Annotated in this window: 58 protein-coding genes, 2 tRNA genes and 1 pseudogene (1 of these 61 running past the window's edge); 33 read left to right on the plus strand and 28 right to left on the minus strand. The window is 62.0% G+C overall.

The features are described 5' to 3' along the window. Positions 1 to 262: 262 nt before the first annotated feature. Together MGEO_RS13565 and MGEO_RS13570 are read left to right on the plus strand one after the other, a co-directional pair. Positions 263 to 336 (plus strand) — tRNA-Gly (locus MGEO_RS13565). Positions 337 to 404: 68 nt separating this feature from the next. Next, positions 405 to 1,400, plus strand: a complete 996-nt coding sequence (locus MGEO_RS13570) for a hypothetical protein (RefSeq protein ID WP_085638710.1) — start codon at positions 405 to 407, stop codon at positions 1,398 to 1,400. A gap of 59 nt (positions 1,401 to 1,459) precedes the next feature. Here MGEO_RS13570 and mfd read toward each other — a convergent pair whose 3' ends face one another. Together mfd and MGEO_RS13580 are read right to left on the minus strand one after the other, a co-directional pair. After that, positions 1,460 to 4,936 (minus strand): transcription-repair coupling factor, encoded by a 3,477-nt coding sequence (gene mfd / locus MGEO_RS13575; RefSeq protein WP_085638713.1) that lies wholly within the window; start codon positions 4,934 to 4,936, stop codon positions 1,460 to 1,462. A 33-nt stretch (positions 4,937 to 4,969) separates the two neighbouring features. Further along, entirely contained in the window at positions 4,970 to 5,497 is a 528-nt protein-coding gene (locus MGEO_RS13580; protein ID WP_085638716.1) for a component of SufBCD complex, read from the minus strand. Between the two features lie 102 nt (positions 5,498 to 5,599). Between MGEO_RS13580 and hemB the strand changes: the two genes are divergently transcribed. Both hemB and MGEO_RS13590 read left to right on the plus strand, forming a co-directional pair. Further along, on the plus strand, positions 5,600 to 6,601 hold the full coding sequence (gene hemB / locus MGEO_RS13585; RefSeq protein WP_085638719.1) for a porphobilinogen synthase: 1,002 nt from the start codon (positions 5,600 to 5,602) through the stop codon (positions 6,599 to 6,601). A gap of 119 nt (positions 6,602 to 6,720) precedes the next feature. Next, complete coding sequence (locus tag MGEO_RS13590) at positions 6,721 to 7,278, plus strand: lipid-binding SYLF domain-containing protein (protein ID WP_085638722.1); 558 nt, start codon at positions 6,721 to 6,723, stop codon at positions 7,276 to 7,278. 166 nt (positions 7,279 to 7,444) lie between these two features. Here MGEO_RS13590 and MGEO_RS13595 read toward each other — a convergent pair whose 3' ends face one another. Beyond that, positions 7,445 to 8,068: a thiamine phosphate synthase gene (locus tag MGEO_RS13595; protein ID WP_085638725.1), complete on the minus strand. Its 624-nt coding sequence runs from the start codon at positions 8,066 to 8,068 to the stop codon at positions 7,445 to 7,447. A 130-nt stretch (positions 8,069 to 8,198) separates the two neighbouring features. Between MGEO_RS13595 and MGEO_RS13600 the strand changes: the two genes are divergently transcribed. The 3 genes from MGEO_RS13600 to MGEO_RS13610 all read left to right on the plus strand — a co-directional run bounded on the left by MGEO_RS13600 (position 8,199) and on the right by MGEO_RS13610 (position 11,623). Next, the gene (locus tag MGEO_RS13600) at positions 8,199 to 8,942 is read left to right on the plus strand and encodes an RNA methyltransferase (RefSeq protein WP_085638727.1); all 744 of its coding nucleotides are present in this window, start codon (positions 8,199 to 8,201) and stop codon (positions 8,940 to 8,942) included. Between the two features lie 63 nt (positions 8,943 to 9,005). Then, a complete protein-coding gene (gene ctaA / locus MGEO_RS13605) occupies positions 9,006 to 10,154 on the plus strand; it encodes a heme A synthase (RefSeq protein WP_085638730.1) in 1,149 nt (382 codons plus the stop codon). Beyond that, on the plus strand, positions 10,151 to 11,623 hold the full coding sequence (locus tag MGEO_RS13610) for a carboxypeptidase M32 (protein WP_085638732.1): 1,473 nt from the start codon (positions 10,151 to 10,153) through the stop codon (positions 11,621 to 11,623). Before ctaA ends, MGEO_RS13610 begins: the two co-directional genes overlap by 4 nt. Positions 11,624 to 11,766: 143 nt before the next feature. Here the strand turns inward: MGEO_RS13610 and MGEO_RS13615 are convergent, their stop codons facing one another. Further along, entirely contained in the window at positions 11,767 to 12,615 is an 849-nt protein-coding gene (locus tag MGEO_RS13615) for a class I SAM-dependent methyltransferase (RefSeq protein ID WP_170102914.1), read from the minus strand. Positions 12,616 to 13,022: 407 nt separating this feature from the next. Then, complete coding sequence (locus MGEO_RS13620) at positions 13,023 to 13,295, minus strand: usg protein (RefSeq protein WP_085638738.1); 273 nt, start codon at positions 13,293 to 13,295, stop codon at positions 13,023 to 13,025. A 243-nt stretch (positions 13,296 to 13,538) separates the two neighbouring features. Between MGEO_RS13620 and gyrA the strand changes: the two genes are divergently transcribed. Then, a complete protein-coding gene (gyrA, locus tag MGEO_RS13625) occupies positions 13,539 to 16,244 on the plus strand; it encodes a DNA gyrase subunit A (protein ID WP_085638741.1) in 2,706 nt (901 codons plus the stop codon). A gap of 488 nt (positions 16,245 to 16,732) precedes the next feature. Further along, positions 16,733 to 16,954: pseudogene (locus MGEO_RS21995) on the plus strand (CBU_0592 family membrane protein); the annotation flags it as partial. A 58-nt stretch (positions 16,955 to 17,012) separates the two neighbouring features. On the opposite strand, the gene MGEO_RS13630 reads toward MGEO_RS21995, so the two are convergent. The 3 genes from MGEO_RS13630 to MGEO_RS13640 all read right to left on the minus strand — a co-directional run bounded on the left by MGEO_RS13630 (position 17,013) and on the right by MGEO_RS13640 (position 18,920). Continuing rightward, the gene (locus MGEO_RS13630) at positions 17,013 to 17,840 is read right to left on the minus strand and encodes a lysophospholipid acyltransferase family protein (protein WP_085638744.1); all 828 of its coding nucleotides are present in this window, start codon (positions 17,838 to 17,840) and stop codon (positions 17,013 to 17,015) included. After that, positions 17,837 to 18,607, minus strand: coding sequence for a GNAT family N-acetyltransferase (locus MGEO_RS13635; RefSeq protein ID WP_085638747.1), 771 nt, complete (start codon positions 18,605 to 18,607; stop codon positions 17,837 to 17,839). The genes MGEO_RS13630 and MGEO_RS13635 overlap by 4 nt, the downstream gene beginning before the upstream one ends. 130 nt (positions 18,608 to 18,737) lie before the next feature. After that, positions 18,738 to 18,920, minus strand: coding sequence for a DUF3553 domain-containing protein (locus MGEO_RS13640; protein ID WP_085638753.1), 183 nt, complete (start codon positions 18,918 to 18,920; stop codon positions 18,738 to 18,740). Between the two features lie 33 nt (positions 18,921 to 18,953). On the opposite strand from MGEO_RS13640, the gene MGEO_RS21575 reads away from it, so the two are divergent. Further along, positions 18,954 to 19,424 (plus strand): hypothetical protein, encoded by a 471-nt coding sequence (locus MGEO_RS21575; RefSeq protein WP_170102911.1) that lies wholly within the window; start codon positions 18,954 to 18,956, stop codon positions 19,422 to 19,424. Further along, positions 19,307 to 19,573, plus strand: coding sequence for a histidine phosphotransferase family protein (locus tag MGEO_RS13650; RefSeq protein ID WP_158091022.1), 267 nt, complete (start codon positions 19,307 to 19,309; stop codon positions 19,571 to 19,573). The genes MGEO_RS21575 and MGEO_RS13650 overlap by 118 nt, the downstream gene beginning before the upstream one ends. On the opposite strand, the gene MGEO_RS13655 is transcribed toward MGEO_RS13650, so the two are convergent. The 4 genes from MGEO_RS13655 to MGEO_RS13670 form a co-directional block, all read right to left on the minus strand. After that, the gene (locus MGEO_RS13655) at positions 19,562 to 20,656 is read right to left on the minus strand and encodes an acetoin utilization protein AcuC (protein WP_085638759.1); all 1,095 of its coding nucleotides are present in this window, start codon (positions 20,654 to 20,656) and stop codon (positions 19,562 to 19,564) included. The two genes, MGEO_RS13650 and MGEO_RS13655, sit on opposite strands and share 12 nt — an antisense overlap. Positions 20,657 to 20,743: 87 nt before the next feature. Continuing rightward, complete coding sequence (locus MGEO_RS13660) at positions 20,744 to 22,561, minus strand: ABC-F family ATP-binding cassette domain-containing protein (RefSeq protein ID WP_085638761.1); 1,818 nt, start codon at positions 22,559 to 22,561, stop codon at positions 20,744 to 20,746. Between the two features lie 9 nt (positions 22,562 to 22,570). After that, the gene (locus MGEO_RS13665) at positions 22,571 to 23,362 is read right to left on the minus strand and encodes a GNAT family N-acyltransferase (protein ID WP_085638764.1); all 792 of its coding nucleotides are present in this window, start codon (positions 23,360 to 23,362) and stop codon (positions 22,571 to 22,573) included. Continuing rightward, positions 23,362 to 23,817, minus strand: a complete 456-nt coding sequence (locus MGEO_RS13670; RefSeq protein WP_085638766.1) for an outer membrane protein assembly factor BamE — start codon at positions 23,815 to 23,817, stop codon at positions 23,362 to 23,364. Before MGEO_RS13670 ends, MGEO_RS13665 begins: the two co-directional genes overlap by 1 nt. 87 nt (positions 23,818 to 23,904) lie before the next feature. Here MGEO_RS13670 and MGEO_RS13675 point away from each other — a divergent pair, with 87 nt between their 5' ends. The 8 genes from MGEO_RS13675 (at position 23,905) to MGEO_RS13710 (ending at position 29,625) form a co-directional block, all read left to right on the plus strand. Then, the gene (locus MGEO_RS13675; RefSeq protein ID WP_085638769.1) at positions 23,905 to 24,462 is read left to right on the plus strand and encodes a YceD family protein; all 558 of its coding nucleotides are present in this window, start codon (positions 23,905 to 23,907) and stop codon (positions 24,460 to 24,462) included. A 165-nt stretch (positions 24,463 to 24,627) separates the two neighbouring features. Then, the gene (gene rpmF, locus MGEO_RS13680; protein ID WP_085630687.1) at positions 24,628 to 24,834 is read left to right on the plus strand and encodes a 50S ribosomal protein L32; all 207 of its coding nucleotides are present in this window, start codon (positions 24,628 to 24,630) and stop codon (positions 24,832 to 24,834) included. 25 nt (positions 24,835 to 24,859) lie between these two features. Continuing rightward, on the plus strand, positions 24,860 to 25,969 hold the full coding sequence (gene plsX, locus MGEO_RS13685; protein WP_085638772.1) for a phosphate acyltransferase PlsX: 1,110 nt from the start codon (positions 24,860 to 24,862) through the stop codon (positions 25,967 to 25,969). Continuing rightward, a complete protein-coding gene (locus tag MGEO_RS13690) occupies positions 25,966 to 26,937 on the plus strand; it encodes a beta-ketoacyl-ACP synthase III (protein WP_085638776.1) in 972 nt (323 codons plus the stop codon). Before plsX ends, MGEO_RS13690 begins: the two co-directional genes overlap by 4 nt. A gap of 93 nt (positions 26,938 to 27,030) precedes the next feature. Next, positions 27,031 to 27,333, plus strand: coding sequence for an integration host factor subunit alpha (ihfA, locus tag MGEO_RS13695; RefSeq protein WP_085638779.1), 303 nt, complete (start codon positions 27,031 to 27,033; stop codon positions 27,331 to 27,333). Positions 27,334 to 27,338: 5 nt separating this feature from the next. Beyond that, positions 27,339 to 28,289, plus strand: a complete 951-nt coding sequence (locus MGEO_RS13700) for a MerR family transcriptional regulator (protein ID WP_085638782.1) — start codon at positions 27,339 to 27,341, stop codon at positions 28,287 to 28,289. A 70-nt stretch (positions 28,290 to 28,359) separates the two neighbouring features. Then, positions 28,360 to 28,436 (plus strand) — tRNA-Pro (locus MGEO_RS13705). Between the two features lie 109 nt (positions 28,437 to 28,545). Further along, entirely contained in the window at positions 28,546 to 29,625 is a 1,080-nt protein-coding gene (locus tag MGEO_RS13710) for a 2'-deoxycytidine 5'-triphosphate deaminase (protein ID WP_085638784.1), read from the plus strand. Here MGEO_RS13710 and MGEO_RS21410 read toward each other — a convergent pair. From MGEO_RS21410 to MGEO_RS13745, 8 genes are all read right to left on the minus strand, one after another. Further along, positions 29,622 to 29,774, minus strand: coding sequence for a hypothetical protein (locus MGEO_RS21410; RefSeq protein ID WP_158091023.1), 153 nt, complete (start codon positions 29,772 to 29,774; stop codon positions 29,622 to 29,624). The two genes, MGEO_RS13710 and MGEO_RS21410, sit on opposite strands and share 4 nt — an antisense overlap. A gap of 157 nt (positions 29,775 to 29,931) precedes the next feature. Beyond that, entirely contained in the window at positions 29,932 to 30,618 is a 687-nt protein-coding gene (scpB, locus tag MGEO_RS13715; RefSeq protein ID WP_085638787.1) for an SMC-Scp complex subunit ScpB, read from the minus strand. Beyond that, entirely contained in the window at positions 30,615 to 31,403 is a 789-nt protein-coding gene (locus tag MGEO_RS13720) for a segregation and condensation protein A (protein WP_085638790.1), read from the minus strand. Before MGEO_RS13720 ends, scpB begins: the two co-directional genes overlap by 4 nt. Next, positions 31,400 to 32,413 carry a glycoside hydrolase family 3 N-terminal domain-containing protein gene (locus MGEO_RS13725; protein ID WP_085638793.1) on the minus strand — a complete coding sequence of 338 codons (1,014 nt, stop codon included), beginning with the start codon at positions 32,411 to 32,413 and terminating at the stop codon, positions 31,400 to 31,402. The genes MGEO_RS13720 and MGEO_RS13725 overlap by 4 nt, the downstream gene beginning before the upstream one ends. Continuing rightward, positions 32,410 to 33,396, minus strand: coding sequence for an SPOR domain-containing protein (locus MGEO_RS13730; RefSeq protein WP_085638797.1), 987 nt, complete (start codon positions 33,394 to 33,396; stop codon positions 32,410 to 32,412). The genes MGEO_RS13725 and MGEO_RS13730 overlap by 4 nt, the downstream gene beginning before the upstream one ends. Positions 33,397 to 33,469: 73 nt before the next feature. Beyond that, the gene (argS, locus tag MGEO_RS13735) at positions 33,470 to 35,215 is read right to left on the minus strand and encodes an arginine--tRNA ligase (RefSeq protein WP_085638800.1); all 1,746 of its coding nucleotides are present in this window, start codon (positions 35,213 to 35,215) and stop codon (positions 33,470 to 33,472) included. A 56-nt stretch (positions 35,216 to 35,271) separates the two neighbouring features. Then, the gene (locus MGEO_RS13740; RefSeq protein WP_408607520.1) at positions 35,272 to 37,101 is read right to left on the minus strand and encodes a cation:proton antiporter; all 1,830 of its coding nucleotides are present in this window, start codon (positions 37,099 to 37,101) and stop codon (positions 35,272 to 35,274) included. 12 nt (positions 37,102 to 37,113) lie between these two features. Beyond that, positions 37,114 to 38,274, minus strand: a complete 1,161-nt coding sequence (locus MGEO_RS13745) for a deoxyguanosinetriphosphate triphosphohydrolase (protein ID WP_085638804.1) — start codon at positions 38,272 to 38,274, stop codon at positions 37,114 to 37,116. An 84-nt stretch (positions 38,275 to 38,358) separates the two neighbouring features. On the opposite strand from MGEO_RS13745, the gene MGEO_RS13750 reads away from it, so the two are divergent. Beyond that, the gene (locus MGEO_RS13750; protein WP_085638807.1) at positions 38,359 to 38,682 is read left to right on the plus strand and encodes a HesB/IscA family protein; all 324 of its coding nucleotides are present in this window, start codon (positions 38,359 to 38,361) and stop codon (positions 38,680 to 38,682) included. Positions 38,683 to 38,707: 25 nt separating this feature from the next. On the opposite strand, the gene MGEO_RS13755 is transcribed toward MGEO_RS13750, so the two are convergent. Next, on the minus strand, positions 38,708 to 39,784 hold the full coding sequence (locus tag MGEO_RS13755; protein ID WP_085638810.1) for a DUF6902 family protein: 1,077 nt from the start codon (positions 39,782 to 39,784) through the stop codon (positions 38,708 to 38,710). Between the two features lie 63 nt (positions 39,785 to 39,847). Beyond that, entirely contained in the window at positions 39,848 to 40,336 is a 489-nt protein-coding gene (locus tag MGEO_RS13760) for a DUF6749 family protein (RefSeq protein WP_085638813.1), read from the minus strand. A 343-nt stretch (positions 40,337 to 40,679) separates the two neighbouring features. Here MGEO_RS13760 and xth point away from each other — a divergent pair, with 343 nt between their 5' ends. The 4 genes from xth (at position 40,680) to grxD (ending at position 42,374) form a co-directional block, all read left to right on the plus strand. Then, entirely contained in the window at positions 40,680 to 41,462 is a 783-nt protein-coding gene (gene xth, locus MGEO_RS13765; protein ID WP_085638815.1) for an exodeoxyribonuclease III, read from the plus strand. Between the two features lie 73 nt (positions 41,463 to 41,535). Beyond that, positions 41,536 to 41,778 carry a BolA/IbaG family iron-sulfur metabolism protein gene (locus MGEO_RS13770; protein ID WP_085638818.1) on the plus strand — a complete coding sequence of 81 codons (243 nt, stop codon included), beginning with the start codon at positions 41,536 to 41,538 and terminating at the stop codon, positions 41,776 to 41,778. Between the two features lie 25 nt (positions 41,779 to 41,803). Then, the gene (locus MGEO_RS21415) at positions 41,804 to 42,019 is read left to right on the plus strand and encodes a hypothetical protein (RefSeq protein ID WP_158091024.1); all 216 of its coding nucleotides are present in this window, start codon (positions 41,804 to 41,806) and stop codon (positions 42,017 to 42,019) included. After that, a complete protein-coding gene (grxD, locus tag MGEO_RS13775; RefSeq protein WP_085638822.1) occupies positions 42,012 to 42,374 on the plus strand; it encodes a Grx4 family monothiol glutaredoxin in 363 nt (120 codons plus the stop codon). Before MGEO_RS21415 ends, grxD begins: the two co-directional genes overlap by 8 nt. Before the next feature lie 95 nt (positions 42,375 to 42,469). Here grxD and MGEO_RS13780 read toward each other — a convergent pair whose 3' ends face one another. Both MGEO_RS13780 and MGEO_RS13785 read right to left on the minus strand, forming a co-directional pair. Beyond that, on the minus strand, positions 42,470 to 42,862 hold the full coding sequence (locus MGEO_RS13780) for a cell division protein ZapA (protein WP_085638825.1): 393 nt from the start codon (positions 42,860 to 42,862) through the stop codon (positions 42,470 to 42,472). Continuing rightward, positions 42,862 to 43,410, minus strand: coding sequence for a hypothetical protein (locus tag MGEO_RS13785; RefSeq protein ID WP_085638955.1), 549 nt, complete (start codon positions 43,408 to 43,410; stop codon positions 42,862 to 42,864). The genes MGEO_RS13780 and MGEO_RS13785 overlap by 1 nt, the downstream gene beginning before the upstream one ends. Before the next feature lie 234 nt (positions 43,411 to 43,644). On the opposite strand from MGEO_RS13785, the gene tkt reads away from it, so the two are divergent. Beyond that, entirely contained in the window at positions 43,645 to 45,690 is a 2,046-nt protein-coding gene (gene tkt / locus MGEO_RS13790) for a transketolase (RefSeq protein WP_085638828.1), read from the plus strand. A 282-nt stretch (positions 45,691 to 45,972) separates the two neighbouring features. On the opposite strand, the gene MGEO_RS13795 is transcribed toward tkt, so the two are convergent. Then, positions 45,973 to 46,263, minus strand: a complete 291-nt coding sequence (locus tag MGEO_RS13795; RefSeq protein WP_085638832.1) for a hypothetical protein — start codon at positions 46,261 to 46,263, stop codon at positions 45,973 to 45,975. A gap of 45 nt (positions 46,264 to 46,308) precedes the next feature. After that, the gene (locus MGEO_RS13800; RefSeq protein ID WP_085638835.1) at positions 46,309 to 47,265 is read right to left on the minus strand and encodes a DUF808 domain-containing protein; all 957 of its coding nucleotides are present in this window, start codon (positions 47,263 to 47,265) and stop codon (positions 46,309 to 46,311) included. Between the two features lie 323 nt (positions 47,266 to 47,588). On the opposite strand from MGEO_RS13800, the gene gap (MGEO_RS13805) reads away from it, so the two are divergent. Further along, positions 47,589 to 48,593 carry a type I glyceraldehyde-3-phosphate dehydrogenase gene (gene gap, locus MGEO_RS13805; RefSeq protein WP_085638838.1) on the plus strand — a complete coding sequence of 335 codons (1,005 nt, stop codon included), beginning with the start codon at positions 47,589 to 47,591 and terminating at the stop codon, positions 48,591 to 48,593. 106 nt (positions 48,594 to 48,699) lie between these two features. On the opposite strand, the gene MGEO_RS13810 is transcribed toward gap (MGEO_RS13805), so the two are convergent. Then, positions 48,700 to 49,977, minus strand: a complete 1,278-nt coding sequence (locus tag MGEO_RS13810) for an MFS transporter (protein WP_085638841.1) — start codon at positions 49,975 to 49,977, stop codon at positions 48,700 to 48,702. Between the two features lie 233 nt (positions 49,978 to 50,210). Here MGEO_RS13810 and MGEO_RS13815 point away from each other — a divergent pair, with 233 nt between their 5' ends. From MGEO_RS13815 to MGEO_RS21580, 7 genes are all read left to right on the plus strand, one after another. After that, positions 50,211 to 51,470 carry an MFS transporter gene (locus MGEO_RS13815; RefSeq protein ID WP_085638957.1) on the plus strand — a complete coding sequence of 420 codons (1,260 nt, stop codon included), beginning with the start codon at positions 50,211 to 50,213 and terminating at the stop codon, positions 51,468 to 51,470. Between the two features lie 273 nt (positions 51,471 to 51,743). Then, positions 51,744 to 51,995, plus strand: coding sequence for a PepSY domain-containing protein (locus MGEO_RS13820; RefSeq protein ID WP_085638844.1), 252 nt, complete (start codon positions 51,744 to 51,746; stop codon positions 51,993 to 51,995). A gap of 50 nt (positions 51,996 to 52,045) precedes the next feature. Further along, positions 52,046 to 52,585 (plus strand): cytochrome b/b6 domain-containing protein, encoded by a 540-nt coding sequence (locus tag MGEO_RS13825; RefSeq protein ID WP_085638848.1) that lies wholly within the window; start codon positions 52,046 to 52,048, stop codon positions 52,583 to 52,585. Then, positions 52,582 to 53,100, plus strand: coding sequence for a helix-turn-helix transcriptional regulator (locus tag MGEO_RS13830; RefSeq protein ID WP_085638851.1), 519 nt, complete (start codon positions 52,582 to 52,584; stop codon positions 53,098 to 53,100). The genes MGEO_RS13825 and MGEO_RS13830 overlap by 4 nt, the downstream gene beginning before the upstream one ends. Before the next feature lie 55 nt (positions 53,101 to 53,155). Further along, entirely contained in the window at positions 53,156 to 53,299 is a 144-nt protein-coding gene (locus MGEO_RS13835) for a glyceraldehyde-3-phosphate dehydrogenase (RefSeq protein ID WP_085638854.1), read from the plus strand. Between the two features lie 126 nt (positions 53,300 to 53,425). Beyond that, positions 53,426 to 54,427, plus strand: a complete 1,002-nt coding sequence (gene gap / locus MGEO_RS13840; RefSeq protein ID WP_085638857.1) for a type I glyceraldehyde-3-phosphate dehydrogenase — start codon at positions 53,426 to 53,428, stop codon at positions 54,425 to 54,427. 201 nt (positions 54,428 to 54,628) lie between these two features. After that, positions 54,629 to 54,793, plus strand: a complete 165-nt coding sequence (locus tag MGEO_RS21580) for a hypothetical protein (protein ID WP_170102912.1) — start codon at positions 54,629 to 54,631, stop codon at positions 54,791 to 54,793. A 50-nt stretch (positions 54,794 to 54,843) separates the two neighbouring features. Here the strand turns inward: MGEO_RS21580 and coaD are convergent, their stop codons facing one another. Beyond that, positions 54,844 to 54,899, minus strand: the final stretch of a protein-coding gene (gene coaD, locus MGEO_RS13845) for a pantetheine-phosphate adenylyltransferase (protein WP_085638860.1). 445 nt of this gene lie beyond the right edge of the window; only the last 56 of its 501 coding nucleotides appear in the window; its start codon lies beyond the right edge, outside the window — the gene reads right to left on this strand; the stop codon is at positions 54,844 to 54,846.

Below are 54,899 nucleotides of genomic sequence, written 5' to 3' on the forward strand. Positions count from 1 at the left end.
TCCTGACCCTAGATGCCTTCAAAGCTTCCAAATTTAAGGAATCGGAGTTATCTGAGTTTGGAAAGCTTATGAGAAAAATAGCTAAAGCTTTTAAGTGAACTGCCCCGATAATGGCGCGCACCAAGACACGCACCCCCAACTCACGCCGACGCCACCCATAGCGACCAGCCGCGCCGCTCCGGGTCCCCTAACCCGAACCACCGCCAAAGCCCGCCCCCACTTGACGCCTCTCACACCCGGGCGTATCTCCAGCCTCCAGAGCGCGGGTATGGTGAAAAGGTATCACGCGAGCTTCCCAAGCTTAAGTTACGGGTTCGATTCCCGTTACCCGCTCCAGTTCCCCCCGTTTTCCGGATCATGCGCCCCCGAACCCTTGGCATTTTGCGTCAGGCGGATTCCGTGCCATGCTGGTTGCGATCAATTTGACCGACCGCGCCAGCGAGCCCTTTGCCGAAAAACCATTTCCCGGGACTGCCCAGATGTATCAGCCGCCTCCTCGCCCCATGAGCCATTCCGGCCCCGCCACGCGCTGCCGCATCTGTCATCAGCCGCTGCCGCAAGGCACCTCTGACGTCTGCGACCGCCCCCCCTGCCAGACGCGGCTGAAAGCCGAGGCCGCCGCCGAGATTGCCCGCAGAAAGAAGAAAAAGGATGCCGCGTGGCTCGAGATGTCCACCCGGCGCACGCGCCCCGTGCTGCGACAGGCGGCGCGCGAGGTCGGGGCGCAAAGCCTGGCGCATGTCGCGCACGCTCTCGCCCCCTATATCGACCTCCCGCTGCGCCCCCTTCCGGAGGACCGGCGCGCGGCGTTTGTGGATCATCTGACCGAGATCATCGATGCCGCCTTTGCCACCGCCGACGGGATCTCCGCGCTGCCCGAGCTGCCGGAGGACGACCCGGATTACACCACCCGACTCGCCCATGAAACGCCCGAGCCTTTCGTGCTCAACGCCGCCTGTATCGCGTGCCAGGGCGATTGCTGCACGCTTGGCGGGGGACGGCATGCCTTTCTGACGGAGGAAACGATCACCTATCAGCGCTGGCGCGACCCGGAGGTCACGAAAGAGACGCTCACCGAACGTTACCTGTCCGCCTTTCCCGAGGTTTCCGTGATCGGAAGCTGTGTCTACCACGGACCGCAGGGATGCACGCTCGACCGACCGCTGCGCGCGAATATCTGCAACAGCTTTCAATGCCGGTCGCGCCGCGAGCTTGCCGACGCGGTGGCGCGTCGGCCCGGCACCGGCGCGGTGGTGGCCGGGCTGTCAAGGAACCATGCCGACGACCCGTCAGCCGGTGCGCCTTATCTGCGGGTGGTCTCGGTGTCACCGACCGACGAGGTCACCGTCCATGACCACCTGAGACTGCCGGCTCTGCGGAAGGGGATGCCAGAGGACTAGCCCGCACGGCCCGGTCCGCGATGCGTAGGCGCATCGCCGCTTTCCGTTGACGGAAAGCCTCACGCCTTGGCGGATCTGGCCTCTTTCACCTTCCGCGCCAGATCCTGTGCTATGGCGAAGGCGCCTTTGATCTTGTCGCTGTCTTTCTTCCAGTCGCGGCGGACAACGATCTTGTTGTCCTTGACCTTGGCCAGACCTTTCTGGTCGCGAATGAAATCCACCAAACCGGCGGGCGATGCAAACTTGTCATTGTGGAACTGGATCGTCGCGCCTTTCGGTCCTCCATCCAGCTTCGCGATCCCCGCGCGTTTGCACATGTCCTTGATCCGCACCACCAGAAGCAGCGTGTTGACCTCGCGCGGCAGCTTGCCGAACCGGTCGATCAGCTCGGCGGCGAAGCCTTCCAACTCGACCTTGGTGTGCAGCGACGACAGGCGACGGTAGAGACCCAGTCGCACATCGAGGTCCGGAACGTAGGACTCGGGGATCAGCACGGGCACGCCGAGATTGATCTGCGGTGCCCATTGGTCGTCGGCTTCGGACAGGCCTTCCAACTCGCCGGATTTGATCTTGGCGATCGCCTCTTCCAGCATCGACTGGTACAACTCGTACCCCACATCACGCATCTGGCCGGACTGTTCCTCACCCAGAAGGTTGCCCGCGCCCCGGATGTCGAGATCCTGTGACGCCAGCGTGAACCCGGCGCCGAGCGTGTCGAGCGAGCCAAGCACCCGCAGGCGTTTCTCGGCCGCGGGGGTCAGCTTGGCGCGGGGTTTGGTCGTCAGGTAGGCATAGGCGCGGGTCTTGGACCGGCCCACCCTGCCCCGGATCTGGTAGAGCTGGCTGAGGCCGAACATGTCGGCGCGGTGAACCACCATCGTGTTCGCGGTAGGAATGTCGAGGCCCGATTCCACAATCGTCGTCGCCAGCAGCACGTCATACTTGCCGTCGTAGAAGGCGTTCATGCGGGTGTCCAACTCGCCGGCCGCCATCTGGCCGTGGGCCACCACATAGGACACTTCAGGAACCTGATCTTTCAGGAACTCTTCGATCTCCGGCAGGTCGTTGATGCGCGGCACGACAAAGAAACTCTGCCCCCCGCGATAATGCTCACGCAGGAGCGCCTCGCGGATCGTCACCGCGTCGAACTCGGAGACGTATGTGCGGATCGCAAGCCGGTCCACCGGGGGCGTTCCGATGATCGACAGATCCCGCACGCCCGACAGTGACAGTTGAAGCGTGCGCGGGATCGGCGTCGCGGTCAGCGTCAGGACGTGGATGTCCGACCGCAGCTGCTTGAGCCGTTCCTTGTGCGCCACGCCGAAATGCTGTTCCTCGTCGATGACCAGCAGGCCGAGGTTCTGAAACCGGATACCCTTGGCCAGAAGCGCGTGTGTTCCGACGACGATATCGACCGTGCCGCGCGCCAAACCGTCCTTGGTGGCCTGCGCGTCCTTCGCGGAAACAAAGCGGGACAAGGGTCTGACTTCCAACGGAAATCCCCTGAAGCGTTCGGCAAAGCTCTTGTAGTGCTGCCGCGCCAGGAGGGTTGTCGGCGCAATCACCGCGACCTGCACGCCGGACATGGCGGCGACAAAGGCCGCGCGCATCGCAACCTCGGTTTTGCCGAAGCCCACGTCGCCGCAGATCAGCCGGTCCATCGGCTGGCCCGAATGCATGTCGGCCATCACGTCTTCGATGGCGCGCAGCTGATCGTCGGTTTCCTGATACGGGAATCGCGCCGAAAAGGCATCCCACGCGCCCGGCGGTGGGTCCATCACCGGCGCTTTGCGCAGCGCGCGTTCGGCGGCCACGCGGATCAGCTTGTCCGCCATCTCGCGGATACGCTCTTTCAGGCGGGCTTTCTTGGCCTGCCATGCGCCACCGCCCAGCTTGTCCAGGAGACCCTCTTCGTGGCCGTACTTGGACAGCAGTTCGATGTTCTCGACCGGCAGATAGAGCTTGGCATTCTCCGCATATTCCAGCAGCAGACATTCGTGGGCCGCACCAAGCGCGGTCACGACCTCCATGCCCAGATACCGGCCGATGCCATGGTCCACATGCACCACCAGATCGCCCGGTGAGAGCGATTGTGTCTCGGTCAGGAAGTTCTCGGCCTTGCGGCGCTTCTTCGGTGCGCGGATCAGGCGGTCGCCCAACACATCCTGCTCGGAGACGACCGTGATCTGGGCGTCCTTGCCCGCATCGCCCCAAGGCGCTTCGAACCCCTGCTCCAACGGCCAGACAATCAGATGCACCCCGCGTTTGCCCACGCGGGTGAGGTCATTGATCGGGATGGTCTCTGCCAGTCCCTCGTCTTCGATCAGACCCGACAGGCGTTCCCGCGCGCCCTCGGAATAGGATGCGATCACAACCGGACCGTCCTGCATCTTCTTGCGCACATGATCGGCTAGGGCGCTGAAGAGGCTGATGTTTTCCTGCTGGCGCTCCGGTGCGAAGTTGCGTCCGATGCGTCCGCCTGCATCGACCACGCCCGGGCCGGAGGCCTGCGCCAGCGAATGGAACTGCACCACACGGCGGTCGCCCAAAGCCTGAACCCAACCGGTATCGTCCAGATAAAGCTGCTCTGGCGGCACGGGTTTGTAGACCGTGTCCATGCGCGATTTCTGCGCCAGCGCGGCCTTGCGGGTTTCATACTGATCGACGATCCCATCCCAGCGCGACAGCCGCGCCGGTGTGATCTGATCGTCCTGCGTGACCGGCACGCCGGGCAGGTAGTCGAACAGCGTTTCCAGATGATCGTGGAAGAAGGGCAGCCAGTGCTCCATCCCCGCCTGCTTGCGCCCGGCGCTGACCGCCTCGTACAGCGGATCGTCGCTGCCCGCCGCCCCGAATTCAATGCGGTAGTTCTGGCGGAAGCGCGTGATCGCGGCCTCGTCCAGAATGACCTCCGACACCGGGGCAAGCTCCACCAGATCGAGCTTCTCCGTCGTGCGCTGTGTTGCCGGATCGAACCGCCGTGCGCCGTCAAGCACATCGCCGAAGAGATCGAGCCGCACCGGCCCGCCATCTCCCGGCGGATAAATGTCGATGATCCCGCCGCGAATGGCATAGTCGCCCGGCTCCATCACCGTCGGAGCCTGGCTGAAGCCCATACGGACAAGGAAGTTGCGCAGCGCCTCTTCGTTGACCCGATGCCCCACCCGGGCGGTGAACGCCGCCTCGCGCAGCACCTCGCGCGCTGGAACGCGCTGGGTCGCGGCGCTCATGGTCGTGAGCAGCACATAGCGCGAGGGCATTGCGTGGGTCAGCGCCGCCAGCGTCGCCATGCGCGCAGCAGAGATGTCGGGGTTCGGAGACACCCGGTCAAAGGGCAGACAATCCCAACCCGGAAACACGAAGACCGGCATATCCGGCGCATGCAGGGCCAACGCGTCGCGCATCTGCGCCAGCCGCCGGTCGTCGCGCGCGATGTGGCAGACGGAACCCCCGTGCTTTTCGGCCTCGGCCAGAACCAGACGGGCGTCAAAACCTTCGGGCGCGCCGCCCATGGTGATGTTTTGGGATGTGTTCATAGCGCGCCCATGTGGCGCGCCGGTGGTCCCGCGTCAACCGCCAAGCACACCGATGCTGAGGTTGACGTACATTCCCCACATCGCTGTGACAAAGATCGACACCATGCCAATGGCCTGAACGACCAGCCGGTGCCGCGACAGCCTTTTGTAGATCGCATCCAGCTCGAGCCCGTCGGCGCGCAGAAGACGTGCGGTTCTCACGCTCAGAAGACTGACCATGGCCATCGGAAATCCGATCAGGAACAGAGCCTGCGCGATCTCGACCGCGTAGAACCAGCCCAGAACCACAAACCCGGCAAGGAAAAACGTTCCCACCGCAACGATCCACAGCCCGGCCTCTTCGGTGATGTAAAGCAGGCGTCCCGTATTGATGCGCAACAGATCGCGCAGATCCTCGGCCGCCTGACCGCCCCGACGCTTTGCCCGGCTGACCATGTCGAAGGGCACACCCAGCACCCAATGACTTGCCGACGACCACACGACCGCCAGCACGATCCAGAACCAAAGGTTCGAAAAGGACCGCATATCAATCAGTTCAAAGACGGTGAAGTACCAATCCAAGGCGCTCGTATTCCCCTGTTCACATGGCCTTCGGGTGTGGCAGGCCTTGTCCAAGCGGTCATTCCATGCCACCCAAAAAGGGCAAAGACAAGGACCGCCCAGATGAAACCGATCACCCCCGCTTTTCCTGCAACACGCCTGCGCCGTTTGCGCCGCACCGAAGCGCTGCGCGCAATGGTGCGCGAGAACACCCTGACACCGGATGATTTCATCTGGCCGGTCTTCGTGCGCGATGGCGAAGGAATCGAGGAACCGGTGCCGTCGATGCCCGGCGTGGTGCGTCGGTCGGTCGACAGGGTGGTCGAAGCCGCGCGCGAAGCCCATGCGCTGGGCATCCCGGCAATCTGCCTCTTTCCCTACACCGATCCGTCCCTCAAGACCGAGGATTGCGCCGAGGCCTGGAACCCCGAGAACCTGTCCAACCGCGCCACCCGCGCGATCAAGGACGCCGTGCCGGATCTCATGGTGATGACCGATGTGGCGCTAGACCCGTACAACATCACCGGCCATGACGGCTACATGGATGCGGACGGCTATATCGAAAATGACCGCACGGTCGAGGCGCTGGTCAAACAGACGCTCAGCCAGGCGCGTGCCGGGTCCGATATCATCGGCCCGTCCGACATGATGGACAGCCGCATCGCCGCGATGCGCGCCGCGCTTGAGGGCGAAGGGTTCCAGAACGTCGCTATCCTCAGCTACGCCGCGAAATACGCCAGCGCCTTTTACGGCCCGTTCCGCGATGCGGTCGGCGCGTCGGGCGCGTTCAAGGGCGACAAGAAGGGCTACCAGATGGACCCCGGCAATTCCGACGAGGCACTGCGCCTGATTGCGCGGGACCTCTCGGAAGGCGCGGACATGGTGATGATCAAACCCGGCATGCCCTATCTCGACATCTGCCGCCGCGCCAAGGACATGTTCGGTGTGCCCACCTTCGCCTATCAGGTGTCCGGCGAATACGCGATGCTGGCAGGTGCGGCAGAACGCGGCTGGCTCGATCACGACCGGGTGATGCTGGAAAGCCTGATGGCGTTCAAGCGCGCGGGCTGTGACGGGGTGCTGACCTATTTCGCTCCGGCGGCGGCGCGGCTGCTCAACGGGTAGCAGTGCGCCGCTTATCTTGATCCATCCTTAGTGACAGCAGGTCCCGCTGCCGCTATACTTGCGCGCAACCGGCGGCACAGCCGGATTTCAGAGGCATCGGCAAAGAAAGAGCAGAGACCATGACATCCCTGACACGACGCGAACTGGCCCTGGGTCTGGGCAGCACATTCCTCTTGGGCGCCTGCAACAATGCCGTGGGCGGCAATGGCGGCGCACGGATCGACGCGCGGGTGGATGCCACGCTGGCGGAAATGTACCGCCGCTTTCCCGGGACGCAGAACCTTGCGGCCAATGCCAATGGTCTGCTGGTGATGCCGCTTGTGACCGAGGCGGGCCTCGGTCTGGGCGGTGCGTTCGGACGCGGCGCGCTGCGCGTGGGCGGGATCACCGTGGATTACTATTCCACCACCAAGGCCAGCGCCGGTCTGCAGATCGGAGCGCAGCAATACGCGCATGTGCTGTTCTTCATGACGGAAGACGCCCTGATGAATTTCCGCCGCTCACCCGGTTGGGCGGCCGGTGCGAATATCGAATACGCGATCCCCGAAGGCGGCGAGACCATCGCGGCCGAGACCACAACGTCGCTGGCCCCGGTCATCGCGGTGATCTTCGGTCAGGCGGGTCTGCGGATTGGCGCAACGCTGGAAGGCGTGAAATACACGCGGATCATTCCCTGACTCAGGTTGTGTGGGGGCTCCGCCCCCGTCGCCCACGGGCGACTCCCCCGAGGTATTTTGAGCCCAAAGAAACCAATGGCAGAGTGTTCCGGGTTTCTTTGGGCTGGAAATACCTTCGGGGGTGAGGCGCGGCACGCGCCGAGGGGGCAGACAGCCCCCTGCCCGGTCAGCCCGCCATCGCTGCGGTCAGAGCTTTGAGCGCCGCCACCGGGTCATCCGTCCGCCAGATCTCTTCACCGATGCCGAAGAAATCCGTCATCGGAGCAAGGGTGCGGACGATGTCGGTATCCAACCCACCTTCGGCCACGACCGGAATTTCGATCATCTCGGACCACCACTGGAACAGATCCGCCTCAGCGCGTGACCCGTCACCCAGGGCGGTTTCGCCAACCGGGCCGAAGCTGACGTAATCCGCGCCCGCTTCGCCAGCATTCATGCCGTCATGGCGCAGATGGCCACAGAAGGCGCCGACAATGGCATCGGCCCCAAGTTCCTTGCGCGCCATACGCACCGAGCGCGCGCCATCGGTGAGGTGCACGCCGTCGAGGCCAAGGCGCTGGGCCAGAACCACATGAGTGTCGATCACCAGCGCCACGTCGAACCGGTGCGCCACCTCGCGCACGGCATCGGCGGCGCGCAGGATCAGATCTTCGTCGCGGGTGGCCAAAGACAGGCGGATGCAGGCAATGTCCTCGGCATCAAGGACGCGGGCCAGATCCGTCGGGAAATGGCTGAGTTCGATCTCGGGTGGCGTGATCAGGTAGATCTGCGGCTGCTCTGTGTCGGACATCTTCGGCCCCTTCCTTGGTGGTCGCCTTCCTATATCGTCATTTCGCGCCGTGCGCCAAGGGCTTGCACCGCTTGCCCTTTGATCTTCGGCGCAATAGTCAGGCGCGACCTGAAGTTTCCGGAGCTTTCCCATGCCAAGCGACACGCCGCAGCCCGCTTTTGTGCTGGTCCGCCCGCAGATGGGCGAGAACATCGGCGCTGCTGCCCGCGCAATGTTGAATTTCGGCCTCGACCGGATGCGCCTGGTGGCGCCACGGGACGGTTGGCCGAACCAGAGCGCGGTCGCCATGGCGTCGGGCGCAGGCCGTGTGCTGGACGAAGCCGTTCTGGTCGAGCGCACAGTCGAGGCGGTGGCGGACTGCACCTATGTCTTTGCAACCACCGCCCGCCAGCGGGACTTGACCAAACCGGTCATGACGCCGGAACGCGCGATGGAGGTGGCACGGGAAAAGATCGCGGCAGGTGAAAAGGTGGCCGTGCTTTTTGGTCCCGAGCGGGCCGGACTGGAGAATGACGATATTGCACTGGCCAATGCCATCATCTCGGTGCCGGTGAACCCCGAATTCCCGTCACTGAACCTGGCGCAATGCGTGTTGCTTACCGGGTATGAGTGGCGGCGGCAGACGGTCGAGACCGCGTCGGAGGTGACCGAGATGGCGGGCAGCGACTGGGCCACCGCGATCGAAGTGGATCGGCTGGCAGAACATTACGAAGAGACACTCGACAGTGCCGGGTTCTTTTTCCCCGAAACCAAGTCCGACAGCATGCGACGCAATCTGCGCAACCTCTGGAGCCGGATGCCGTTGACGCAGGCGGATGTGCGGATGCTGCACGGGATGCTGCGGCAAATGGTGCGCTGGAAGACCAAGGGCTGAGCGCGCGCCTTGAAGGCCCGCACCCCCGCGCCTAGTCTTTCGCCCAAGAAGGAGACCCCGTGAATGAGCAGCAAACGCAGCATCTTTGAAGAGGTCGGTGCAGAGACACCGCGCAAGGAGGCCCCCAAGGGTGGCATGATCGACGCCGGAAAGCGCGGCGCGCGGGGCGCGATCCGGGTCTGGCTGATGATCCTGTTCGCGCTGGTTATGGTGATGATCGCCGTGGGCGGGCTGACCCGTCTGACCGACAGCGGCCTGTCCATCACCGAATGGCGGCCTCTGACCGGGGCGCTGCCGCCGATGAATGCCGAGGACTGGCAGCGCGAGTTCGATCTCTATCGCCAGATCCCTGAGTACCAGTTGCAGAACAAGGGCATGAGCCTTGCCGAATTCCAGTTCATCTATTGGTGGGAATGGGGCCATAGGCAGTTGGGCCGGGTGATCGGCCTTGTCTGGGCGCTGGGCTTTTTCGGTTTCCTTCTGGCGCGCAAAATCCCGACAGGCTGGACCGGGCGCTTGTTCTTTCTGGGTGTTCTGGGTGGTCTTCAGGGCGCAATCGGCTGGTGGATGGTGGCGTCCGGCCTGACGGGAACGATGCTCGATGTGGCGTCTTACCGGCTGGCGACGCATCTCGGCCTCGCCTTTGTCATTCTGGGCTTCATCGCATGGTACACGTTCGAGTTGGGCCGCGAGGAGCGCGATCTGATGCAGGCGCGGCGGTCGCGGGAGGGCAAGCTGTATGGGCTGGGCACCGGGCTGTTGCATTTCAGCTTTCTGCAAATCCTGCTGGGCGCGTTGGTGGCGGGCATCGATGCCGGGCGCACCTATAATGACTGGCCGCTGATGGCCGGGGCGTTCCTCCCGCCCTTCCCCTTCGACATCGAACCCGTCTGGCGCAACTTCTTCGAGAACGCTGGTCTTGTGCAGTTCATGCACCGGATGGCGGGCTATCTGCTGCTGGCCTTCGGCATCGTGGTCTGGCTCAAGGCGCGCAAGTCGCCCAATGCGGACACACGGTTCAGGTTCGACGCGGTCTTTGCCATGCTCTGGGTGCAGATGGCGCTGGGTATTGTGACGGTGCTCTACATGGCACCCTGGCAGATCGCGATTGCGCATCAGGTTGGCGCCGTGATCCTCTGGGTGCTGATCCTGCGGGCGCGGTTCGGGGCGCAGTATCCGGTACAACAATCCATTCGGGGAGCGACGGCATGACCACCGCCTATGACGAGTTGATGGCCTTCACGCGCGAGACCGAGGCGCTGGGCCAGGTTGCCGGGCGTCTTGGCTGGGATCAGGAAACAACCATGCCACGCGGCGCGGCAGCACAGCGGGCCGAGGAGATGGGCGCGCTGGAATCGGTGCTGCATGCCCGGCGGATGGACCCGCGTGTGGGCGACTGGCTGGCCAAGGCCGAGGGCAGCGATGACGAGGCCAAGGCGCATCTGCGGCACATCCGGCGCGATTTCGACCGGGCCTCAAAAGTGCCCGCCGATCTGGCGGCGGAACTGGCGCGGACCACCTCGATGGCGCAGGGCATCTGGGCCGAGGCGCGGGCGAACGACGATTTTGCGGCCTTTGCGCCGACGCTTGAGCGTGTGCTCGACCTGCGGCGGCAGGAAGGCGCTGCGCTGGCGGAGGGTGGCGATCCCTATGACGCGCTGTTGCAGGACTATGAGCCGGGGGCCACGGCGGCGGATCTGGATGCGATGTTCGGGGCTTTGCGCCCCCGTCTGGTCGAGCTGCGCGACAAGGTGCTGGGCGCCCCTGCCCCGGCGGCGCTGAGCGGCACGTTTGACGAGAGCGCCCAGATGAAGCTGTCCCGGCAGATCGCCAAGACATTCGGCTATGACATGAGCCGGGGTCGTGTCGACAAGGCGGTGCATCCGTTCAGTTCGGGTTCCGGCAATGACGTGCGGATCACCACGCGGACCAATCCGGAGGATCCGTTCAACTGCATTTATTCGACGATCCACGAGGTCGGTCACGCGGCCTATGAGCAGAATATCGACCAGGCGTACCTGCTGACGCCCTTGGGGCGTGGCGTGTCGATGGGTGTGCATGAAAGCCAGAGCCGCATCTACGAGAACCAGTTGGGTCGGTCACGGGCCTTCACAGGCTGGCTGCATGGGCAGATGGTTGAGGCGTTCGGAGATTTCGGGATCAGCGATCCGGATGCGTTCTACGGCACGGTGAACCGCGTTCACAAAGGCTACATCCGCACCGAGTCCGATGAGGTGCAGTATAACCTGCATGTGCTTCTGCGGTTCGATCTGGAGCGTCAGATGATCGCCGGGACACTGGATGTCAGCGATCTGGAAGAGGCCTGGAATGCGCGGTTCGAGGCGGATTTCGGCTATGCGGTGGACAAGCCGTCCAATGGTGTGTTGCAGGATGTGCACTGGTCGGTGGGGCTGTTCGGCTATTTCGCCACCTACTCGCTTGGTAATGTCTATGCGGGCTGTCTGCACGAGGCGCTGCGCAAGGCGGTGCCGGATCTGGATGCGCAACTGGCGGCGGGAGATACATCTGCCGCGACGGGCTGGCTGCGGGACAATCTGCAACGGCATGGCGGGCTTTATGAGCCGCGCGAGGTGATCGAACGGGCCTGCGGGTTTGCGCCGAACGAGGGGCCGTTGCTGGCCTATCTCGAAGCAAAGTTCGGAGAGATTTACGGGGTGTAGGCTGCGCCCGCTGCGCGGGATTAAACGGGCCCTCGCTGCGGCCGCACCGAGGGCTGCTTTCAGCGCCTTACGCAGCAAAGAGGAATCTGGGTATCAACCGATCTGGGTTGTGGGTTCACGCAGGCCTAAGTAACGCGAGGATGCTATTTGCGTCCTGTCACGACATTCACCGCGTCGGGATAGACAAGTCTATCTCCCACAACATATGCGGCAAGCATTTCTGCCACCTCTTGGATCAAGGCATTTTGCGCATCCTCTTCGAGTGCGAGAAACGCGCCTGCAATAGGCATAGACGCTAGATGCATGGGCACAAACTCGGGCGCAAGCGGAACATCGATCATCAGCTCTTGCCTTTGAACGGCCACATCCGAAAACCCTTGATCCGCGACCTTCTGTTTTAATTCCTCCGCCGGTGGCGTCCGCCTTTGAGCTCTCTGCTTTTCTGCAATCTCGGGGGAGATGTGGTGGGCAACAGCAGAGCAGAGGGCTTTAGTGTAAGCGCTATGCCCATCCCAGATTGAGAAGGCCAAACGCCCACCTGGAACCAGTAGCCGCAAGAACTCACTCAGAGCTTTGGGCTTTTCCGGAAAGTAATGGTAGCCATGCCGCGAAAGAATGACATCGTAAGACCCCGAAGGCAGTCCACTGCTGCATACATCGCTCTCAATCCATTGAATATCGAGATCGCCAGCTAGTTCTTTAGCCTTGGCGAGCATTGGTGCGTTGATGTCCAGACCATCGACCTGCCCGCTTGCTCCAACCTTTGACTTCGCAAGTCGGGTCGTCACACCTGTTCCGCAAGCAACATCCAAGACACGTTCCGAAATGCATAGCGAAGCCTGTTCGATAAGCGCCTCAGCCCACCGGCCAAACCAAAGGGGCACCATGACTTCTTCGTAGATTTTGGGTCCGTTACCTGCCAATTGAAATGTCATAAAAAAACCTTTTGTCGCTTTTTGTGTTAACGACAGCGTACGCGCGTACCCTTTCACAGGTCAAACCGCCCTTAGTTGTGTTGTGTTCAGGCTTGTCCTTTAATCCGGACACTCATGCGCCGTGCAGCATTTGTAGAAATGCGCTCGAAGCAGCCTTGCGCCACTGCGGCATACGTTTCAGGCGGCCAAATCACGGTTGGACCGACGAAGCTATCGCTCTTGATCCATCAAGATCTGCGCCTCCGAACCGAGGCGTGGACGCGGCCCGCAGGCTGCCTGAGCTTTGCACGGGCGAATGGACCGCCCAATTCCATGCACTTTGCGCTCGAACTTCGCAGTCACAGAACATGCAAGCGCTCCGTTGGCAGTTCGGTGCACGGTGAACGGAAATAGGTGTTTCCGAAGCGGGTTTGACGCGGTTTCGAAACCGCGTTGTGACCGCCTTTGGAAAGGCGGTCCCACGCTCAATGCAGGGTGAATTCCCCTACGATCTGGCGCCATTCGCCCGAGGACAGCATCTTGCGGTGGGTATACTGCACTGAATGCAACGGGCCTTCGATCGTGTCCTGCCAGAACTCGATGAACTCGAACAGTTTGGGATGATCCGGGGCCAGATCATATTCCTGCCAGACAAAAGTGTTCAGCACATTGCGGTAGTCCGGCATACGGTAGAACAGCTGTGCCGTCGTCAGGCCGTAGCCGCGCAGCATCAGCTCTGTCTCACTCATTTGCGTCATGCAAACCTCACACGTTTCTTCTTGTAGGAAGAAGCTTGCCACAGATTCGTTAGTTTTCAACAAAAACAATGTGTTAGCCATTCCACCCGCCGAGTGCCAAGCCCGATCTGCCACTTATTTGGTCAAGTGGATTGCGGCCTACATCCTGTCTCTGATATACGGGAACATAACAAAATATAGAAATGCAGACAGCAGGCTATCCACGTGAGCGACACGCCAGAAACACCTGAAAACACTGAAGATATGCCGCCCGAACGCCCGCGCCATGCCGGGCCGCAGGTCTCGATCACCGACGAGATGAAGTCGTCCTACCTCGATTACGCGATGAGCGTGATCGTAAGCCGGGCGATCCCCGATCTGCGCGACGGGCTGAAACCGGTGCACCGGCGCATCCTTTACGCGATGCACGAATCCGGCAATGGCCACGACAAACCCTACCGCAAATCGGCGCGTCCCGTGGGCGATGTCATGGGGAAATACCACCCGCATGGCGACAGCGCGATCTATGACGCACTGGTGCGGATGGCGCAGGATTTCTCGATGTCGCTGCCGCTTCTGGACGGTCAGGGCAACTTCGGGTCCATGGACGGCGATAACCCGGCGGCGATGCGCTATACCGAAGTGCGCATGGACAAGCCCGCCGCCTATCTGCTGGCCGATATCGACAAGGAAACGGTCGACTTTCAGGACAATTACGACGGCAAGGATCGCGAACCCACGGTGCTGCCGGCGCGGTTCCCGAACATGCTGGTCAATGGCGCAGGCGGGATTGCGGTCGGGATGGCCACGAACATTCCGCCGCACAATCTGGGCGAGGTGGTGGATGCCACTCTGGCGCTGATCGAAGAACCGGATCTGAGCTCCGAGCAGCTGATCGAATACGTCCCCGGCCCCGATTTCCCCACCGGCGGGATCATGCTGGGCCGCTCCGGCGCGCGGAAGGCGTATCTGGAAGGGCGCGGCTCGGTGATCATCCGGGCCAAAACCCAGGTCGAGGAAATCCGCAAGGACCGCTGGGCCATCGTCATCGACGAGATCCCCTACCAGGTGAACAAGGCCACGATGATCGAACGCATCGCGGAGGCGGCGCGGGAAAAGCGGATCGAGGGGATTGCTCACGTTCAGGACGAATCCGACCGCAATGGCGTGCGGGTGGTGGTCGAACTGAAGCGCGATGCAACCGCCGAGGTGGTTTTGAACCAGCTCTATCGCTTCACCCCGATGCAGACCTCGTTCGGCTGCAACATGCTGGCGCTGAATGGCGGGCGTCCCGAGCAGCTGACCCTGCGCAAGTTCCTGACGTCGTTCATCGATTTCCGCGAGGATGTGGTCGCCCGCCGGACGGCCTACCTTCTGCGCAAGGCGCGGGAACGCAGCCATATCCTGTGTGGTCTGGCCGTGGCCGTCACCAATATCGACGAGGTCGTTGCGACCATCCGCTCCTCTGCCGATGCGGCCGAAGCGAGGGATCGCCTGATGACCCGCCGTTGGCCCGCCGCTGATATCCTGCCCTATATCAAGCTGATCGACGATCCGACCCACACGGCGAACGAGGACGGGACTTACAACCTGTCCGAGGCGCAGGCGCGCGCGATCCTCGAACTGCGGCTGCAGCGCCTGACCCAGATCGGGGTCAAGGAAGTGACCGACGAGCTGGAAGAACTGGCGGGCAAGATCCGGGAATACCTTGAGATTCTCGGTTCTCGTGACCGGATCATGGGCATCATCGCGGACGAACTGCGCGAGGTGAAAGAGCTTTTTTCCGTCCCACGCCGCACCGAGATCGTCGACTGGTCGGGCGATATGGAGGACGAAGACCTCATCGAGCGCGAGGACATGGTCGTGACCGTCACGCAGTCCGGTTACATCAAGCGCACGCCGCTTGCCGATTTCCGGGCTCAGAAGCGCGGCGGCAAGGGGCTGTCGGGGATGCAGACGAAGGATGACGATGTCGTCACGACGCTGTTTGTCGCCAACACCCACACGCAGCTGTTGTTCTTCACGACCGATGGCATGGCCTATAAGCTCAAGACGTGGCGTTTGCCACAGGGAAGCCGCACGTCCAAGGGCAAGGCCATCGTCAATATCCTGCCGATCCCGTCAGGTGTCTCAATCGCGGCCATCATGCCGGTGGATCGCGACGAGACCGACTGGGACGACCTGCAGATCGTCTTTGCCACCAGCGCAGGCGATGTGCGGCGCAACGCTCTGTCGGATTTCACCAATGTGAAATCGAACGGCAAGATCGCGATGAAGCTGCCCGAGGGCGTGGAACTGGTGAACGCGCGCATTGCGTCCGAAGATGACGATGTGATGCTGGTCACCGATGCGGGCCGGGCAATCCGGTTCCGGACCACCGATGTCCGTATCTTCAAGGGACGGGATTCAACCGGTGTCAGGGGCATCCGTCTGAGCAATGGCGACCGCGTGGTGAGCATGGCGGTGATCCGTCATTTCGAAGCAACGCCCGATCAGCGTGCCGCCTATCTCAAGCAGCGCCGACTTGTCGCCGGTGTGACCGAGGAAGCGGAAGCGACCGAGGAGGACGAAGGCAACGCAAACACCCAGCTGTCGCAGGAACTCTATGCCGAAATGTCGGCAGCCGAGAACCTGATCCTGACCATCACTGCCAAGGGCGCAGGCAAGCTGTCATCGTCGCATGACTATCCGGTGCGCGGGCGTGGGGGCCAGGGTGTCCAGGCCATCGACAAGGCGATGCGCGGCGGTCCGCTGGTGGCCTGTTTCCCGGTCGAGATGGACGATCAGATCATGCTGGCCACATCCAAGGGGCAATCGATCCGGGTGCCGGTTGACGGCATCTCGTTCCGGTCCCGCAGTGCAGGTGGTGTGCGGGTGTTCAACACGGGCAAGGATGAAGAGGTGGTCTCGGTTGCCTGGATCGCGGATCAGGGCGACGAGGACGATGCCGCAGAGGGTGACGCAACCTGAAGACCTGCGCGTAACAGGCTGATATAAAAAACTTTCAAAACGGCGCGGGCAATCCCTGCGCCGTTTTGCATTTGTGTTGCGCGACTCGCCTACTCTTCGCGTCGACGCCAATGGCCGCGCTGGAAGAGGTGACGTCCCCCCAAGTTCACACCTATTTCACGGGAAAACTGACCCGGGGTCAGGTATTCCTGACCTGCGCTGACTTAGCGCCAATTGTATAAAGTCTTTGAAAGGATCGTACTCGTTAGCCCGTTGAACTGACACAATATTTCTCCTTGTCGGTTCTGTCCGGTTTCTGACCTGACGCGGGAGGACGATTGGTAAAGAGTGCCGTTTTCGGTTTGACCACGTCCTTTCCATAAAGTCGCGTCGGTGACAGCCCTCATCTGTCACCGGCGCATATTTCAAAATATCGGCCCGACCGTCCGCCACGGGCGGCGGTCGGGCTTATTTCCCGGAGCCCGCTCATGTCGGACCTCTTTGATTACATGCGGAATTATCCGCACATTCTTCAGTTCTGCGGCGTCCTTGGCTCGATCCTGTATGTCGGGGGATTCGCCTTGGTCCAGACCGGACGGATCTGTGGCAATGGCCCCTACTATTCGTGCAACCAGCTGACAGCCGCGACCCTCGTGCTGATCAGCCTTGTCGGCGCCTTCAATCTGGGCGCATTCCTGATCCAGATCGGGTTTCTAAGCTTCGGGTCACTCGGGCTGGTCCGGCGGGTCCGGATGCGGCGGGCCGGCACCTATCCGCCGGGCATGGGTGTCATTCGATCAGTCGCGAATGAGCCGAACGCACCTGATCCTCGAGGTAACTGGCCAGCGATTTCCGATTTGGAAAGTCATCAACACGCACAGGGGCGTGGTAGACCAGTTCAACCTTGCCCTGCGGTTGCTGCGCCAGCACCCTGAGCAGGTGGTCGCCAAATCCCATGTCGCCCCACCATCCGTAGAACCGCGGGTCCGCGCCCTCGGGCGGATGATAGATCACGGTAACCGGTTGGATGTGCATGTCATGCACGAGACTGTCCGCAAAGAAGGGCGCAAAAAGCGTGGGTTTGAAGGGCAGAACGCGCAATGTGTCGGATGATGTGCCCTCCGGAAAGAACAGCAGCCGATGCCCGTGGGTCAGACGTTCTTCGAACAGGGCAATCTGGGATTTCACCTCGCGCGGGTCACGGCGGATGAAGACGGTTCCTGTGGCGCGGGCCAGCCAGCCGATGCCGGGCCAGGACGCGACCTCGGATTTCGAGACGAAATAGACGTTCTTGCGGGCATTGAGCGCAAAGATATCCAGCCATGAGCTGTGATTGGCGACAACCGCGCCGGGCACCTTCATCCGGGGACCACGGACCAGAAGCGCCATGCCAAGGATCACGAACGCCGCGCGGCATACGCCCTGCGTGATATACGGGGTTACCGGGCGGTCTACACCGAACAGCGGCCGTTCGATCAGCCGGATGAGCAGCAGAAGCGCAAGGCCGCCGAAGACGACCGTCCCGAGAACCGTACCGCGCAGCAGGACGCGGACCCAGCCAAGAGGTGTAATCCGCTCAGACGTGATCGGCTCACCGCTGTCCCATGTCGGGCTCATGAGCCGGACCGGGAGGAACGGAGTTGGCCCGTCGTCGACAGCGCGCGGGTGTCAAGAATCAGGCAGACATCGGTTGTATTGAATGCATGATCGACAAACACCCCCTGCCCAATCATTCCACCGAGCTTCAGATAGGATTTGATCAACGCCGGCGTATCCCGCATGGCAGCTTTCCGGTCGATCCTGTCGAGCGGAAGCAGAGTCATCGTCTGGGCCTGCCGCGAGGTGACGCGCAGCGCCCCGGGTGCGAGATAGGCCGCATGAAGATGCGAAATCGGGTGGATCAGCCGCGCAGGGTCGGTGCCATGAAAACTCGCCGTGCCGAACAGCAGATCGATCCGGTTCTGCGCCACATAGGCGGCCAACCCCTGCCACAGAGCCATCAGAGCAGGCCCGCCCCGGTGATCCGGGTGCAGGCAGGACCGGCCCAGTTCCAGCAGACGCAGATCACTGTTTTCCAGGCGACTGAGATCGAACTCCGCCGCCGAATAGAAACCACCGGCCCGCGCTGCATGATCGCGCGTCATCAGCCGATAGACGCCAACAACGCCGCCAGTATCGCTGTCGGAACTCCGGGGATCGCGCAGGAGCAGATGATCGGCATGGGCGTCGAACGCATCGGTTTCCAGCCTGTTGACGTGGTCAACGCCCTCTCCGTCTCCACCCAGTTCGGTTACGAAGACGTCGTATCGCAGCCGCTGCGCCGCGCGGATGTCGTCCTCAACCGTGGCGAGGGAGACGTCGAATGCGGGGGCGTTCTGGAGCATGAAAGGGCCGCCAAGCTGCTTCCCGGCCACTCTACCGGTCACCCCGGTGACGCGCAACGGCGTCGGGGTGACCGGAAATTGCTCGGCCTGCTGTCCGGATTAAGCTTTCGTCAACCTTTGGTTGTGATGTTTACTCATCGAAGACAGGCAGAAGCGACACGCGGGATCCATCGATGACGACCTTGCCCACCTCACGGAAATTGACGGTGATCCGGTCACCGATATTGGACTGCACCTGTCCGATGCCCCAATCCGGTTGGTCGGGATGGCGCACGAGGGACCCGGGCTCCAAAAGGCCATTGAGATCGGACATGGGCGGACTCCTTGCTGTCTGCAGGAGGATATAGTGCAACAGAACGGCGCTTCACTGGCCGCACTGATCGGATCGCGCATCTGCCATGACCTTATCAACCCGATCGGGGCGATTTCCAACGGGTTGGAGCTTTTTGGCATGGGCGGTGCGTCACCGGACGGGCCTGAAATGACGTTGATCCAGCAAAGCTGCGACAATGCCACCGCGCGCATCCGCTTTTTTCGCATCGCCTTTGGCAGTGCCGGTGACACACGTCCGATTGCCCCCGCCGAAGCAGCGCAGACGCTTGCCAATCACTATGCGGGCACACGCATCCTGACCGATTGGCAAATGGAAACAGCGCTGCCGCGCGATCTGACGCAGCTTGCGTATCTTGGGTTCTCTGCGTGGAACCCTGCCTGCCGCAGGGCGGCACGGTCACCGTCACCCGTATCGGTCACCACCTTTCGGTTCTCGCAGACGGGCCGGAGCTGCGGCGCATGTCGCCCATGCTTGATTTGCTGACGCAGGGAAATGGCGCGCCCTGCCCCGAGTTGCGCCCTGCAGACGTGCAATTCCCCCTTCTGGGAACGCTCTGCGCCGACCGGGGCTGCACGCCGCAGGTGACCGCAGATGCAAAGCGAGTTCAGATCGCGATGCCGCTACTCAACTGAACGCTGCCTGAGATACGTCACCGCCGCGCGCACCTGGTCGGAAACAGGTCCACCGCGCGGCAGATCCAGCAGCGTCGTGAGCATCTCCTCAGATGGGTGCGCCTTTCTTGACCATTGCAGCGCACGCAGAATGGCCGAAGCCTCTGGCGGCAGTCGGTCGGGAATTTCGTACCCCGCTAGTGTCGCCCAGACGCAGGTCCAGGCCCGACCGACGCTCCATGGATTGTATCCACCGCCACCCGACACAATGAGTCGCGGCGACATCGGCCGCAGCGCCCGGATCGCGGACAGGTGACACCTGTTGGACAGCGCCAATCGCGACAGCGGATCTTCGACCACGGCATCGGCCCCGCATTGCAGGTAGATCGCATCCGGATTCTGGCGGGCTACGGCGGGCAGAATGACCTCGTTCAGGATCAGGTCGAACTCGGTGCCGTTGAAACCGCGCGGAACCGGAATGTTGATCGCCGCACCGCCCGCATCGTCATCCAGCGCACCGGTAAACGGCCAACGCCGGTCTTCGTGGACCGAGATCATCCGCACCTGATCCGAGCCGTGAAATGCCACCGCGACACCGTCACAGTGATGCGCGTCGATATCGACATAGGCAATGCGTTTGAGGCCCATGTGCAGCAGATGCCGGATCGTGAGCACGGGTTCGTTGATATAGCAGAACCCGTTGGCACGGTCGGGCAGTCCGTGATGGGTGCCGCCGCCGGGATTATAGGCCACACCACCGTTGCGCACATGCTCGGCGGCCAAGAGCCCACCGCCGGCAGCAGTTGCAGGGCGGCGGTAGACCTCGGGGAAGACCGGGTTCGACAGCGTGCCAAGATCGTGGTCCGGGTCCGGGCGCTGGGTGGCTTCGGCCCGTTGCAGCGCGGCGATGTAGCGCGGGGTGTGAAACGCGGTCAGGGCCGAGGGTTTGGCGCAGGGGCTGGTGCGGTACTGCGTGCCGGTCAGCCAGCCAAGACTGCGGCACAGATCCGTGACCGTGGGCACCCGTGGGATCGACAGCGGATGGCGCGGGCCATAGCTTGACCCGCGATAGATTCGTGCGCCGATGAAGATGGGATCCGTCATGCTTTGCGATCTAGGTCCGCGACGCCCACCCGCCACGCAGCGCCGCAAAACGAGTCGACTCGTTTTGCGTTTCCGTTAACGGAAACGTCACCCGGCCTCGGCCTTTTCCGATAATTCCAGCCACAGATCTTCGGCTTCGGCCAGCGCGGTCTGGCGCGCGACCAGAGCCTCGGACGCCTTTTTGAATTTCACCGGCTCGCGGGTGAAGAGATCGGGATCGGCCATCAGCTGTTCAAGCTTTCCGATCTCGGCGGTCAGGCGGTCAATCTCGCCGGGAAGCTCTTCAAGGCGGTGTTTCTCGGTGAAGCTCAGGCCGGATTTCTGCTTCGGCTCCGACGCAGGCTTCGGGGCCTGTTGTTTTTGCGCAGGTTTTGACGCCGGTGTCTCTGTCGCGTCGTCGCCCCGTTGGGCGCGGTAATCGCTCCAGCCGCCGGCATAAACCGTGGCGCGGCCCCGCCCCTCCATCGCAACCGTGGTCGAGGCCACGCGATCCAGGAAGTCGCGGTCGTGGCTGATGAGCAGCACGGTGCCGTCATACTCGCCCAGAAGATCCTGCAGCAGGTCGAGCGTTTCGACATCGAGATCGTTGGTCGGTTCGTCAAGCACGAGCAGGTTCGATTCGCGTGCCATGATCCGCGCCAGCAGAAGCCGCGCCTTTTCGCCCCCCGAAAGTGACCGCACCGGGGCGCGGGCCTGCCGTTCGTCGAACAGGAATTCCTTGAGATAGCCCACCACATGTTTCGGCGCGCCGCGCACCATGATCTGATCGGCCTTACCGGACACCCGCATCTCGGGATCGCCGGTCAGGTTTTCCCACAGGCTGAGATCGTCATTCAACTGCGCGCGGGTCTGGTCGAAAACGGCAGGGACAAGGTTCGTGCCCAGCTTGACCGACCCGGAATAGGGTTCAATCTCGCCCATCAGCATGCGGATCAGGGTCGTCTTGCCCACACCGTTGGGGCCGACAAAGGCCACGCGGTCGCCGCGCTGCACGGTCAGGGAAAAGTTGCGCACGATGGTCGTGTCGCCAAAGGATTTGGTCAGGCCGACAGCTTCGATCACCTTGCGGCCGGATTTCGGGCCTGAGGCCAGTTCCATCGCGGCGGTGTCCTGCCGTTTGATCATCGCAGCACGTTCGCTGCGCAGGTCCTGCAGGGCGCGCACCCGTCCCATGTTGCGCTTGCGACGGGCGCTGATGCCTTCGACGGCCCAGCGGGCTTCGGATTTGATCTTGCGGTCCATCTTGTGGCGCTGGAGGTCTTCCACCTCCCACGTCTTGTCGCGCCATGCCTCAAACGCGGCAAAGCCCTTTTCCTGCCGTCGCACCTGTCCCCGGTCGATCCACAGTGTCGCGCGGGTGAGTTCGGTCAGGAACCGCCGGTCGTGGCTGATCAGGACAAAGCCCTTGCGGGTGCGTTTCAACTCGTCTTCGAGCCAGCCGATCGCTTCGATATCGAGGTGGTTGGTCGGCTCATCCAGCAGCATCAGATCAGGATCCTGCGCCATCAACCTGGCCAGTGCCGCACGTCGCCGTTCGCCGCCAGACGCGGTGTCGGTGGCGCGGTTCGGGTCGAACTTCAGGCCCTCGCCCGCACGTTCGACCTTGTACTGCTCCGAGGGATCAAGCCCGTGCATGGCGTAATCACCCAAAGTGGCAAAACCGCTGAGGTCGGGATCCTGCTCCATGTAACCCGTGCTGATGCCCGGCGGCACGATGCGCTCGCCATGGTCCGGCTCCACCAGTCCGGCCATCACCTTCATCAGCGTGGATTTGCCCGAGCCGTTGCGCCCGACAAGCGCGACGCGGTCGCCGGGCTGGACGACAAGGCTGAGGTAATGGAACACCGGCTCACCCCCGAAGGTGAGCGAGATGTCGTTGAGTTGGAGAAGCGGAATGATGGCCATGCCGCCGCGCTACGGCGCGGCGCGCGCAAGGTCAAGAGGGCTGGGCTGTGCGGCCTGTGCCAGGGCACGCAGACGGGCTTTGCGCGGTTCGGGAATGGCGGCAACGCACAGGCCGGTGAAGACGTGAAGCGTGTCGAGCTGTACGTCCCGGACGGCATGATCCCCGACCCAGCCCCCCATATTCAGATAGCTGCGCAACAGATGCGGCAGCGGCGCGCAGGGCGTCTCCTCTTGCGGGAGGTCCAGCGTGTTGGGGCTGACCCGTCCCGGACGCAGCTCTGCCGGGCCAAGGTGGTTTGCCCGGAGCGTGGCCAGCGCGGCACGATGATGAGCGGAATCTGCACCGGGAAAAGAGCTGCATCCGATCAGCATCTGAACCGCTTGCGCATCCACCAGCGCGCCAATGGCCGCCCAGGCCAGCCGAAGCGCCATCAGGTCAGAGGGACCTTCGGATTGGCAGACACGGCCAAGCTCGAGAAACGGACCCGGCAGCGCCGACAACGGGGAGAGCTCGTAGAACTGGCCGGTATAGCTGGACGGGAGATCGGTCGGATGTCGCAGCAGACGAAGGCGGAACGCGACACGCGCCAGTCCCTCTGGCGATGTGACAAGCCCGTGCAGGCAGTCGTCATCGAAGCGGTCGGCATCGGACGCGCCATCCCGGAAGGCACGCGCCCGCAGCGCAAGCGCGGCGCGGCGCAGATCGCCACAGGGGCCGATGCGCGCGCCGTAGCCACCATAGCTCAGACCCACAAAAGGCACAGGGACAGCGGCCTCGATCGGCGCCGCCCCGGATGTCATCAGTTGAAGAAGTCCGCGGCGTTGATCCCGCCGATATTGCCGAAGAGCTTGCGGATGAAGCTGATATCGCCATCGCCCGAACGCGTGATGCGGCGCGCCAGCGGCACAACCTGCCCGTCTTCAAGGCCGTAGCGTTCGATGTTTTCGACCACACCGCCGGAATCGAAGGTGATCGCCAGAACTTCGCGATCAACCACTTCGGGTTCTTTCCATGCAAAATGGCGCACATCGCTTTCGATGTAATAGAAGCCGGAATCGTTCAGTGTGCCCGAGGTGGACGGAACGCCGATCAGGTCTTCCACGGTCGCACGGGTGTCGACGCCCGGAACGATCTGCTGCAATTCGTCCTCGGAAGGAACATACCCATGTGTCCGGTAGCGCGCGGTGCATCCGGCAAGCGAAATGCACAGAAGCGTCACAAGCCCGATCCTGACTGTCGATCTGATGCCCTGCATGGCGCCTCTCTTGCGTTGGCGTTCGCTGCCTTTTATCCCGATTACACGGCCTTTGGCCTGCGTTCAAGCAAAGGGTGCACACAAGATATGCCACAACAGGTTCTGAAACCCGGAGAATTTCGCGTCAGCGACCTGTCGAGCCGGCGACCGACCCCGTTCGACCTGAGGCCGGACGCCCCCCAGCGGGACGCGATTGCAGCGCAGCTTGGGCTGTCGTCGCTGAAGAAGCTGCGCTTTGCCGGCGAGATCGCGCCGGCTGGCGCGCGCGGCTGGGCGTTGACCGGAACGCTGGGTGCGACGGTGGTTCAGCCTTGCGTGGTGACACTTGAACCGGTGACGACCCGCATCGATGAGCCCATTGAACGCGTGTTCATGCCTGCGGAGTATTTCGAGGACGTTGAAGCCGGTTCGGAAACCGAAATGCCCGAAGACACCAGCACCGAACCGCTGGGCTCTGTGATCTCGGCGCACGACACGATGATCGAATCGCTGTCGCTGGCCCTGCCGCAATATCCCCGCGCGGACGCCGCAGAACTGGGGGAAGCGGTCTTTGCAGAGGATGGCGTGACGCCTCTGCGCGACGAAGACACCAAGCCCTTTGCAGGCTTGGCGGCGCTGCGCGACCAGTTGGATAAAAAGTCCTGAGGCCGACACCAGAAAACGCTTGCGGATTCCGCGATTGCCCCTATGTTCGCGCCTTCATCTGAGGTGGGGGTTGCTACCCGACCCGGTTTCCCCGTATGAGGCCGGACACACTCGAAACGCGGCATGGCGCACATGCCACCGGTTATAGACAATTGAGGTTGAGACATGGCTGTCCAACAGAACAAAGTATCCAAGTCGCGTCGCAACAACCGTCGCGCACATGACGCACTGGTCGCAGCGAATCCGAACGAATGTTCGAACTGCGGTGAACTGAAGCGTCCGCACCACGTGTGCCCGTCCTGCGGCCACTACGCGGATCGCGAAGTGATCGCACAGGCCGACGAAATCGACCTGGACGAAGACGCGGCATAAGCAACGGCAGGACGACCCCCTCCGGATGACCTCATCGCAGGATCATAACAAGGTGGGTGCTTCGCCAATTGTGCTTTCCATTGACGCCATGGGTGGCGATCTTGGGCCGGAGGCAGTTGTCTCCGGCATGTCTCGTTCTGCGAAGGCGAATCCCGATATTCGCTTTCTCGTCCACGGGCCGAAGTCGAAGCTCGAAAGACTGATCGAGCGGAAAAAACCGCTGGCCGGACGATGCGAGATTCGCGACGCAACAGGCGTTGTGTCGATGGAAGACAAACCCAGCCACATCATGCGGCATGGGCAGGACACATCCATGTGGGCCGCCATCGAAGCCGTGCGCAACAAAGAGGCCACGGTTGCGGTGTCCTGTGGCAACACAGGCGCTCTGATGGCGCTGTCGATGATCCGCCTGCGCAAACTGCCCGGCGTGAACCGCCCGGCCATCGCGATTCTCTGGCCGTCGCGGAACCCGCAGGGCTTCAATGTGATGCTGGATGTGGGCGCCGACGTCAAAGCTGACGCCCAGGATCTGCTGCAATACGCGCTTATGGGAGTGTCCTATGCCCGCAACGGGCTGGCGCTCGACCGTCCCCGCGTCGGTCTGCTCAATGTGGGCACCGAGGAACACAAGGGCCGTGCCGAGCTGAAACAGGCGCATGAGTTGATTACCCAGGTGTCAGAACGTGCCCAGTTCGATTTCGTGGGATTCGTAGAAGGTGGCGATATTCCCGGTGAAGCCTGTGACGTGATCGTCACCGACGGCTTTACCGGCAATGTCGCGCTCAAAACCGGTGAAGGCACCGCGTCGTTGATCGGGGACAGGCTGAAAGAGGCGTTTGCCTATTCGCCCCTGTCCCGTCTGGCGTCCTTGCTGGCGCTGACATCGCTGCGCCGACTGAAAAAGAAGATCGATCCCCGCCGCGTCAATGGCGGGGTTTTTCTTGGATTGAACGGGACGGTTGTGAAATCGCACGGCTCTGCTGACGAAACCGGCGTGTCCGCAGCGATCAAACTGGCGTTCCAGTTGGCGCAGTCCGGCTTTTCCGAGCGGCTCGCCGCGCGGCTAGCGTCGATCACCGACATTGCATCCGAGAACGCGACAGAGACATCCACAAACGAGGAGAGCCCTAAATGACCACACGTGCGGTTGTCATAGGGCTGGGTCACTACCTGCCCGAACGGGTTGTGCCGAACTCCGAATTCGAAGCAACACTGGACACATCCGACGAATGGATCCGGTCGCGGTCGGGTATCGAACGCAGGCATTTCGCAGCAGACGGGGAAACGACGTCGGATCTTGCCACTCAGGCCGCGAAGAACGCGCTGGCCGATGCGGGGCTTGAGCCGAACGACCTCGATGCGATCGTTCTTGCGACCTCAACGGCGGACCTGACCTTTCCCTCCGCCGCCACGATGGTGCAGGCGTCGCTTGGAATGACGCGCGGGTTCGCATTTGACGTGCAGGCGGTCTGCGCCGGGTTCATCTATGCCATCGCAAACGCAAATGCGCTGATTGTCTCCGGTCAGGCCAAGCGGATCATGGTGATCGGGGCCGAAACCTTCAGCCGCATCATGGACTGGACCGACCGATCCACCTGCGTGCTGTTCGGTGACGGCGCAGGTGCGGTCATCCTCGAAGCGCAGGACGGCGCAGGAGACAAAACCGACCGAGGCATCCTGTCGGTCGATCTGAATTCGGACGGGCAGCACCGGGACATCCTCTATGTCGATGGCGGCGTGAGCACGCAGACAACGGGGTTCCTGCGTATGCAGGGCAAGGAAGTTTTCCGCCACGCCGTTGAAAAACTTGCAAAAACCGCGACGACCGCGATGGAAAAGGCGGGGATCGACAATGATGAGGTCACCTGGATCGTGCCGCATCAGGCGAACATCCGGATCATTCAGGGCACCGCCAAGAAACTGAACCTGTCGATGGACCATGTGGTTGTCACGGTTCAGGATCATGGCAACACCTCGGCCGCATCGATTCCGCTTGCGCTCTCGGTGGGCGTGGAGCGCGGCCAGATCAAGCGCGGCGACGTGGTTGTGACCGAAGCCATCGGCGGCGGCTTGGCCTGGGGCGCGGTTGTGCTGCGCTGGTAGGCAAAATCTTTCTAAAACCCCGCTTCCAAGCCATTGATATTGACTCGGAAAATCGCAAGGCCCATGCTGGCGCTAACCGGGGAGGTTTGTGTAATGGGACAAAAAACACTGACACGTATGGACCTGAGCGAAGCCGTGTTTCGCGAGGTGGGCCTGTCTCGCAATGAAAGCGCCGAACTGGTCGAAACGGTTTTGAACCACATGTCGGACGCGCTGGTCGCCGGAGAGCAGGTCAAGATTTCGTCCTTTGGGACGTTCTCCATCCGCGACAAGGCCGCGCGCGTCGGGCGCAACCCCAAGACCGGGGAAGAAGTGCCGATCAATCCGCGCCGTGTGCTGACGTTCCGTCCGTCGCACCTGATGAAAGACAGGGTGGCCGCAGGCAACAAGGGCTGACGGCCATGAGCAAATCCGCAGACGCCTTCCGCACCATCAGCGAAGTGGCCGAATGGCTGGAGACCCCGGCCCATGTTCTGCGGTTCTGGGAAAGCAAGTTCACACAGGTCAAACCGGTCAAGCGCGCAGGCGGACGCCGCTATTACCGTCCCGCCGATATGCGTCTCCTCGGGGGTATCAAGAAACTCCTGCACGAAGATGGGATGACCATCAAAGGCGTTCAGAAAATACTTCGAGAACAGGGAATTAAACACGTTTCCTCACTCTGCACATTAAGTATGGCAGACGAGGACGAGGGCGATGCGGCCCTGATTGAAGCGGTCCCGGCTTCGGAACCTGTCGACACGGTCGTGCCCTTCACCAAGCCCGAGCCTCAAGATGAGCCTGCTGCTGATGCAGAACCGGTTGAGGCCGAGGCCGAGGCGGTTCCTGAGCCTGTACCCGAGGATGTGGCCGGACCCACGGTGGAACCGGAGGTGGACGCTGAACCTGCGCCGGAACCGGAGCCTGAGATCTCGGACGCTGAACCGCCCGAAGCGCCTGCGGCCGTGCAGGAAGAACCAGAGCAGCCACCGCGGGTTGATGTGGCGTTCGACGCGCCGGACGCTGAACCTGCCACGGAACCAGAGCCTGAGGTTGCGGCAACGGTCGAACCCGCTGAACCGGTTGCGGCTACCCACGAACCTGATCCCGAACCTGTGGAAAGCCCGACGGCAGACGCCGCTGCCCTGCCCGCCTTTCTGCAGCGCTCCATGGATTATCGCCGCGCCGAGGAAAGTGAGTCGCCGGCGGAAGAGATCGCAACCGAGGCCGAAGTCGCACCTGTCCCGGCATCCGAGCCGGCAGAGCCGGTGCCTGGTACGCTGACGCATCTGTCCAGGATCTCGCGGCTGTCCCCGGAGACGGCCCGGCAGATTGCACCGATTCTGGAGCGCCTGAAACAGGTTGCGGGCTGAGGCACAGGGGTCAGATCCCCTGAAATTCGCTCTTGCGGCCAGACCCAAAACCGTTATGACAGGCCGCAGTCGGGCTATAGCGCAGCCTGGTAGCGCGTCCGTCTGGGGGACGGAAGGTCGCAGGTTCAAGTCCTGCTAGCCCGACCAATCATCACACAGCTATCCTTGTCGCCTTCTACACCAGAGTGTGGAAAAACGCCTCGCATGGCGCGCAACTGCTTGCTATGCAAGGCGGAACGCGGATGAGGGGCATGGTATGACGGGTGTATTGGCCAATCAGCAGATCACGGATCTGATCGATCAGGGTGTCATCGCCTCGGACGTGCCGTTTGTCGATGGGCAGGTGCAACCGGCCAGCCTCGATCTGCGGCTGGGTACGGTTGCGTATCGTGTGCGGGCCTCGTTCCTTGCGGGCAAAGGGCGGCTTGTCGAGGACAGGCTTGACGATTTCGAGATGCACCGCATTTCCCTTGAAGGCGGGGCTGTACTTGAAAAGGGCTGCGTGTATCTTGTTCCTCTGATGGAACGGCTGGAGCTGCCTGCGGATATCAGCGCCGTCGCCAACGCCAAAAGCTCGACCGGGCGGTTGGACCTTCTGACCCGCACGATCACCGATGAAGGCACCGAATTCGACCGGATCGCTGCGGGATATACCGGCCCGCTTTACGCCGAGATCTGCCCCCGGTCCTTTTCGGTACTGGTGCGTCCGGGTATGCGTCTGAACCAGATCCGCTTCCGGACCGGACAGTCGATCCTGAGCGACGAGTCGCTGCGGGCGCTGCACGAGGCGGAAACTCTGGTGACAGGTGGACCGGCCGTCATCAGCGACGGGCTGGGCTTCTCGGTCGATCTGAAGCCCGAAACCGGCAATCTGGTGGGCTACCGGGCAAAGCCGCATACGGGGGTGATCGATCTCGACAAGCTCGGTCATTACGCCCCCTCCGATTTCTGGGAAGAGCTGCATACGACCAACGGGCAGATCATTCTTGACCCGGACGCCTTTTACATTCTGGTGAGCCGCGAGGCGGTTCATATTCCACCTCAGTATGCGGCCGAGATGGCGCCATTCCTCGCGATGGTCGGGGAATTCCGAGTTCATTATGCCGGGTTTTTCGATCCCGGCTTCGGCCATGACGCGGCGGGCGGGACCGGGTCACGCGGGGTGCTTGAGGTGCGGTGCCACGAGGCCCCGTTTGTGCTTGAGCACGGGCAGATTGTCGGGCGGCTGGTCTATGAGAAAATGGATCAGGCCCCGAGCCAGCTTTATGGCGCGGGGATCAAATCGAACTATCAGGGACAGGGACTGAAACTGTCGAAACACTTCGCGCCGGCTTAACGGCGCGGATCCTGGTCCCGGGGAGCGGCGGATTTCCGACGCTTGGCCAAAGCATTCTGACCGGCGTTCATGCCGGCATTGATGCCCGAATTGATCATGCGGCGCATCACAGTGCGCATGACCATGTTGATGATCGTATTGAGGTTCATATCGTCCTCCTGTCTCGTTTGGCTGCCTCAGCTGGGGAGATAGGGGAAAAATACGACGATTTTCGGGCAGTCAGGCAGGGATTCTGCGGCGTTTTTTCCGACACCGGGCGGGCGATGCGTCGACGCATCGCGTCTTTCCGTCACCGGAAAGACGTGCTCAATCCTCGAAGAGTTCGGACTGGCCTTCTTCGGTTTCTTCCTCGGAATCCACGTCGCCTTCCCCCATCTGTGGCAGCGTGCCGGGCGGCGGGCGGTTCTCGAGCAGGCCCGCTGCGCGCAGTTCCTTGAGTCCCGGCAGATCGCGGGCGGATTCGAGACCGAAATGGTCAAGGAAATCCTGTGTCACCACAAAGGTCACGGGGCGGCCCGGTGTCATCCGCCTGCGGCCAAAGCGGATCCATTCCATTTCCAGAAGCTGGTCAACGGTACCCCGGCTGACCGACACGCCGCGGATCTCTTCGATCTCGGCGCGGGTGACGGGTTGGTGATAGGCGATGATCGCCAGTGTCTCGATCGCCGCGCGGCTGAGTTTCCGGGTCTCAACCGTTTCCTTCTGCATCAGGAAGCCAAGATCGGGTGCGGTGCGGATCGCCCAGGCATCGCCCACCTTGACCACGTTGACGCCCCTGCCCTCGTACCGCTTGCGCAGATAGACCAGCGCTTCGGCGGCATCCGAGCCATGCGGCATTCGGTCGTTCAACTCCTTGACCGTCACCGGTTCAGCAGTCGCGAACAGGATCGCCTCGACCATACGTTCCTGTTCGCCCATCGGCGGCGCTTCGAACAGGCTTTGTTCGAGTTCGCCGTCTGTCTCTGTCTCCGCGATTTCGGTGTCGTCGCTCATCGCCCATCTCTCCGGCGCAGTTCAATCGGGGCAAAGGTGTCGGACTGGCGCAGCTCTACCTTGCCTTCCTTGGCCAGCTCCAGCGACGCGGCAAAGGTCGCCGCCGTGGCAGAGCGCCAGCGCACCGGGTCCACGTCCCAGCCATCGGGCATGTAAGACGAAATGTCGGTCCACGTACCGGCAAAGCCGATCAGCCCACGCATCCGTTCAAGCGCCTGTTCCATCGTGAACACCGCATCGCGGTCCATCACGAAGGGGCGGAATTCGTCTTTGGTGCGGATACGCGCATAGCCCTGCATCAGGTCAAGCAGCGTCGCGGTGTATTCCACCTTGCGCACGCGCTGCACCTCCTGCGTGATGCCACGGGCAAAGAAATCGCGGCCCAACTGATCGCGTGCCATCAGTTTCGCGGCCACGTCGCGCATCGCCTGCAGGCGCTCCAGTTGAAAGGCCAGATGCGCGGCAAGGTCTTCACCCGACGGGCCTTCTTCGCTGGGGTCGGGTGGCAGCAGCAGACGGGATTTCAGAAACGCCAGCCACGCCGCCATCACGAGGTAATCCGCAGCCAGTTCGATGCGCAGCGCCTTGGCCTTTTCGACAAAAGCCAGATACTGCTGGGCAAGGTGCAGAACGGAAATCTTCCTGAGATCGACCTTCTGCGTCCGGCTCAAGGTCAGAAGCAGATCGAGCGGGCCCTCGAACCCGTCCACATCGACGATCAACGCCTCTGCGGCCAGCCGTTCCGCAACGGCGCTGTCAGACCTGTCCGATGTCGCGTCGTTCATGCACCGCGCCTTTGCTCCAGTTCCGCAAGCTTGGCGGTGAGGGCGGCAATGTCAACATCATCCGGGGCGGTTCTGCGTGCAACTGCGGCCTCGGCGCGGGTCTGGCTTGCGGTGGGCATGGTGCCAATCCGATCCATCAAGGCGATGCGCTCGGCCAGATCGCCATTGCAGTGCAGGATCACGTCGCAGCCTGCGGCCATCGATGCGGCGCCTCTTTCGGGAACAGTGCCCGACAGCGCCTGCATACCGATGTCGTCGGTCATCAGCAGGCCGGCAAAGCCCAGATCGTCGCGGATGCGGCGGATCATGCTGGGCGAAGTGGTGGCCGGGCCGGTTTCGCCAAAGGCGCTGTAGACCAGATGCGCAGTCATCCCCATCGCCACATCGGCAAAGGGGCGGAAGGCGGCGAAGTCGATGGCGTTCAGCGTTTCGGCGGTAACGTCGATGCGCGGCAGGTCGAGGTGGCTGTCCATCTGCGCAAGCCCATGTCCCGGGATGTGCTTGATGACGGGAAACACGCCACCCTGTTCGTGGCCGTCCACCACCGCGCGGCCAATTTTTACCACCTGGTCAGGATTTGATCCGTAACAGCGATTGCGCAGGAACGGGTGGGTTTCGGGCCGCGCCACATCCAGCATCGGCGCGCAGTTGGCGTCAATGCCAAGGGCCATCAACTCATGCGCGATGATGCGGTAGCGCAGGCGCATCCCCTCTTCGGCATTCGGCCCCAACGTTTCAACATGGTCGAGCGGCGGTAGCCATTCGGTGGCCAGCGGCGCGCGCAGGCGCTGCACACGACCGCCCTCCTGGTCGATGAAGATGGGCGCGTTCCAACCGACGGTGGCACGCAGATCGGCAGTCAGGGCGCGGATCTGATCGGCGGTCTCGAGATTGCGGTCGAAGAGGATGAAGCCGAACGGGTTGGCCTCGGCAAAAAACGCGCGCTCGTCCTTGGACAGGCGCGCGCCGTCGCAGCCATAAATGGCAGCTCCGAAGGGTCGGTGTGTCACCGGCTGACCACAGGGATGCAGTCCGCGCCTTCGGCCACCAGGGCGGCACAGAAGCGCCTGGAGTCGCTCAGATCTTCGAACCCATGCGCCCGCAGACGGTAGAAGATGCGTCCGCCGGACGTGGCCTGTTCGATCACGCGGTCCTTGTCGTCTAGATATTCGCCAAAGCGGGCCTGAAGCTGATCCCACTGTTCGCGGGCGATGTCCGGGCTGTCATAGGCTCCGAACTGGACCAGACGGGTGCCGGACGGAATGTCCGAAGGATCGACCTCTGCCGTTCCGGAGGCGGCAGCCTGAATCGGAGCCGAGAGCGACGCAAGCTGCAGGTCTGCAGGCCGCTGTGCAGGACGCAGGGAGCGCGCGACACCCGGCACGGACACGGGGATGATCGGCGTGGTGGAGGCGACCTCCTGTTCGGCGTCGGTGTCGAACACACCGGTTTCGGGGGCCGGTTCAATATCGGTCAGCGGCGTGGCGTTGGCGGCGATCTGATCGGCCAGCGCCTTTATCGGATCGTCAGCATTGGCGATATCGGTCAGGGCCAGCGCCGGGGCTTCGCTGTCGGCATCTTCGCGCAGCGAAGCGAGTGCCAGTTGCTCCTGTTCGCTCAGCTCGGGCTGCGGTGCATCGGCCAGTTCGGCCACCGGCAGGTCCTCATCCGTCAGGTCGAGCGGTTGCGGTGCAAGTACGATCTGATCGGGCGGCGGAGCGGAGGTGCCGGTTCCGGCAACGTTGTTGACCGCCAGCCCTTCGTGGCGGGCAATCTGGCCGCCGGGGTTTTCAGGGGCCACGCGCATCGGGCCTTCAATCGCCCGCACCACAGGGACGCCGGACACGTCCCGCATGATGAGCCGATACCCCCAAACCGATACGCCAACAATCAACGCCAGCGACATCGCCGCGCCCAGCCAGTTGGCTGCCGTGGCGAGGTTGCCGGACGTTCTTTCCCCCCGAACGGGGGCCGTCACTTGCATGTCTGCCATGTTCGCCTCTTTCCCCGGTGGTCGTTGCCACCGGTGGTTCTTGCCTTTGCCTCAGCCGGTCATGGCGCTTTTGTCAGCGCATTTCTTCGACCGGTGTGACGCCCAAGATACCAAGACCGGCAGAAATAACAACAGAGACGGACCGCGCGAGGGCGATTTTCGCCTGTGTGGCCTCGGTGTTGCCTTCCTGCAAAAAGCGCAGTTCGGGCACGTCGTTGCCCTTGTTCCACAGCGCGTGCAGGTCGGAGGCGAGTTCGTAGAGGTAGAACGCGACGCGGTGCGGCTCGTTCGTGCGGGCAGCGATCTCGACCAGACGCGGCCATTCCGCCAATTTGCGTGCGACGGCCAGTTCACTGTCATGGGTCATGCCGGACAGATCGACACCGGCCAGCGTTGCGTCATCAACCGCGACGCCGGCCTCGGTCGCCTTGCGCAGCACCGAATGGACCCGTGCGTTGGCGTATTGCACGTAAAAGACCGGATTGTCCTTCGACTGCTCCAGCACCTTGTCAAAGTCGAAATCCAGCGGCGCGTCGTTCTTGCGGGTGAGCATCACGAACCGCGTCACGTCGGGGCCGACCTCGGACACCACGTCACTCAGAGTGACAAAGGTCCCTGCCCGCTTGGACATCTTATAGGGCTCGCCGTTCTTGAAGAGCTTCACAAGCTGGGTCAGCTTGATGTCGAGAGGGGTTTTCCCATCCGACAGCGCGCTGACGGCCGCTTTCATCCGTTTGACATAGCCACCGTGATCGGCGCCGAAGACGTCGATCAGAAGGTCATAGCCGCGCTGCACCTTGTCATAGTGATAGGCGATGTCGGGGGCGAAATAGGTCCAAGACCCGTCCGACTTCATGATCGGACGGTCGACATCATCGCCATGTGCGGTCGACTTGAAGAGCGTCTGTTCGCGCGGTTCCCAGTCCTCGGGCTTCTTGCCCTTGGGCGGTTCCAGCACGCCGCGATAGATCAGGCCCTTGTCCCGAAGGCTGTCGATGGCTGCTTCGATCAGTCCCGTCCCATAGAGGGATTTTTCGCTGAAGAACTTGTCCATTTTGACGCCCAGCAGACCCAGGTCATGACGGATCAGGTCCATCATGGCATCGGTGGCGAAGTTGCGCACTTCGTCCAGCCACTCTTCTTCCGGCGCGTCGAGGAACTTGTCTCCGACTTTGGCTTTCAGCGTTTCACCAACTTCGATGAGGTAATCGCCGGGGTAGCTGCCATCAGGCCAATCGACGCTGAGATCATGGGCTTCCTGGTAGCGCAGGTAAACCGACCGAGCCAGAACATCGACCTGTGCGCCGCCGTCATTGATGTAGTATTCCCGCGTGACGTCATAGCCCGCGTAATCCAGAAGCGATGCCAGCGCGTCGCCGAACACCGCCCCCCGCGTGTGGCCGACATGCAGCGGGCCGGTAGGATTGGCCGAGACGTATTCCACATTCACGCGCTTGCCCTGCCCCATGTCCGATTTGCCGTACGCGGCACCGGAGGTCAGGATGGCCTTGGGCAGTCCCTGCCAGACCGCATTGCCCAGACGCAGGTTGAGAAACCCCGGACCGGCGACTTCGGCAGACGAAATGCGCGCGTCCTCGGCCAGCTTTCCGGCCAGCGCATCTGCGATATCGCGCGGTTTCTGCCCGGCAGGTTTCGCCAGCACCATCGCGGCGTTGGTTGCCATGTCACCGTGCAGCGGATCGCGCGGCGGTTCGACCGTCACGTTGGCAAAGTCGAGGCCGTCTGGAAGCGCGCCTTCGGCGACCATCGCGTTCAGGCTGTCGATCACAAGCGCCCGGATATCGGAAAAGAGGTTCATGTCACACGTCCTTTGTTCGGGACGTCCTCTACCACCTTGGCGCGCGGCGTCAAATGTTAGGCTTGGCCTTCCGCCTTTGCGCGGTGTTCTTTCATCGGCAGCATTGCGATCAGACGCGTTCCACGGGCGTCTTTAGGGGTGGTCTTGGGCCCGAGAATACGCAGTGTGCCGCGCGGACCGATATCCGCGATCGGGATGCCTTCGGGATGGGTGTTGTACCAATCCTCAAGGGTGAATTCCTCGGACAGCGTGGTGGAGCGGAACTCCCACCCGTCCCACATGCGGCGCTGCACCTGCCAATAGGTTTCGCCCGCGCCAAGCGCCCGCCCGCCCAGTTTCGGCGGCAGGGCATAGCGTGCCGATTCCGAGGTTTCGCGGTTCAGCTGGTAGACGTTTTCCCGACCGAATTCCGGCGCGAGGTCAGTGGCGACCAGAGTGTTGTAGGCGTCGTTGTCCGTGGCGGCGATCACCGTCTCATAGGCCATCAGGTCCAACCGGTGTTCAGCCCCTTCGGACAGGATATCGCCGGTGTAGATACTCAGACCCGCCTCGCGTGCCTCGCGCAGATGGCTGCGGTTCGGATCCGAGATCATAACCGGAAGGTCGAGTTTCTTCAGCAGCTTGCCGAACTCGACCGTCCAGCGGTTACCGCCAACCAGCAGCACGCCCGGAGTGGTCGAGGCGGTGAGGCCCAGCAACTGCGCGAGTGGCTTCAGTGAGAAGCCATGCAGCAGCACGGTGCCGGCCACCAACGCGAAGGCCAGGGTCGAGATCCGGGCGGCATCCTCGATACCGGCCTGCACGAGGCGTTCCCCGAACAGCCCGGCCACCGCGACAAGCACCACGCCGCGCGGCCCGGTGAAGGCCACCAGCAGCCGCTCTGCCCAGGGCACGTTCGAGAAAGCAAGCGAAATCAGAACGGTGACGGGACGGGCAATCAGGATCACCGCCACAACGGTGGCCAGCGTCTGCCAGTTCATGCTCAGCAGGGTCTCGCGGCTCATGTTCGCGGCCAGCAGGATGAAAACGCCGGACACCAGAAGGATGGTCGCGTGTTCCTTGAAGCGGTGCATTTCGGCGTGGCTGGGCAGATGGGAATTCGCGATCCAGACGCCCATGATGGTCACGGCCAGCAATCCGCTTTCATGCAGAAGCGAATCCGTGGCCGCGAAGGCCACCAATACGCTCACGAAGAGAACCGGAACCTTCATGTATTCCGGCACCCAGCCGCTTGAGAATGATTTCGCGATGCCCCACCCGGCCGCGATGCCGACAAGGGTCGCCACCACAACGCCTATGGCAAGGGTCCAGACGACCTCTTCAACCGTGGCCGCGGTCTGCCAGACGAGAACCACCTCGAAGGCCAGCACGGCGGCCAGCGCGCCAACGGGATCGTTGACAATGGCTTCCCATTGCAGGAGCGCCGCAGGACGGCGTTTGAGCCGAGCCTGTCGCAGCAGGGGCGCAATCACCGTCGGGCCGGTGACGATCATGATTCCCCCGAACACAGACGCCGCAGCCCAGCTCAGCCCGCCAACGTAGTGCAGCACCGATGCCGACAGCAGCCAGCCGATGGGGCCACCGATGATGACCAGCCGCTTCACCCCGACCGCAGCATCCGCAAGCGACTTGAAATTGAGTGTCAGCCCACCTTCGAAAAGAATGATGGCTACGGCGATGGCCACAATCGGTTGGAGCAGATCGCCCATGGCCACCGACGGGTCGAGAACCCCGAACACCGGCCCAACCAGAAGCCCGGCCAGCAGCATCAGAACAATTGCCGGAAGATTGAGCCGCCACGCAAGCCATTGCGCCCCAACGCCCAAAGCGCCGACCAATGCAAAAGCGGTGACCGGGTTCATGCCGGCGTCTGCGGGTGTTGCCACGATAATTTCCTCTTATGACCTTGCCGAAATCACGTCGGTACCCGTCAGGCGCGCATGCTCCTGCAGGGCGAACCGATCGGTCATCCCGGCAATGTAGTCCGAAACGATGCGTGCGAGTTCCGTGTCGGACTGAATTTCCGCAACGTCCTTGCGCCATTGCTTGGGCAAAAGCGACGGGTCGGACATGAACATCGGGAAAAGCTCGTTGATGACCTTGGTCACCTGCGCCCGCATCTCGACCACCCCCGGCGCGCGGTACATGCGGTGGAACAGAAAATCCCTGATCACTTTGAGATCGGACCAGAGAGAGGGGGTGAACTGGACCATCATGCGCCCCGCCGCGCGGATGTCCTCGGGCGAGTGCGGGTCGAGGTCTTTCAGGTTGGCTCGGGTGACGTTGATCACATCGCTGACCAGCACACCGAAGAAACGGCGCAGGGCTTCGTGTCTGCGGCGGTAATAATTCAGGCCTGGATAAAGGCGATCCACTTTGGAAAAACAATCACTTACGATGGGAAGTTCAGCCAGTTCATCGGTTGAAAACAGCTCGGCCCGCAAGCCGTCATGCAGGTCGTGGTGGTTGTAGGCGATGTCATCGGCAAGTGCTGCAACCTGAGCTTCGGCGCTGGCATGGGTGTGCAGTTCCAGATCGTGCCGGGCATTGTAGGCGGCCAGCGCGTGGGGGATCGGCTCCCCCACCGGGCCATTGTGTTTTGCAATGCCTTCAAGGGTTTCCCAGGTGAGGTTCAACCCATCGAAATCGGCATAATGCCTCTCTAACGCGGTCACGATGCGGATCGCCTGAGCGTTGTGATCGAACCCGCCATAGGGCTGCATCAGCGCATCCAGCGCGTCCTCTCCGGTGTGACCAAAGGGCGTGTGCCCCAGATCATGCGCCAATGCCACGGCCTCGGTCAGTTCAAGATCGAGGTCCAGTGTCTTGGCGATGGTCCGTGCCACCTGCCCGACCTCGATGGAATGGGTCAGCCGGGTACGGAAGTAATCGCCTTCATGTTCGATGAAGACCTGTGTCTTGTGTTTCAGCCGCCGAAACGCTGAAGCATGGATGATCCTGTCCCGGTCGCGCTGGAAGCACGAACGGAATTCGCTTTCCTCTTCCGGGTAGAGCCTGCCCCGCGACCTGCCCGGATCGCATGCATATTGCGCCGTCATCGCAGCACCGCCTGTTCTTGTTCCCTGTCCCGGGCGCCCTTATATTCAGATCAGTGCACAATTCAAAGCGAACCCGAGGGTGACATGCAGCTACCACCGAAAGTGACGGACCGCGCATTCGAACGGTTGTCGGAAATCGGCGCCAGTGCCGAGGGCAAAGCCCTGCGCGTGACGGTCGAAGGCGGGGGGTGTTCGGGGTTCCAGTACGATATAAAGCTGGACGAACCTGCGGACGATGACCTTGTGCTGGAAGGTCATGGTGAGCGGGTCGTGGTGGATTCGGTATCGCTGCCCTTCCTATCGAACGCGGTCATCGACTTTTCGGAAGAACTGATTGGCGCGCGCTTCGTGATCCAGAACCCGAATGCCACGTCCTCCTGCGGGTGTGGCACCAGTTTCTCGATGTGATCACCGGCTCCGCGCAGCCCTGTTCTCAGGACAGTTTGGTTGGCCGCTCGGCGCGGGCGAACCCGTGAAAGAATTCTGCGAAATGCTGTGACGAGGTTTCGGCCTGCGCCAGCACATCCATTGCTTCGGGCGAGAGCGCGTCCTGCATGTGCATCCGCATGGCCCCCCAGTCCCCGCTGCGCGCATCGGCAAGGTTGAACATCGCCTCGGACATTTCCCGCATGGGCGTGGCGCGGCTGGTGCTGTGGTCAAAACGCATCCGGCCCTGCACGAACCCTTTGACGAATGCCTGATCCCCGATGGTTGCCTGATGCCAGTTGCAGACGAGGAATTCATGGTAATCGTCATTGAGCGCAACGGTATCTCCGTCGGTCACGGTAAACAGCGCGGTTTCGCGTTTGAGCCAATCGGTCCAGAGCGTCGGCGGCGTTTCCCGCGCGAACTGCATGGCAATGCAGATTTCCGACAGCAGGTCCGCGTTCTGTTCGATATAGGCCAGCAGACCCGCGAAATGCAGACTGCGGCTTGCCTGCGGATCCAGCTGCGGGTCGCGGCGGCCATATTCGCTGAGGTAAAAGACAAGATGGGTCAGCTCATAGGCCGCTTTCTTGTTCGGCAGCGTAAAGGTGTCGGATCGGGCCATGAAGGCGCGCGCGCGGGCTTCAAGTGCAGGAACGTCGCCTGAAGCCGTGACGCCGCGCCGGGCCATGAGGCGGACAGCTTCCAACCGCTGGAGATCGGACAGTTCGGCCTGTGGCAGGTGCTGATCCGAGGCCCAGCGGACGAGTCGCTCGCCCGTATCGCCGCGTAAACCGAGGTCTTCCAGATCGAGCACGATGGACAGGAAGAAACGGTAATACTGCGGAAAGAAACGCAGGCGGTTTTCGACCGTTTGGTAAAATCCTGCATAGGTTTCGAGCGCCGCCTCCCCGGGATGTGTTCCGGTACATTCCAGGATGTTCAGGATTTCCGCGTTTTCCTTGAGCCAGAACACGTCGTCACCAAAACGGCGGTGTTCGGCAAAGCAGCTCAGAAGCGCGCCGAGGCGCGCTTCCTGCGAGTTGATCCGGGACGGGGGAACAAGGTGAATGACGTTGGTCATGATCCGTGCCTCCTTGAGGGTCAAGGGACGGGCCACCCCGCCCCGGGTCAGATTGGGAGCCGGTTACGAACCGGAGGTGAACAGCGCGCAGCCTTCGCCATCAGCGGTGGACTCAGCCATCACAGGGCCGGAGCCGGACGTGAACGCTTCGACCGCATCGCCGGTACGGGCGTCCGACGTGGTCGGTGCGGACCCCGAGGTGAATGCTTCGACGGCATCGCCGGTACGGGCGTCAGATGTGGTCGGCGCGGACCCCGAGGTGAACAGTTCAACCGCATCGCCGGTTGTGGCGCTGGTGCTGACCGGAGCCGAACCGGAGGTGAAAAGGCCGGTTGCGTCACCCGTCAGCGTCGCCACGGCGGTCACAGGCGACGAACCGGATGTGAACATTTCGACGGCATCGCCAAGAAGCATATCCGCTGACGCCACGGGCGCCGAACCCGACGTGAAGAGCGCGGAGGAACCACCCCCATGAATATCGCAGTCACTTGCGATATGGCGCTGATTTTCAACGTGGTTTTCGGTAATCTGGAATTTACGAACGGCGGTCATGAGTGCCTCCTCTGGCTGGTTGAATGACTTCGAGGCTGGCACGTAGAAATTGTATTTAAGAAGAAAAATTATCGCTTAAGATGTACGAACGCGAGTTATCCACATTAAGATACATGCATAGGTTGTTCTCTGAACAACTGTCCTCGGGTTATCAACAGAATGAAAAAATCTGGGGATAACTTTTACAAATCGGAAACAATCGTCGAAACCATCACGATCTGAATCCAGATCGGCAGGCGAATCCCCGGCGTTCAATCCCTTCGTTCAATCGACGATTCGACCGGATCGCGGCTTGTGCGCGCGGGGTCTTCTTGGGATAGAGGGACAACCTGGGAGGACCGACATGAAAATCGCCACGTTCAACATCAACGGCATCAAGGCCCGCCTGCCCGCTCTGACGGACTGGCTGAAGGAAAGCGAACCGGATGTTGCGCTGCTTCAGGAGATCAAGTCGGTTGACGAGGCCTTCCCGCGCGAGGCGATCGAGGATCTGGGCTACACCGTTGAAACGCACGGACAGAAAAGCTTCAACGGCGTGGCGATCCTGTCCAAACTCCCGCTGGAGGATGTCACTCGGGGCCTGCCCGGAGACGACAGCGACGAACAGGCGCGCTGGATCGAGGCTACCGTGATCGGCGACACACAGGCTGTACGGGTGTGCGGGCTCTATCTTCCGAACGGCAATCCGGCGCCGGGGCCGAAATACGATTACAAACTCGCCTGGATGGACCGGCTTGAAGCGCGGGCACGCGACCTTCTGGCCGATGAGATGCCTGCCCTTATGGCGGGTGACTACAATATCATCCCGCAGGCCGAGGATGCCGCCAAGCCGGATCAATGGGTCAAGGACGCGTTGTTTCTGCCGCAATCGCGGGCCGCGTTCCGGCGCATCGTCAACCTGGGGTTCACCGAGGCGTTTCGCGCCCGGACGCTGGGCGGCGGGCATTATTCGTTCTGGGACTATCAGGCCGGCGCATGGGAGCGGAACAACGGCATCCGCATCGACCACTTTCTGCTGACGCCAGCCTGTGCCGATCTGATGGCGGATTGCTGGATCGAAAGCGCCGTGCGCGGACGTGAAAAACCGTCTGACCACGTGCCCGTCTGGGTCCGTCTTGACGCCTGAGTACGGAGCGCCTTGCGGAACGACGACCTGCGGCATACATCTTTTTCAAAGTCCACAACCGGAGAGCAGCGCCATGGCCATGCAAGCGCAGGAAATCGAAGACCTGATCCGCGCCGAATTCCCCAACGCGAAGATCACGATCACCGATCTTGCGGGCGACGGAAACCACTATGCAGCCGAGGTCATCGACGAGAGCTTCAAGGGCAAGAACCGCGTCCAGCAGCAGCGCGCCGTCTATGCCGCCCTGAAGGGCAAGATGGACGGGTCTCAGGGCGAATTGCACGCTCTGGCCCTGACCACAAAGGCCCCCGACTGATGCCTGCGCGGCTTCGGAATATCCTGTGGATCGAACGCTCTGCGGATGTCACACAGAGATCGCCGGAGCGCCGTATCACCCCTGCCCGCCCGCAGAGGCGCGCATGATGGGTTTTCTGACCAACACCTGGCCGATGTTTGCCGCCATTGGCCTTGTCACCCTAATAACTGTCGGCGCAACAATGCCCTATATCCGCAAGGACCGGAAACGCCGCGAAGAGATGGAGCAAGACAATGACTGACGCGAAACAGCAGATCGACGAAACCGTGAAATCAAACGACGTGGTGCTTTACATGAAAGGCACCAAATCGATGCCGCAATGCGGCTTCTCCAGCCGCGTGGCGGGGGTGCTGAATTACATGGGGATCGACTACAAGGACGTGAACGTTCTTGAAGACGAGAACATCCGTCAGGGGATCAAAGAGTATTCCGACTGGCCGACCATTCCGCAGCTTTACGTCAAAGGCGAATTCGTCGGCGGCTGTGACATCATCACCGAGATGACCCTGTCGGGCGAGCTGGACCAGCTTTTCGACGAAAACGGCGTCACCTACGACAAGGACGCCGCCGACAAGATCCGCCAGGCCAACGCCTGATCCTTACCGCTTGCTCGACAAGCAAAAAGCCCCGGCTTCTGCCGGGGCTTTCCTGTTTTGGGGTGTCAGACCCGAGCGACTGCGGCGCGACGCGCCTAGCCGGCCTTCTCTTCGACATCGCGGGCCAGCGCCTCGGCACGGGCGGCGATTTCCTGAAGGGACTCGGTCACATCGGTCGGCACCACCGGCACCTCGATCCGTTCGGGTTCCGGCGGCGGTGCATCCTTGAGTGCGCGCAGCTCTGACAGGTATCCCGCCGCGCGGTCTTCGGTCTCACGCAGCTTGTCTTCCAGACCCGCCGTTTTGTCCGCCAGCATCAGACCTGCCATCAGCAGCATCCGCGCTTCGGGAATCCGGCCAACCTGCTGCGCCAGAACCTGCGCTTCGGTGTCCAGCATCTTGGCAGCGGAATAGAGGTACTGTTCCTCGCCTTCCTGACAGGCCACGTCAAAGCTGCGGCCTCCGATGGTGATTTCGACTTCGGGCATCAGTTCACCTCCTCGGATTGGGCCGCGGCGGCCAGAAGCGGGTCAAGCGATGCGATGATCGCACGGGTTTCCGCAGCCTCGACCGCGCGGGCGGCGCGCAGCCCCTCAAGCTCGGCCAGCATGGCTTTATTGATCAGGTGCGGCTCTCCGACGTTTTCGGCCAGCGCCTTGCGCAGCTCGTCATTGGTGGCGCGCAGCATCTCGTTCGACTGGCGCAGGCGCTGCATGTCGAGATCAAGCGCGGCTACGTCCACGCTGGGGGCAGCGGCAACCGGTGCTTCAGATGCCTGAGCCGCAGCCGCGCGGGCCGCCTCAAGCTCTTCGCGGTGGGATTCATGCAGCTTGCGGACACGCTCTTCCAGCTGCGCATTGGCAAGCTTTTCGTCCTCAAGCGCCTCGCGCAGCCGGGCGACCTCTTCCGGGTCGATCTCGGGTGTGACGGGGGCCGGTGCGGCCTGTGCCGCCCGCTCCTCGATCCGGGCCACGCCCTGGGCCACACGGTCGAGCGCCGCTGTGATCCTGTGTTGAAGTTCATCGATCTGGGTCATCTGCCTGATCCCCGCTTGTTGTTTGTCCAGCACCGGAGACCGGGGACCAGACAGATTTTTCCTTGCTCTCGAAACGAATCGCTCCGTCCTCTTAATGTGAAAGTTTAACAATCCGCGCTCAAAAATGCGCCCCCTTATGCACCTGATGCAGGGATGTGCGGCTTGAACTCTGCCGTGACGCTGATAAGAGCGCAGGGAAACCCCCATCCCTTCCATGATAAGGACGTACGGCCCGTGGATATCGAGACCCTCAAAGCCCAGAACCCCGACCATTGGAACAAAGCCGCTGCAATCCGCGCGCTGACGCTGGATGCCGTGGCTGCGGCGAACTCCGGTCACTCGGGCATGCCCATCGGCATGGCGGACGTGGCGACCGTGCTGTTTGAAAAGCACCTGAAGTTCGACGCCAGCCGCCCTGACTGGCATGACCGCGACCGGTTCATCCTGTCGGCGGGTCACGGCTCGATGCTCCTCTATTCGCTGCTCTACCTGTGCGGCGACCCCGAGATCACTCTCGATCAGGTCAAGAACTTCCGCCAGTGGGGCGCAAAAACCGCCGGGCACCCCGAGAACTTCCTCGCCAAGGGCATCGAGACCACGACCGGCCCGCTCGGTCAGGGGATCGCCAATTCGGTCGGGTTCGCCATGGCCGAGGAAGCGCTGCGCGCGCGGTTCGGCAAGAAGCTGGTCGATCACCACACCTATGTGATCGCCGGTGACGGCTGCCTGATGGAAGGTGTCAGCCACGAAGCCATCGGCATCGCCGGGCGTCAGGAACTGTCGCGGCTGATCGTCTTCTGGGACAACAACAACATCACTATCGACGGCACGGTTGAACTCTCGGACCGCACCGATCAGGTCGCACGCTTTACCGCGGCCGGCTGGCATGTGCAGGAGATCGACGGTCACAACCCGGCAGAAATCGACGCCGCCATTGCCGCCGCGAAGAAGGACAAGCGTCCGTCGATGATCGCGTGCAAGACGCATATCGCACTGGGTCACGCGGCGCAGGACACCTCCAAAGGCCACGGCGCACTGACCAATGCAGACCAGAACGCCGCCGCAAAGGCGGTCTGGGGCTGGACCACCGGTCCGTTCGAGGTGCCCGCCGACATCAAGACCGCCTGGGAAGCCATTGGCAGCCGGGGCGCCAGCGAGCGCGCCGAATGGGAAACGCGTCTGGCCGGAATGTCGGCCTCGCGTCAGGCCGAATTCGCCCGCACCATGGCCGGGGACGCGCCGAAGAAGCTGTCCTCGACCATCAAGGCGCTGAAAAAGCAGATCAGCGAGACCGCGCCGAAAGTGGCGACGCGCAAGAGCTCTGAAATGGTTCTGGAAGTGGTCAATCCGATCGTTCCCGAAACCATTGGCGGCTCGGCGGACCTGACCGGATCGAACAACACCAAGACCGGCGATCTGGGTGTGTTCGATGTCGACAACCGCAAGGGCCGCTATGTCTATTGGGGCATCCGCGAGCACGGCATGGCGTCGGCAATGAACGGTATGGCACTGCACGGGGGCATCCGGCCCTATGGCGGGACATTCATGTGCTTCACCGACTATGCCCGCCCTGCAATGCGCCTGTCGGCGCTGATGCGCATCCCAACGGTCTATGTGATGACCCACGACTCCATCGGTCTGGGTGAAGACGGTCCGACCCACCAGCCGGTCGAACATCTGGCGATCAGCCGCGCGACGCCGAACACTCTGGTGTTCCGTCCGGCCGACACGGTCGAGACCGCAGAGGCGTGGGAAATCGCGCTGACACAGACCAAGACGCCGTCGGTGCTGTCGCTGACCCGTCAGAACCTCGCCACCGTGCGCACCGAGCACAAGACCAAGAACCTGACGGCGCAGGGCGCCTACGTTCTGGCCGATGCCGAGGGCAAGCGTCAGGCAATCCTGATGGCCACCGGTTCGGAAGTCGAAATTGCCATGGCGGCGCGTGACATCCTGCAGGCCGAAGGGATCGGCACGCGCGTGGTGTCGATGCCGTGCTGGGAGCTGTTCGAGGAGCAGGACGAAGCCTATCGCAAGCGCGTGCTGCCAGGTGGCCCGGTGCGCGTTGCGGTCGAAGCGGGCGTGCGCTTTGGCTGGGATCGCTGGCTGTTCGGTGAGCGCGGCAAGCGCGAGAAGTCGGGTTTTGTCGGGATGCACGGGTTTGGTGCGTCTGCCCCGGCGGAAACGCTGTACGAGAAGTTCGGCATCACCGCAGAGGCCGTGGCGCAGAAGGTGCGCGATCTTGTGGAAGGCCGCTGGCAGCCCGATCCGCGCGCGTAAACACAACAAGGGCGGCCTCGCGTGTCGGGGCCGCCCACCCGCGATGCATCGATGCGTCGCCTCCCCAATCCGCTGTCGCCCGGACCTCCTTGCGTCGACGCAAGGACGAAACGCGTTGACGCGTTTCAGGCGGCGGATTTGAGATTGCGAGGACCATGCTGCTCCGACGCAGCATAAGAACGGCTTGAGCCGTTTTGGGTGATCGACGCGCTTTTGGGTTCCAGCAGTCGCTGCGTCGACGCAGCGAGACAACGCGTTGACGCGTTGTTTGCCCTCTGACCATCAGCGAATATGGGCGTCTCGCCCCATCGGCCAAGCCCGCTGCGACAGGCTTGGCGGGTCGCGCTGAACGATCAGCCGCACGGGATCACGGTTGCAGAACACCACCAGCTGATCACCATTCTCAACCAAAGTGAATCCGCGCCGCTGCACCTCGCGCAGAAAGGCATCGCGGCCCACAATCCGCTCCACATCGCGGGCGGATCGGTGGATCACACCACCCCGCCCCACCGCCTTGGCAGAAAACACATTGCGCAGCCAAGTGTCGGGATCAAGGTAGTCTGGAATCGTCATGCCCCGAGAATGACGCGCTCTTGGTTAAGACAGGCTTAACGCGCCTCAAGCGCCTTTCGGCATCACCGCCGTCCAGATCGGCCCGACGATCTTGACCCCGATCGGGATCAGGATCAGCCCCCAGATGAAGCCCAGCACAAAATCGATCCCCGCCGTGATCGCCCATTCCAGAAACGGCTGCCCGGCCCCGTAGGCCACAGCGATATGATGGATTGTCTCCTCCGGCATGTGCCAGCCCATCTGCGCCACCGAGTGCACGATGATCGACCCGCCGACCCAGAGCATTGCTGCGGTGCCGACCACCGTCAGCGTCTTGAGCAGCCATGGCATGAACTTGACGATGCCCCGGCCCAGTGCACGGGTCATGCCCAAGCGCCCGACCTGGCTGAGCCACAGACCCACATCGTCCATTTTCACGATCACGGCCACCGCGCCATAGACCCCGAGGGTCACCATGATGCCGACCAGCGCCAAAGTCGCGCCCTGCATCCAGATGTTGCCTTCCTCGATCACCGACAGCGCAATGGTCATGATCTCGGCCGAGAGGATGAAATCCGTTTTGATCGCGCCTTTGACCTTTTCTTCCTCAAGGTGCAGCGGGTCTTCGATGTCGTGGCTGCCATCCGGGCCACCGGAATGGTCGTCATGCGGCATCAGCACATGCACGATCTTTTCCGCGCCTTCGAAACACAGGTAAGAGCCGCCGAGGATCAGCAAAGGCGGGATCATCCACGGCGCGAATGTCGACAGCAGCAGCGCCGCAGGCAGAAGGAACACCAGCTTGTTGATCAGCGACCCACGCGCGATACGCCAGATGATCGGCAATTCGCGGGCGGGTTCGAAGCCGTGCAGGTATTTCGGTGTAACCGCCGCGTCGTCGATCAGAACGCCGGCTGTCTTGGACCCGGCCTTGGCCGCCGCTGCGCCGATATCATCGACCGAGGCCGCCGCGACTTTGGCGATGCCCGCAACGTCATCGAGAAGGGCCAACAATCCACTCATACCGGTGCTCCGTTATCTGCGTTGCACAAGACATAGCGTCCGAGACCCCGCGCCGCCAGCACAGACCACCCCGCGCCTGCCGGAAACAGACCTCGAAGCAGACCCCATTCCAGCGAAACGGGGAAATCGGGCGCTTCGGGCATTATTTCCGATTCCGCAACATCCCATCGGTGTTACCGCAAACCATCCCTCGGCGTTAGCGCCATCATGTACCTGACCCACACCTTTTGCGCTAACATACTGTGAAAACGTGTCTTTTTTACTTTGCGATTGCAGCATACATCCGTATACGACCCTCAATTGCACCTGCAGGAGACACGCACATGACCGTCACTCTCGGAATCAACGGTTTCGGTCGGATCGGCCGCTGCACCCTGGCCCATATTGCGGAAAGCTCGCGCAATGACGTCCAGGTGGTCAAGATCAACGCCACCGGCCCGATCGAGACCAACGCACATCTCCTGCGCTATGACAGCGTACACGGTCGCTTCGGCGGCGAGGTGTCGGTCAAAGGCAACACGATGGATCTGGGCCGTGGCCCGATGGAGGTCTTCTCGACATATGATCCGCAAGAGCTCGACTGGTCGGGCTGCGACGTGGTTCTGGAATGCACCGGCAAGTTCAACGATGGCGCCAAGGCGGGAATTCACATGGAGCGCGGCGCGAAATCTGTGCTGATCTCCGCGCCTGCGAAGAACGTTCAGAAAACCATCGTTTACGGCGTGAATCACCGCTCGCTTGTCGAAGGCGACACGATGATTTCGAACGGGTCCTGCACCACCAACTGCCTTGCGCCGCTGGCCAAGGTGCTGGACGAGGCCTTCGGCATCGAAAGCGGTATCATGACGACGATCCACTCCTACACCGGGGACCAGCCGACGCTGGACCGTCGGCACAAGGATCTGTACCGCGCGCGGGCTGCCGCGATGGCGATGATCCCGACCTCCACTGGTGCCGCCAAGGCTTTGGGTGAGGTTCTGCCGAACCTCAAGGGCAAGCTGGACGGGTCTGCCGTGCGCGTTCCGACGCCGAACGTGTCCGCAGTCGATCTGACCTTCTACGCGGGCAAGGACGTGACGGTTGATGACGTGAACGAAGTGGTCCGCGAAGCCGCCGCAACCCACATGGGAACCGTGCTGGGTTACGATCCGGAGCCGAAGGTTTCCATCGATTTCAACCACACCACGCAGTCGTCGATCTTTGCGCCGGACCAGACCAAGGTCGTCGGCAAGCGCATGGTCCGCGTGCTGGCATGGTACGACAACGAATGGGGCTTCTCTGCGCGTATGGCTGATGTGGCCGGAGCGATGGGCCGCCTGCTGCACTGATCCTCGTGACGCCTGATCAACAGGCGAACAGTTTGCTTCACGGGATTGACCCCGCCCAGACCTGGGCGGGGTTATTCATTTTTGGCGTGGGCGTCGTCCGCGTCGTCTACTCTCCGGCAAGTTCCGACGTCGCCAGCCCCGGCGCCCCGGCATCGTCCGATCCGCCGGGTGCGGATCCCGCCGCAATGCGTGCGCGGCCCAGCCTCGGGTGCAATGTTCCCGCCAGCCCCCATGTGCCGACAAGAGCCAGTCCTGCGGCGACAAAGATCCCCGAAAGCGGTGCCGCCAGCAGCACCAGCCATGCTGCGCCCGGCGTCAGTATGCCCGATACATCGCGGAAGCTGGAATAGATCGCCGACATCTCGGTGCGCTCCGAGGGTTTGACCGCCAGTAGAAACGGCAGACCGGCTGACACGTCCAGAAGGATCAGGAAAAAGGACCCCGCCATCAGGCAGAGTACCGCAAAGACCGGCACAGCATGGGACAGGCCCGCAATGGCAAACAGCAGACCGGACATCAGAAAGCCAGTGCGCACCGCCGCCCGAACGGATCTGGTCTGCATGAAGCGGAGCATGAACGGCGTCAGGAACAGCGCCGCGTTCGAGATCGACAGGGCGATGCCGCCGAGCTGTTCGCCCAATCCGTTCTCCACCGCATAGATCGGCAGATACACCACATAGACCCACCATCCACAGGACCTGATCACCGCGAACACCCAGCCTGCGATCAGGCGCGGCTGTGCAAAGAATCTTGGGAAGTATCCAAAGGGGTTGGCAGGCGGACGGTGGCTTCGCGTGATCAGCCGACCGTTGCCAAGACGCATGACAAGGAAGATCACCGCCATCGACAGCGCGGCACCCCAGGCGATCAGGAACGGGGCCGGCGTCCACCAGGAATAGAGCAGCACCCCAAGCACAGGGCCGACCGTCCACCCGAAAGCGCTGTAGAACAGGCGTGAGGTCTCGAACCGGCCAAGTTCGATCTTGGCAATGTAGTCAAGCACATAGGCATTGAAACACACAAAGGTCGTGACCGTTGCCATGGCGGTCAGCGCCAGCCCGGCAATGGCGGCGGCCGGATGGCCCGTCGGGGCGATCCCTGCGCCAAGTGCGAACATCATGGCCCCCGACACATACACCCAGCGCCGGGGAATGAAGCGGATGAGGTACGGCACCAGCAATCCGACCAGCAGTGATGCGATGCCAACGGCGAAATACACTTCGGACACCACACCTGCGTCCCCAAGCGCCCGGTACATCACCAGCGGAAAGACCGACACGAGAATGCCCCGCGCAATGGCTTCCGTGCCCGCCAGAATGGCAAAGCCGCGCACGCTCGGCGCGGGGGCGTGGCGCAGCCATTCGGGAATTCGGCGGTCGTGCATGAAAGGAACCTGGTCTTGGTATCCCTTCCCAAAACCAGATCCTGCGCATTTGCATTGCCGAAGGCGACCGAATGTCGTTTTCGGACCTGAACACCGCCAGGCACCTGCGCCATCGAGCAGCAAGACGTCGCCACAGGGACCTATTGCGGCGCTGCAGCACCATGCTGCGCCTGCAAACCACTTATGCTGGACGCATCAGCCTTCACCTGAAAACTCTTATCGGGAACCGCATCATGCGTCACGTCCTCGGCGGAATTTGGGCCCTTCTGATCGGCATCGTGTTCATCATGCTGGGCAATGGCATGCATTTCACTCTGATCGGTCTCCGTGGAGGCATCGAAGGGTTTTCGGCCTCCGAACTGGCGATCGTGGCTTCGGGATATTTCCTGGGCTTCCTTTCCGGTGCGCGTATGACTCCGGACCTGATCCGCAGGGTCGGACACGTCCGCGTCTTTGCAGCACTGGGCAGCTTCATGTCAGCCGGGTTGATCGCTTTTCCGCTGTTCACCGATCCGATTGCATGGACTCTGCTGCGGATATTGGTCGGGTTCTGCATGTCCGGCATCTACGTGACGGCCGAAAGCTGGCTCAATGCTGCGGCGACGAACGAGACGCGGGGCAAGGTGTTGTCCGCCTACATGATCGCGCAGACATTGGGAATCATCGGAGCACAGGGCTTGCTCACGCTGGGCGACGCGGCAACGTCGGTTCTGTTTATCGGAGCGTCGATCCTCGTGTCGGTCTCGTTTGGACCGATCCTGCTTTCGGTGACCCCGACACCGGTCGCTGAGGTGACGCGCCCCATGCCGTTGACAAAACTGTTTCGAGGGTCGCCTTTGGGCACAGTTGGAATTTTCCTGCTGGGAACGATCTATGCAACGCAATCCGGTATGGGGGCCGTCTACGGCACGCAGATCGGCCTGACGGCAGCACAGATCTCTCTGTTCATCGCAATGCTGTTTGGTGGCGCGCTGCTGCTGCAATATCCGATTGGTTGGCTCTCCGACCGCATGGACCGCCGCAAACTCATCTTCGGCTGCGCTTTGCTGGGGGCAGCCTTCTGTGCGGCCGGTTGGCTCAAAGGGGGCGACCTCTGGCTGTTGATGGGAGCAGCCTTCCTGACGGGTGGTGTGACCACCCCGCTCTATGCCCTGATCCTCGCCTATACAAATGATGCTCTGGACCCGGAGGATATGCCAGCAGCCTCGGGCGGCCTTGTCCTTACCTTTGGAATCGGAGCGATATTGGGACCGCTCGGCGCGGGCTGGGCCATGGAGCAGATGGGACCAGCTGCGTTCTGGGCCGTCCTAGGAGCAACCTTTGTCGCGATTGCGCTTTACTCTGCATACCGCATGACGAAACGCGCCGCTTCTCCGGTCGAGGACACCGACAGCTATCTGGGCGTATTGCCAACGGCCTCTCCGGTGGCCGTCGAAGCGGCTGGCGCATGGGCAGCGGAACAGGGAGAATTGGAACGCGAAACCGAAACATGAGTGTTCCCGGTTTTTTGGTCACTGATTGGGGGAGACGCCGAAAATTGCTTGAGAAATGTCCCGCAATATATTGATAAGTATTTAAATTTTAAAATTATATTTTATCACCTTTACGCCTTCTGCTTCCACGGCAACGGCAAGAAACCGCTCTAAACCAAAGTTGCAAAGCGCAGGGATCAGACCCCGGACCAATACACTGTAACAGCGTGCACGGGCAGATTGGTGCCATCGGCCCCGCCTGTTGCGGTGGCTTCAACCCAAGGAGACTGACCCATGACACGCATTCTTGCTCTTGCCCTCGCGCTTGCCCTGCCCGCCACAGCCTTTGCTTCCAGTGACGATTACGGGCTGACCACCGAACGCATGACCGAGATCCGCACCAAACTGACCGCCGAAGGCTACGAGGTGCGCAAGATCGAAATGGAAGACGGGATGATCGAGGCTTACGTGCTCAAGGATGGTCAGCGGCTCGAAATCTATCTGGATGCCGCTCTGAACGTCGTACGGACCAAGGTCGATGACTGAGCCGACCGGGCCCGCGTCAGGCGCGCGGGCCCAGCCCATCGGAGGTTGAGATGACACAGCATAAAATCTGGGATCCGTTTGTCCGGATCTTTCACTGGACGCTGGTGGTCGGGTTTGCCGCGAATGCCCTTTTTGTCGATGACGACAGCAAACTGCACGAATGGCTGGGCTTTGCCATCGTCGGCCTGATCGCCGCGCGGCTCGTTTGGGGGCTGATCGGCCCGCGTTTTGCCCGCTTCAGCAGTTTCTGGCCCACCCCGGCATCGGTCATTGGCCAATTGTCCGACATTGCGACAGGACGCAAGCGCCTGCACCTCGGTCATACGCCGCTTGGCGCGTTGATGATCTTCAACCTTCTGGGCACGATCCTGCTGATCGGTCTGACCGGCTGGATGATGACCACCAATGCCTATTGGGGGGTCGAGTGGGTTGAAGAAACGCATGAAGCGTTGGTAACGTGGGCCGAAATTTCCATCGTGCTGCACGTGCTGGCCGTGATCTGGGAAAGTCGCCGCACCGGGGTCAACCTGCCGCGCGCGATGGTCACCGGGATCAAGACCCTGCCGGACGGAGCAAGGACAGACCCGTGAGACTGCAAAGCTCTGCACAACCTGTTTCACTTCTTGTTCTGATCGTCGCGCAGTCCCTCTGCGCGGCGTTCTTTCTGTGGGACGTGGCGGCGGATGGTCTGAGCCTGGGCCTGCTTGCCTTCGCAACCAGCCATTTCGTCATCGAGCTGCTCGCCGTTCTGGCACTGATTGCGGGTGTCGTGTTCGAAACGCGTTTCCTCATGGATTTGCTGCGCCGCAAGGCGCATCTGGAAGAACAGCTTGGTCTTGCCGCAGGAGCCTTCCACGACATCGTCGAGGCGCGGTTTGACGGCTGGTCCCTGACTCCGTCTGAACGGGACGTGGCGCATTTCACGCTCAAGGGGTTCGGGATCGCGGAAATCGCCGAATTGCGCGGGTCCGCCGAAGGCACGGTGAAGGCTCATCTCAACGCCATCTACCGCAAGGCCGGTGTCACCGGGCGCGGCGCCTTTGTCGGGCTTTTCATCGAAGACCTGATGTCCACACCACTGCGCCCACCGGAGGTGGCGGCGTGACAAGGCCGGGCTGCTCTGGCATTGTGCCGGCACAAGACAGGGGACCAGAACCGCGATGACCAATTCAATCGCCATCGGCTTGGGATTGCTTATCCTTGGCGGACTCGCGGTGGACGGGTTCCTGACCGGCGGGGATGGCTTCCTGTTTCTTGCCGGAAAAGGGCTCGATCTGCTGGAATGGATCGCCTTCTGGCGCTGATCCGCTTTGTAAGGCCAATCCGTCCGCATCGATGACTTGGATCGCTTGACAGGCTAGCCTCGTTCTGATTGTTAGCGTTAACACAACTGGTCGGCATCCCCTGTCGGAACGAACAAGGAGTCTCACATGAGCACCAAAGTTGCCATCAACGGATTTGGCCGCATCGGCCGCAACGTCCTCCGCGCCATCATCGAGTCCGGCCGCACCGATATCGAGGTGGTGGCAATCAACGATCTGGGGCCGGTCGAGACCAATGCCCATCTGCTGCAATATGACAGCGTACATGGCCGTTTCCCGGTCGAGGTGACGACCTCGGAAGACACGATCGACGTGGGCCGTGGCCCGATCAAGGTGACCGCGATCCGCAACCCGGCCGACCTGCCATGGTCGGATGTGGACGTTGTTCTGGAATGCACCGGCATTTTCACCAGCAAAGAAGCGTGCCAGGCGCATCTCGACAACGGGTCCAGCCGCGTGCTGATCTCGGCCCCCGGCAAAGACGCCGACAAGACCATCGTTTACGGCGTCAACCATGACAGCCTGACAGCGGACGACATCGTCGTGTCGAACGCGTCGTGCACGACGAACTGCCTTGCACCTGTTGCCTATGCACTGAACGAAGCCATCGGGATCGAGCGTGGCTTCATGACCACGATCCACTCCTACACCGGCGACCAGCCGACGCTGGACACGATGCACAAGGATCTCTACCGCGCGCGCGCAGCCGCACTGAGCATGATCCCGACCTCCACCGGCGCCGCCAAGGCCGTGGGTCTGGTGCTGCCGGAACTCAATGGAAAGCTCGACGGCGTGGCCATCCGTGTCCCGACGCCGAACGTATCGGTCGTGGACCTCACATTCACCGCGTCGCGCGACACCTCTGTGGACGAGATCAACGATGCGATCCGCACCGCGGCCAATGGCAAGCTGAAGGGCATCCTTGGATACACCGACAAGAAGCTTGTGTCGTCGGATTTCAACCACGATCCGCACTCGTCGATTTTCCACACCGACCAGACCAAGGTGATGGACGGCAACATGGTCCGGATCCTGAGCTGGTACGACAATGAATGGGGCTTCTCCAACCGCATGGCGGACACGGCCGTTGCGATGGGCAAGCTGATCTGATCCAGTTTTTACCAACTGGTAAAATGAAAAGGCCGGGCGGATTTGCCCGGCCTTTTTCATTAACGAGCCCTGCATTTCCTGCAAGGCGGCCTTTCCACTCTGTCAGTTGTTCTGCGGTGCAGCATGTCTATCTTCAATCCTGTAGCTGGTAGCGCAAACAAGCCGCTTGCACAGGACCATAGAGCAAGGAAAGGACGTATCATGGCCCATCTCATGTCTTCCATGCGGGACCGTCTTCAAAAGCGGGCCGCGTACAATCGCACTGTCTGGGAAATCCGCACGATGCCGCTCGATGTGGCACTGGACCTGGACATCTATCCGGGTGATGCGGAAAAGATCGCAAGCAAGGCCATCTACGGCAACTGAGCGATCACTTCACGAAGTTTGGCAAGCCGCGCTGACATGCGCGGCTTTTGTCATTTCTGGCGGTTGAACCGTGCCAGAAGCTCTCGCTGGACCGGAGCGGTCACGA

The sequence above is a fragment of the Marivita geojedonensis genome (assembly GCF_002115805.1).
GTDB lineage: Bacteria > Pseudomonadota > Alphaproteobacteria > Rhodobacterales > Rhodobacteraceae > Marivita > Marivita geojedonensis.

What these genes read in the sequence shown, in the direction of transcription:
- gap (WP_085638838.1), top strand. Translation starts at nt 47,589, where the DNA reads ATGACCGTCACTCTCGGAATCAACGGTTTCGGTCGGATCGGCCGCTGC.
- MGEO_RS13620 (WP_085638738.1), bottom strand. Translation starts at nt 13,295, where the DNA reads ATGACGCAAATGAGTGAGACAGAGCTGATGCTGCGCGGCTACGGCCTG.
- MGEO_RS13640 (WP_085638753.1), bottom strand. Translation starts at nt 18,920, where the DNA reads ATGTCCGATCTCAATGGCCTTTTGGAGCCCGGGTCCCTCGTGCGCCAT.
- MGEO_RS13660 (WP_085638761.1), bottom strand. Translation starts at nt 22,561, where the DNA reads ATGGCCATCATTCCGCTTCTCCAACTCAACGACATCTCGCTCACCTTC.
- MGEO_RS13820 (WP_085638844.1), top strand. Translation starts at nt 51,744, where the DNA reads ATGACACGCATTCTTGCTCTTGCCCTCGCGCTTGCCCTGCCCGCCACA.
- gap (WP_085638857.1), top strand. Translation starts at nt 53,426, where the DNA reads ATGAGCACCAAAGTTGCCATCAACGGATTTGGCCGCATCGGCCGCAAC.
- MGEO_RS13835 (WP_085638854.1), top strand. Translation starts at nt 53,156, where the DNA reads ATGACCAATTCAATCGCCATCGGCTTGGGATTGCTTATCCTTGGCGGA.
- MGEO_RS21410 (WP_158091023.1), bottom strand. Translation starts at nt 29,774, where the DNA reads ATGAACCTCAATACGATCATCAACATGGTCATGCGCACTGTGATGCGC.
- xth (WP_085638815.1), top strand. Translation starts at nt 40,680, where the DNA reads ATGAAAATCGCCACGTTCAACATCAACGGCATCAAGGCCCGCCTGCCC.
- MGEO_RS13780 (WP_085638825.1), bottom strand. Translation starts at nt 42,862, where the DNA reads ATGCCCGAAGTCGAAATCACCATCGGAGGCCGCAGCTTTGACGTGGCC.
- rpmF (WP_085630687.1), top strand. Translation starts at nt 24,628, where the DNA reads ATGGCTGTCCAACAGAACAAAGTATCCAAGTCGCGTCGCAACAACCGT.
- MGEO_RS13785 (WP_085638955.1), bottom strand. Translation starts at nt 43,410, where the DNA reads ATGACCCAGATCGATGAACTTCAACACAGGATCACAGCGGCGCTCGAC.
- MGEO_RS13590 (WP_085638722.1), top strand. Translation starts at nt 6,721, where the DNA reads ATGACATCCCTGACACGACGCGAACTGGCCCTGGGTCTGGGCAGCACA.
- MGEO_RS13760 (WP_085638813.1), bottom strand. Translation starts at nt 40,336, where the DNA reads ATGACCGCCGTTCGTAAATTCCAGATTACCGAAAACCACGTTGAAAAT.
- argS (WP_085638800.1), bottom strand. Translation starts at nt 35,215, where the DNA reads ATGAACCTCTTTTCCGATATCCGGGCGCTTGTGATCGACAGCCTGAAC.
- scpB (WP_085638787.1), bottom strand. Translation starts at nt 30,618, where the DNA reads ATGAGCGACGACACCGAAATCGCGGAGACAGAGACAGACGGCGAACTC.
- MGEO_RS13755 (WP_085638810.1), bottom strand. Translation starts at nt 39,784, where the DNA reads ATGACCAACGTCATTCACCTTGTTCCCCCGTCCCGGATCAACTCGCAG.
- grxD (WP_085638822.1), top strand. Translation starts at nt 42,012, where the DNA reads ATGACTGACGCGAAACAGCAGATCGACGAAACCGTGAAATCAAACGAC.
- MGEO_RS13825 (WP_085638848.1), top strand. Translation starts at nt 52,046, where the DNA reads ATGACACAGCATAAAATCTGGGATCCGTTTGTCCGGATCTTTCACTGG.
- MGEO_RS13700 (WP_085638782.1), top strand. Translation starts at nt 27,339, where the DNA reads ATGAGCAAATCCGCAGACGCCTTCCGCACCATCAGCGAAGTGGCCGAA.
- ihfA (WP_085638779.1), top strand. Translation starts at nt 27,031, where the DNA reads ATGGGACAAAAAACACTGACACGTATGGACCTGAGCGAAGCCGTGTTT.
- gyrA (WP_085638741.1), top strand. Translation starts at nt 13,539, where the DNA reads ATGCCGCCCGAACGCCCGCGCCATGCCGGGCCGCAGGTCTCGATCACC.
- MGEO_RS13770 (WP_085638818.1), top strand. Translation starts at nt 41,536, where the DNA reads ATGGCCATGCAAGCGCAGGAAATCGAAGACCTGATCCGCGCCGAATTC.
- MGEO_RS13710 (WP_085638784.1), top strand. Translation starts at nt 28,546, where the DNA reads ATGACGGGTGTATTGGCCAATCAGCAGATCACGGATCTGATCGATCAG.
- MGEO_RS13730 (WP_085638797.1), bottom strand. Translation starts at nt 33,396, where the DNA reads ATGGCAGACATGCAAGTGACGGCCCCCGTTCGGGGGGAAAGAACGTCC.
- MGEO_RS13635 (WP_085638747.1), bottom strand. Translation starts at nt 18,607, where the DNA reads ATGCTCCAGAACGCCCCCGCATTCGACGTCTCCCTCGCCACGGTTGAG.
- MGEO_RS21580 (WP_170102912.1), top strand. Translation starts at nt 54,629, where the DNA reads ATGGCCCATCTCATGTCTTCCATGCGGGACCGTCTTCAAAAGCGGGCC.
- MGEO_RS13630 (WP_085638744.1), bottom strand. Translation starts at nt 17,840, where the DNA reads ATGAGCCCGACATGGGACAGCGGTGAGCCGATCACGTCTGAGCGGATT.
- MGEO_RS13800 (WP_085638835.1), bottom strand. Translation starts at nt 47,265, where the DNA reads ATGAGTGGATTGTTGGCCCTTCTCGATGACGTTGCGGGCATCGCCAAA.
- plsX (WP_085638772.1), top strand. Translation starts at nt 24,860, where the DNA reads ATGACCTCATCGCAGGATCATAACAAGGTGGGTGCTTCGCCAATTGTG.
- MGEO_RS13670 (WP_085638766.1), bottom strand. Translation starts at nt 23,817, where the DNA reads ATGCAGGGCATCAGATCGACAGTCAGGATCGGGCTTGTGACGCTTCTG.
- MGEO_RS13655 (WP_085638759.1), bottom strand. Translation starts at nt 20,656, where the DNA reads ATGACGGATCCCATCTTCATCGGCGCACGAATCTATCGCGGGTCAAGC.
- MGEO_RS13570 (WP_085638710.1), top strand. Translation starts at nt 405, where the DNA reads ATGCTGGTTGCGATCAATTTGACCGACCGCGCCAGCGAGCCCTTTGCC.
- mfd (WP_085638713.1), bottom strand. Translation starts at nt 4,936, where the DNA reads ATGAACACATCCCAAAACATCACCATGGGCGGCGCGCCCGAAGGTTTT.
- MGEO_RS13600 (WP_085638727.1), top strand. Translation starts at nt 8,199, where the DNA reads ATGCCAAGCGACACGCCGCAGCCCGCTTTTGTGCTGGTCCGCCCGCAG.
- MGEO_RS13810 (WP_085638841.1), bottom strand. Translation starts at nt 49,977, where the DNA reads ATGCACGACCGCCGAATTCCCGAATGGCTGCGCCACGCCCCCGCGCCG.
- MGEO_RS13675 (WP_085638769.1), top strand. Translation starts at nt 23,905, where the DNA reads ATGCCACAACAGGTTCTGAAACCCGGAGAATTTCGCGTCAGCGACCTG.
- MGEO_RS13665 (WP_085638764.1), bottom strand. Translation starts at nt 23,362, where the DNA reads ATGACATCCGGGGCGGCGCCGATCGAGGCCGCTGTCCCTGTGCCTTTT.
- MGEO_RS13745 (WP_085638804.1), bottom strand. Translation starts at nt 38,274, where the DNA reads ATGACGGCGCAATATGCATGCGATCCGGGCAGGTCGCGGGGCAGGCTC.
- MGEO_RS13610 (WP_085638732.1), top strand. Translation starts at nt 10,151, where the DNA reads ATGACCACCGCCTATGACGAGTTGATGGCCTTCACGCGCGAGACCGAG.
- ctaA (WP_085638730.1), top strand. Translation starts at nt 9,006, where the DNA reads ATGAGCAGCAAACGCAGCATCTTTGAAGAGGTCGGTGCAGAGACACCG.
- MGEO_RS13750 (WP_085638807.1), top strand. Translation starts at nt 38,359, where the DNA reads ATGCAGCTACCACCGAAAGTGACGGACCGCGCATTCGAACGGTTGTCG.
- MGEO_RS13595 (WP_085638725.1), bottom strand. Translation starts at nt 8,068, where the DNA reads ATGTCCGACACAGAGCAGCCGCAGATCTACCTGATCACGCCACCCGAG.
- MGEO_RS13815 (WP_085638957.1), top strand. Translation starts at nt 50,211, where the DNA reads ATGCGTCACGTCCTCGGCGGAATTTGGGCCCTTCTGATCGGCATCGTG.
- MGEO_RS13795 (WP_085638832.1), bottom strand. Translation starts at nt 46,263, where the DNA reads ATGACGATTCCAGACTACCTTGATCCCGACACTTGGCTGCGCAATGTG.
- MGEO_RS13720 (WP_085638790.1), bottom strand. Translation starts at nt 31,403, where the DNA reads ATGAACGACGCGACATCGGACAGGTCTGACAGCGCCGTTGCGGAACGG.
- MGEO_RS13690 (WP_085638776.1), top strand. Translation starts at nt 25,966, where the DNA reads ATGACCACACGTGCGGTTGTCATAGGGCTGGGTCACTACCTGCCCGAA.
- hemB (WP_085638719.1), top strand. Translation starts at nt 5,600, where the DNA reads ATGAAACCGATCACCCCCGCTTTTCCTGCAACACGCCTGCGCCGTTTG.